The sequence below is a fragment of the Aureibaculum marinum genome (assembly GCF_003813905.1).
Lineage (GTDB): Bacteria > Bacteroidota > Bacteroidia > Flavobacteriales > Flavobacteriaceae > Aureibaculum > Aureibaculum marinum.
In genome coordinates this window covers 1-54,353 of the sequence record NZ_RPFJ01000016.1, presented here as the reverse complement: position 1 = coordinate 54,353, position 54,353 = coordinate 1, and the positions used below count along the sequence as shown (strand labels likewise).

The 54,353-nt window shown below is 30.4% G+C and carries 47 protein-coding genes; 26 read left to right on the top strand and 21 right to left on the bottom strand.

Annotated elements, in window-relative coordinates:
• Window positions 1-247 precede the first annotated feature (247 nt).
• From EGM88_RS11925 to asnB, 4 genes are all read right to left on the bottom strand, one after another.
• A complete protein-coding gene (locus tag EGM88_RS11925; protein WP_123898523.1) occupies window positions 248-1,537 on the bottom strand; it encodes a sensor histidine kinase in 1,290 nt (429 codons plus the stop codon).
• Window positions 1,538-1,577: 40 nt separating this feature from the next.
• Complete coding sequence (locus EGM88_RS11920) at window positions 1,578-2,261, bottom strand: response regulator transcription factor (RefSeq protein WP_123898521.1); 684 nt, start codon at window positions 2,259-2,261, stop codon at window positions 1,578-1,580.
• 76 nt (window positions 2,262-2,337) lie between these two features.
• Complete coding sequence (locus tag EGM88_RS11915) at window positions 2,338-3,168, bottom strand: GIN domain-containing protein (RefSeq protein WP_162497576.1); 831 nt, start codon at window positions 3,166-3,168, stop codon at window positions 2,338-2,340.
• Between the two features lie 86 nt (window positions 3,169-3,254).
• Entirely contained in the window at window positions 3,255-4,925 is a 1,671-nt protein-coding gene (gene asnB, locus EGM88_RS11910; protein WP_123898518.1) for an asparagine synthase B, read from the bottom strand.
• A gap of 215 nt (window positions 4,926-5,140) precedes the next feature.
• On the opposite strand from asnB, the gene EGM88_RS11905 reads away from it, so the two are divergent.
• On the top strand, window positions 5,141-5,710 hold the full coding sequence (locus EGM88_RS11905; protein WP_123898516.1) for a DUF2911 domain-containing protein: 570 nt from the start codon (window positions 5,141-5,143) through the stop codon (window positions 5,708-5,710).
• A gap of 10 nt (window positions 5,711-5,720) precedes the next feature.
• Here EGM88_RS11905 and EGM88_RS11900 read toward each other — a convergent pair whose 3' ends face one another.
• Window positions 5,721-7,340: an amidohydrolase gene (locus tag EGM88_RS11900; RefSeq protein ID WP_123898514.1), complete on the bottom strand. Its 1,620-nt coding sequence runs from the start codon at window positions 7,338-7,340 to the stop codon at window positions 5,721-5,723.
• A 107-nt stretch (window positions 7,341-7,447) separates the two neighbouring features.
• Between EGM88_RS11900 and EGM88_RS11895 the strand changes: the two genes are divergently transcribed.
• From EGM88_RS11895 to EGM88_RS11885, 3 genes are all read left to right on the top strand, one after another.
• Window positions 7,448-10,495 (top strand): leucine--tRNA ligase, encoded by a 3,048-nt coding sequence (locus EGM88_RS11895; RefSeq protein WP_123898513.1) that lies wholly within the window; start codon window positions 7,448-7,450, stop codon window positions 10,493-10,495.
• A 144-nt stretch (window positions 10,496-10,639) separates the two neighbouring features.
• On the top strand, window positions 10,640-11,722 hold the full coding sequence (gene ald, locus EGM88_RS11890) for an alanine dehydrogenase (protein WP_123898512.1): 1,083 nt from the start codon (window positions 10,640-10,642) through the stop codon (window positions 11,720-11,722).
• An 8-nt stretch (window positions 11,723-11,730) separates the two neighbouring features.
• The gene (locus EGM88_RS11885; protein WP_203229461.1) at window positions 11,731-11,988 is read left to right on the top strand and encodes a SemiSWEET family sugar transporter; all 258 of its coding nucleotides are present in this window, start codon (window positions 11,731-11,733) and stop codon (window positions 11,986-11,988) included.
• Window positions 11,989-11,997: 9 nt separating this feature from the next.
• Here EGM88_RS11885 and EGM88_RS11880 read toward each other — a convergent pair whose 3' ends face one another.
• Window positions 11,998-13,701 (bottom strand): LIC_10190 family membrane protein, encoded by a 1,704-nt coding sequence (locus EGM88_RS11880; RefSeq protein ID WP_394336878.1) that lies wholly within the window; start codon window positions 13,699-13,701, stop codon window positions 11,998-12,000.
• Window positions 13,702-13,996: 295 nt separating this feature from the next.
• Here EGM88_RS11880 and EGM88_RS11875 point away from each other — a divergent pair, with 295 nt between their 5' ends.
• The 18 genes from EGM88_RS11875 (at window position 13,997) to EGM88_RS11790 (ending at window position 32,773) form a co-directional block, all read left to right on the top strand.
• Window positions 13,997-14,917 carry a T9SS type A sorting domain-containing protein gene (locus EGM88_RS11875; protein ID WP_123898510.1) on the top strand — a complete coding sequence of 307 codons (921 nt, stop codon included), beginning with the start codon at window positions 13,997-13,999 and terminating at the stop codon, window positions 14,915-14,917.
• Between the two features lie 12 nt (window positions 14,918-14,929).
• Window positions 14,930-15,898 carry a hypothetical protein gene (locus EGM88_RS15945; protein ID WP_203229460.1) on the top strand — a complete coding sequence of 323 codons (969 nt, stop codon included), beginning with the start codon at window positions 14,930-14,932 and terminating at the stop codon, window positions 15,896-15,898.
• Between the two features lie 231 nt (window positions 15,899-16,129).
• Entirely contained in the window at window positions 16,130-17,530 is a 1,401-nt protein-coding gene (locus EGM88_RS11865; RefSeq protein WP_123898509.1) for an anthranilate synthase component I family protein, read from the top strand.
• Window positions 17,531-17,561: 31 nt separating this feature from the next.
• Window positions 17,562-18,128 (top strand): anthranilate synthase component II, encoded by a 567-nt coding sequence (locus EGM88_RS11860; protein WP_123898508.1) that lies wholly within the window; start codon window positions 17,562-17,564, stop codon window positions 18,126-18,128.
• A 42-nt stretch (window positions 18,129-18,170) separates the two neighbouring features.
• The gene (gene trpD / locus EGM88_RS11855; RefSeq protein ID WP_123898507.1) at window positions 18,171-19,163 is read left to right on the top strand and encodes an anthranilate phosphoribosyltransferase; all 993 of its coding nucleotides are present in this window, start codon (window positions 18,171-18,173) and stop codon (window positions 19,161-19,163) included.
• 83 nt (window positions 19,164-19,246) lie between these two features.
• Window positions 19,247-20,032, top strand: coding sequence for an indole-3-glycerol phosphate synthase TrpC (gene trpC / locus EGM88_RS11850; RefSeq protein ID WP_123898506.1), 786 nt, complete (start codon window positions 19,247-19,249; stop codon window positions 20,030-20,032).
• Window positions 20,029-20,688 (top strand): phosphoribosylanthranilate isomerase, encoded by a 660-nt coding sequence (locus EGM88_RS11845; protein WP_123898505.1) that lies wholly within the window; start codon window positions 20,029-20,031, stop codon window positions 20,686-20,688. Before trpC ends, EGM88_RS11845 begins: the two co-directional genes overlap by 4 nt.
• Window positions 20,689-20,733: 45 nt before the next feature.
• On the top strand, window positions 20,734-21,915 hold the full coding sequence (trpB, locus tag EGM88_RS11840) for a tryptophan synthase subunit beta (protein WP_123898504.1): 1,182 nt from the start codon (window positions 20,734-20,736) through the stop codon (window positions 21,913-21,915).
• A 58-nt stretch (window positions 21,916-21,973) separates the two neighbouring features.
• Window positions 21,974-22,741 carry a tryptophan synthase subunit alpha gene (gene trpA / locus EGM88_RS11835; protein ID WP_123898503.1) on the top strand — a complete coding sequence of 256 codons (768 nt, stop codon included), beginning with the start codon at window positions 21,974-21,976 and terminating at the stop codon, window positions 22,739-22,741.
• 78 nt (window positions 22,742-22,819) lie between these two features.
• Window positions 22,820-23,221, top strand: a complete 402-nt coding sequence (locus EGM88_RS11830) for a T9SS type A sorting domain-containing protein (RefSeq protein WP_123898502.1) — start codon at window positions 22,820-22,822, stop codon at window positions 23,219-23,221.
• Between the two features lie 72 nt (window positions 23,222-23,293).
• Window positions 23,294-24,763 (top strand): sensor histidine kinase, encoded by a 1,470-nt coding sequence (locus EGM88_RS11825; RefSeq protein ID WP_238988433.1) that lies wholly within the window; start codon window positions 23,294-23,296, stop codon window positions 24,761-24,763.
• Window positions 24,764-24,765: 2 nt separating this feature from the next.
• The gene (locus EGM88_RS11820) at window positions 24,766-25,539 is read left to right on the top strand and encodes an enoyl-CoA hydratase/isomerase family protein (RefSeq protein WP_123898501.1); all 774 of its coding nucleotides are present in this window, start codon (window positions 24,766-24,768) and stop codon (window positions 25,537-25,539) included.
• A gap of 26 nt (window positions 25,540-25,565) precedes the next feature.
• Window positions 25,566-27,299, top strand: a complete 1,734-nt coding sequence (locus EGM88_RS11815; protein ID WP_123898500.1) for a helix-turn-helix domain-containing protein — start codon at window positions 25,566-25,568, stop codon at window positions 27,297-27,299.
• 245 nt (window positions 27,300-27,544) lie between these two features.
• Window positions 27,545-28,366: a carboxypeptidase-like regulatory domain-containing protein gene (locus EGM88_RS11810; RefSeq protein ID WP_162497575.1), complete on the top strand. Its 822-nt coding sequence runs from the start codon at window positions 27,545-27,547 to the stop codon at window positions 28,364-28,366.
• A gap of 43 nt (window positions 28,367-28,409) precedes the next feature.
• Complete coding sequence (locus EGM88_RS11805; RefSeq protein WP_123898498.1) at window positions 28,410-28,799, top strand: hypothetical protein; 390 nt, start codon at window positions 28,410-28,412, stop codon at window positions 28,797-28,799.
• Window positions 28,800-28,887: 88 nt separating this feature from the next.
• Window positions 28,888-29,133: a hypothetical protein gene (locus EGM88_RS11800; protein WP_238988432.1), complete on the top strand. Its 246-nt coding sequence runs from the start codon at window positions 28,888-28,890 to the stop codon at window positions 29,131-29,133.
• 35 nt (window positions 29,134-29,168) lie between these two features.
• Window positions 29,169-31,808, top strand: coding sequence for a S9 family peptidase (locus tag EGM88_RS11795; RefSeq protein ID WP_123898497.1), 2,640 nt, complete (start codon window positions 29,169-29,171; stop codon window positions 31,806-31,808).
• Window positions 31,809-31,912: 104 nt separating this feature from the next.
• Window positions 31,913-32,773 (top strand): TraB/GumN family protein, encoded by an 861-nt coding sequence (locus tag EGM88_RS11790; protein ID WP_162497574.1) that lies wholly within the window; start codon window positions 31,913-31,915, stop codon window positions 32,771-32,773.
• A 92-nt stretch (window positions 32,774-32,865) separates the two neighbouring features.
• Here the strand turns inward: EGM88_RS11790 and EGM88_RS11785 are convergent, their stop codons facing one another.
• The 4 genes from EGM88_RS11785 to EGM88_RS11770 form a co-directional block, all read right to left on the bottom strand.
• The gene (locus EGM88_RS11785) at window positions 32,866-33,525 is read right to left on the bottom strand and encodes an HD domain-containing protein (RefSeq protein ID WP_123898495.1); all 660 of its coding nucleotides are present in this window, start codon (window positions 33,523-33,525) and stop codon (window positions 32,866-32,868) included.
• A gap of 15 nt (window positions 33,526-33,540) precedes the next feature.
• Window positions 33,541-34,527: an acyl-ACP desaturase gene (locus tag EGM88_RS11780; RefSeq protein ID WP_123898494.1), complete on the bottom strand. Its 987-nt coding sequence runs from the start codon at window positions 34,525-34,527 to the stop codon at window positions 33,541-33,543.
• Between the two features lie 9 nt (window positions 34,528-34,536).
• Complete coding sequence (locus EGM88_RS11775; protein ID WP_123898493.1) at window positions 34,537-35,274, bottom strand: lysophospholipid acyltransferase family protein; 738 nt, start codon at window positions 35,272-35,274, stop codon at window positions 34,537-34,539.
• A gap of 141 nt (window positions 35,275-35,415) precedes the next feature.
• The gene (locus EGM88_RS11770) at window positions 35,416-35,826 is read right to left on the bottom strand and encodes a BrxA/BrxB family bacilliredoxin (RefSeq protein ID WP_123898492.1); all 411 of its coding nucleotides are present in this window, start codon (window positions 35,824-35,826) and stop codon (window positions 35,416-35,418) included.
• Between the two features lie 238 nt (window positions 35,827-36,064).
• Here EGM88_RS11770 and EGM88_RS11765 point away from each other — a divergent pair, with 238 nt between their 5' ends.
• The gene (locus EGM88_RS11765) at window positions 36,065-36,817 is read left to right on the top strand and encodes a TerB family tellurite resistance protein (protein WP_123898491.1); all 753 of its coding nucleotides are present in this window, start codon (window positions 36,065-36,067) and stop codon (window positions 36,815-36,817) included.
• A gap of 31 nt (window positions 36,818-36,848) precedes the next feature.
• Here the strand turns inward: EGM88_RS11765 and EGM88_RS11760 are convergent, their stop codons facing one another.
• Both EGM88_RS11760 and EGM88_RS11755 read right to left on the bottom strand, forming a co-directional pair.
• Window positions 36,849-37,745 carry a metallophosphoesterase gene (locus EGM88_RS11760; RefSeq protein WP_123898490.1) on the bottom strand — a complete coding sequence of 299 codons (897 nt, stop codon included), beginning with the start codon at window positions 37,743-37,745 and terminating at the stop codon, window positions 36,849-36,851.
• A 5-nt stretch (window positions 37,746-37,750) separates the two neighbouring features.
• Window positions 37,751-39,670: a M1 family aminopeptidase gene (locus tag EGM88_RS11755; protein ID WP_123898489.1), complete on the bottom strand. Its 1,920-nt coding sequence runs from the start codon at window positions 39,668-39,670 to the stop codon at window positions 37,751-37,753.
• 64 nt (window positions 39,671-39,734) lie between these two features.
• Between EGM88_RS11755 and EGM88_RS11750 the strand changes: the two genes are divergently transcribed.
• Together EGM88_RS11750 and thiL are read left to right on the top strand one after the other, a co-directional pair.
• Window positions 39,735-41,318: a S41 family peptidase gene (locus tag EGM88_RS11750; RefSeq protein WP_123898488.1), complete on the top strand. Its 1,584-nt coding sequence runs from the start codon at window positions 39,735-39,737 to the stop codon at window positions 41,316-41,318.
• Between the two features lie 86 nt (window positions 41,319-41,404).
• Window positions 41,405-42,451 carry a thiamine-phosphate kinase gene (thiL, locus tag EGM88_RS11745; protein ID WP_123898487.1) on the top strand — a complete coding sequence of 349 codons (1,047 nt, stop codon included), beginning with the start codon at window positions 41,405-41,407 and terminating at the stop codon, window positions 42,449-42,451.
• A 95-nt stretch (window positions 42,452-42,546) separates the two neighbouring features.
• Here thiL and EGM88_RS11740 read toward each other — a convergent pair whose 3' ends face one another.
• A complete protein-coding gene (locus EGM88_RS11740) occupies window positions 42,547-43,653 on the bottom strand; it encodes a TlpA disulfide reductase family protein (protein WP_123898486.1) in 1,107 nt (368 codons plus the stop codon).
• 32 nt (window positions 43,654-43,685) lie between these two features.
• Window positions 43,686-44,480 (bottom strand): alpha/beta fold hydrolase, encoded by a 795-nt coding sequence (locus EGM88_RS11735; protein WP_123898485.1) that lies wholly within the window; start codon window positions 44,478-44,480, stop codon window positions 43,686-43,688.
• A gap of 37 nt (window positions 44,481-44,517) precedes the next feature.
• On the opposite strand from EGM88_RS11735, the gene brnQ reads away from it, so the two are divergent.
• Window positions 44,518-45,792 (top strand): branched-chain amino acid transport system II carrier protein, encoded by a 1,275-nt coding sequence (gene brnQ / locus EGM88_RS11730; protein ID WP_123898484.1) that lies wholly within the window; start codon window positions 44,518-44,520, stop codon window positions 45,790-45,792.
• A 2-nt stretch (window positions 45,793-45,794) separates the two neighbouring features.
• Here brnQ and EGM88_RS11725 read toward each other — a convergent pair whose 3' ends face one another.
• The 7 genes from EGM88_RS11725 to EGM88_RS11695 all read right to left on the bottom strand — a co-directional run bounded on the left by EGM88_RS11725 (window position 45,795) and on the right by EGM88_RS11695 (window position 53,973).
• A complete protein-coding gene (locus tag EGM88_RS11725; protein ID WP_123898483.1) occupies window positions 45,795-46,337 on the bottom strand; it encodes a DUF4287 domain-containing protein in 543 nt (180 codons plus the stop codon).
• A gap of 82 nt (window positions 46,338-46,419) precedes the next feature.
• On the bottom strand, window positions 46,420-47,922 hold the full coding sequence (locus tag EGM88_RS11720) for a YfcC family protein (protein WP_123898482.1): 1,503 nt from the start codon (window positions 47,920-47,922) through the stop codon (window positions 46,420-46,422).
• Window positions 47,923-47,995: 73 nt separating this feature from the next.
• Window positions 47,996-48,643, bottom strand: a complete 648-nt coding sequence (locus EGM88_RS11715) for an HAD family hydrolase (protein WP_123898481.1) — start codon at window positions 48,641-48,643, stop codon at window positions 47,996-47,998.
• 344 nt (window positions 48,644-48,987) lie between these two features.
• Window positions 48,988-50,418: a bifunctional metallophosphatase/5'-nucleotidase gene (locus EGM88_RS11710; RefSeq protein ID WP_123898480.1), complete on the bottom strand. Its 1,431-nt coding sequence runs from the start codon at window positions 50,416-50,418 to the stop codon at window positions 48,988-48,990.
• A gap of 293 nt (window positions 50,419-50,711) precedes the next feature.
• Window positions 50,712-52,376, bottom strand: coding sequence for a glycoside hydrolase family 30 protein (locus tag EGM88_RS11705; RefSeq protein WP_123898479.1), 1,665 nt, complete (start codon window positions 52,374-52,376; stop codon window positions 50,712-50,714).
• A 548-nt stretch (window positions 52,377-52,924) separates the two neighbouring features.
• On the bottom strand, window positions 52,925-53,521 hold the full coding sequence (locus EGM88_RS11700) for a mobile mystery protein B (protein ID WP_123898478.1): 597 nt from the start codon (window positions 53,519-53,521) through the stop codon (window positions 52,925-52,927).
• Window positions 53,512-53,973, bottom strand: a complete 462-nt coding sequence (locus EGM88_RS11695; protein ID WP_123898477.1) for a mobile mystery protein A — start codon at window positions 53,971-53,973, stop codon at window positions 53,512-53,514. Before EGM88_RS11695 ends, EGM88_RS11700 begins: the two co-directional genes overlap by 10 nt.
• Window positions 53,974-54,353 lie beyond the last annotated feature (380 nt).

Below are 54,353 nucleotides of genomic sequence, written 5' to 3'. Positions count from 1 at the left end.
TGCATAAGTATTAATACTTACTAAACTCATTGCTGCGAAAGCTACAGCTAAACTTAATTTTTTCATAATAGTGTGTTTTTAAAATTAATTAATATTTAGTTTTATTTGTTTTGTTATGTCAAATGTAGAAGAGAATTCTAAAGATATTCTTAAGAAGAAGTAATATTAATTACTTTAACTTTTTATTATGATTTCGCTGTTTTAAATAATAGAATGTTTTTTTTCTTAATGCCTTTTGCAAAGAAGGTTAATTACTTTTTGAAGTTTGTTTTTTGTTAAAAAGAACACTTAAGGTATGTAGTTTGTCGATACAATGATAATTAAGTTGCCATTGATTTACATCACAAATTTGCTTAATAATTGCTAATCCTAATCCTAATGAGTCTTTTCTTGAGCTTTGCTTTTTAAACCTATTGAAAAGATCTTCTGGGGCTCCTATTAATGGTTCTCCAGTATTTGAAAAAATTAATTCATCCTCTTTGTATATAATTGAAATAGTACCATTTTCAACATTGTGTTTTATGGCATTACTAATTAGGTTCGAAATTAAGGTGTCAGCTAAAATTGCATTGGTTGAAACGATATGTTCTGATAGATTTTTGGTTACCGTAATGTTTTTATTAAGAATAAAATCTTCGTAATTTTCTAATTGTTTTTCAATTAAATTATGAAAAGAAACTTCTTCTTTTGTGCTGTATTGCTGATTTTCAACTTTGGCTAATAGCAATAGCGTTTTATTTAGTTTTGATAAACGTTTTCCGGCTTGATAAATAGATTGTAATTGATGAGATTGTTTTTGATTGATGTTATTAGATTGTAATAACAATTCAATTTTCGATTGCATAATAGCTAAAGGTGTTTGCATTTCGTGTGAAGCATTCTCTGAAAATTCTTTTAAGCTACTAAAGTCTGATTGTAGTTTTTGAGTAAGGTTTCGTATTGATTCATTTAGTTCTTTAAATTCATCAATATTAGAGCTTTCTAACTCGATAGGGTTTTTATCTTGAACAGAAAAATTTTTCAATTTATCTAAATTAGTGTAAAAAGGGTACCATATTTTTTTAGAAATTTTAGTGTTTAAAATCCATAGCCCAATTAACAATAGAATAATTATTATAAATGAAGATAGTACAATTACCCAGATAAAATCTTGGTTTCTTACTAAAGAGTTTCTAACTACGATTTTCCATCTTTTATCATGAAGTGTTTCATATGCAGTTAATTGTCTGTATTTTTCAAACTCATCAACACCTTCGCCTTCAATTGCTCTGAGAATTAGAGTATCCTTAAATATAACGGTATCATTAGGGTATTTTTTTTGTTCTGATTCGTTGAGTTCTGCAGGAGGATCAAATATGGTTAGCGGATAATCGTATTTAATTGTTTTTGCTAAAACTTCTTTATTATAGCGTAATTGTTCGTCTAGCCTATTGTTCATTACAGCTGTTAGAACAAAAATGAGCATACCGGCAGAAATTAGGAATATAACAATAGATAGCCAAAGATAGGTTCTACTCGTTCTTTCTATTAATTTCATCGGTTAATTTTAGTTGTTAAAATAGGAAATTTTGATACGTTTACTTTAGTGTGTCAGTAAATTTATACCCAAGACCATACATGGTTTGTAGGTAATTATTACCTCCTAATTTGTTTATTTTTTTGCGTAAATTACCCATATGCGTATAAATAAAATCATAGCTATCTGCCATTTCAATATCATCTCCCCAAAGGTGTTCTGCTATGGATTCTTTAGTCAGTACTTTGTTTTTATTGGTGATAAAATAGAGAAGTAAGTTGTATTCTTTTTTAGTTAATTCAATGGGTTTTCCGTGAACAGTAACTTCTTTTGAACTAGGATCAACGCGTATTTCGTTAAATACAATAAATTCATCGCCATCAAAGTTTCTACGTCTAATTAGTGAATTAATTCTTGAGTTTAATTCGGCCAAATGAAAAGGTTTGGTAATATAATCATCAGCACCTAAGTCTAATCCTTTTAGTTTGTCATCTAATGAGTTTTTGGCAGAAACAATTAAAACTCCAGTTTTTGCAGATTGTTCTTTAACTAATTTTAGTAAGTCTATACCACTACCATCAGGTAATGTTATGTCTAAAATTATAATGTCATATTTAAAACTTATTATTTTATCTTCAGCATCAAAAAAAGAGGATGCTTTTTCACAAATAAAATCTTCATTTTTAAGATAGCTTGCCATTGAATCTAACAATTCAATTTCATCTTCAACTATTAGTATTTTCATAAGTTTAAATTTAGAGTTATTCAGTATTTTATCTACAAAAATGTAACTATTTAGATAATCAATACAATTTGTTTTCTTATTTTTTTCTTAAAATGGCTTTGTCTGTAAATTTTTCTACAGTAATTGTTGGGTTGTTATAAATTTGAATTTCAGAATTGTCTATTGCTGAAATAATTAATTCTTTTTTTGCGTTTATGGTAACATCTGCATTATCAGCAGCGTCTACAATAGCCTCATTGCTATCTAAGCTAGCCCCTTTAAAATCACTTTTATTTTCGGCGTTTACATATAATTCTGAGCAACTTCCATTAACTTCTGTCGTAGAATTACCTCGAATCATAGCTTCAATATGGTCACAAGAAAGGTCAATTTTTGCTTTACCGGAATTGTCAGCATTTATAAAAATATTATCAGCATTAACTGTTAATTTAATGTTGGCACTTTCATTGTTATTTAGTACAAGTTTAGAGGCTTGAAAATCTAAGGTCATTTTTGAATCATCTTCAGCATTAATTGTTAGATGATCAAACTTTAACGTACCAGAAGAGATAATTTCTGATTTATCTTTAGTAGTTATTTCATTAATAAATTGGTCTATTGTTATTAATACTCTAAGTTCTTTTTTTCTAACTATTCTTTTTGTCAAATCAATAATAAGCGTGCTATCTCTAACTTCTGTAAAAACGGCAATGTGCAAGTTTTCATCGGTTTCTACAGTTACAGATTGTTCCATGCCTTGAGTAATAACAACCTCAATTTTATCATTAGTTTCAATTTTTGAAAATTCATCAACATATCTATTTTCGGTTGTTACTATTTTATTGCCTTTGAGTTTGTCTTGAGCTAATAGATTGATTGGTGATAATACCATAATAACTAAAATGGCAATTAAGGGTAACTTTTTCATTCTTTTCATTTTGTTTGTATCAAAGATATGTAAAAAACAAAAACTCTGCCGAAAGCAGAGTTTTATAATTTAAAAAAAATATTTTTTTATTTTACATAAGCATCAGCGTGTACTTTTGCTACAGCTCTTCCTGAAGGGTCATTCATATTTTTAAAACTAGCATCCCATTCTAAGGCAATTTGAGTGCTACAGGCAACAGAAGCTTCTTGCGGTACACTTAATGCGGCGGCATCACTTGGAAAATGTTCTGCAAAGATAGAACGGTAATAAAATTCTTCTTTACTTGTTGGGGTTTGAATAGGAAATTTATATTTAGCATTGGCAAGCTGTTCGTCAGATACTTTTTCATTTACTATTTCCTTTAGTGTGTCTATCCAGCTGTAACCAACTCCGTCAGAAAATTGTTCTTTCTGACGCCATGCAACGCTTTCTGGCAACATGTCTTCAAATGCTTTTCTTACTACCCATTTTTCCATACGTTCTCCATTTATCATTTTGTCTTTTGGGTTAATACGCATTGCTACATCCATAAATTCTTTATCTAAAAATGGAACTCGTCCTTCAATACCCCACGCGGCTAAACTTTTGTTGGCACGCAAGCAATCGTACATATGTAATTTACTTAATTTACGAACGGTCTCTTCATGGAATTCTTTAGCGTTGGGTGCTTTGTGAAAATATAGATATCCGCCAAAAAGTTCATCGGCACCTTCTCCTGATAATACCATTTTTATACCCATAGATTTAATAACCCTAGCCATTAAATACATTGGCGTAGAAGCTCTAATTGTAGTAATGTCATAAGTTTCTAGTTTATAAATAACATCACGAATAGCATCTAAACCTTCTTGAATTGTAAATTGTATTTCGTGATGAATTGTGCCAATGTGGTCAGCTACGTTTCGTGCAGCGGCTAAATCTGGAGAGCCTTCTAATCCTACAGAGAAAGAGTGCATTTGTGGCCACCATGCTTTTTCAGTATCGCCTGATTCTATTCGTTTTTCGGCATATTTTTGAGCAATAGCAGATGTTACAGAAGAATCTAAGCCTCCAGAAAGTAAAACTCCATAAGGTACATCACTCATTAATTGACGGTGAACAGCGGCTTCTAAAGCCTCTTTTATTTCTTTTATAGAAGTTTCGTTGTCTTTTACAGCTTCATATTCTGTCCAATCTCTTTTATACCATTGTACAAACTCACCGTCTTTACTAGACATGTAGTGTCCAGGAGGAAATAGTTGAATTTTTGTACAAACACCTTCTAATGCTTTTAATTCAGAAGCAACATAAAAAGTACCATTTTCGTCCCAACCTATATATAAAGGAATTATCCCCATGTGATCTCGTGCAATAAAATACTCATCATTTTCTGCGTCATAAATAGCAAAACCAAAAATCCCATTCATTTCGTCTATAAAATCAGCTCCCTTTTTTTGATATAGTGCTAAAATAACTTCACAATCAGATTCTGTTTGAAAATTATAAGTACCTTCAAATTGTTTGCGTAATTTACGATGGTTGTAAATTTCGCCATTTGCAGCTAAAATTAATTTTTTATCCTCACTAAATAAAGGCTGTTTTCCTGAAGCAGGGTCAACAATAGCCAAACGCTCATGAGCTAAAATAGCATTGTCATTGCAATAGATACCACTCCAGTCTGGTCCACGATGACGAACCTTTTGAGACATTTCTAATAATTGAGGTCTTAAATCTTCGGATTTTTGCTTTAAATCAAAAGCACATACAATTCCACACATAATTTTGTTTTTCTAATTTTAACAATGCAAAAGTTTACTTTTTATTTCATTATGTAAATCAATAGTAACAATATGCTTACATATTAGCATTTAAAATATTATATTAAAAACAAATTGTAACTATTCTAAAATAATTATGATAGGCATTATTTCAATTTTAAATAATAAAGGGAAGGTAAATTACGTTAGTTTAAATAACTAAACTTAATATTTATATGCTAAAACATTACATTTCAACTGTAATCTCCCTCTTTTTATTACTTTTTTTTATTTCTGAAACTAAGGCTCAAGGTTTTGTAGCATTAGATGAAGTTCCGCATGATATATCTTATTATAGAGAGAGTAAAGTGATGCCTCCGCTGGTAAAAGTGCTTTATGGTAGACCTCAAAAAAAAGATGTAGAGGTGTTTGGCAATCTTGTGCCTTATAATAAATTGTGGAGAACAGGGGCTAATGAAGCTACTGAAGTGCGGTTTTATAAAAATGTACAGTTTGGTGATACTAAAGTAAAAGCTGGAACATATGTGCTCGTTACAATACCAAATAAAGAGTCTTGGAAGGTTATTTTAAATTCGCAAACAGATGTTTGGGGAGCGTTTCAATATAATGCAATGTTTGATGTTGCAGAAATTACTGTCCCAGTTACAAAAGCAGAGCCTTTAGAGGCTTTTACCATTTCTTTTAAGGAGAAAAATGGTTATGCTAAAATGATATTGGGTTGGGATACTGTTAGGGTAAATATTCCTTTAAAGTTTGAAAAAGAGCCAGCTATTGTTTTAAATTAATTTACTAGTGTTACTTTAAAGGTTCTCCATTTATATAGGTTTCTAATACTTTTGTTTTAGGAACTTTCTCTAAAGGAATTTCCATAATGTTTTGGTCGAGTATTATAAAATCTGCCATTTTACCTTCTTCAATACTGCCTTTTTCATTTTCTTCAAAATTTGAATAGGCAGGCCAGATGGTCATCCCTTTTAAAGTTTCTTCACGTGAAAGAGCATTTTCCATTTGAAATCCATTTTTAGGATAATTATCTAAATCTTTTCTTGCTGTTGATGCATAAAATGTATGCATTGGATTTACTTGTTCAACCGGAAAGTCTGTTCCTAAAGCAATTTTGCCATATTGATTTAGTAACTTTTTATAAGCATAAGCTCCTTTAATACGTTCGTTGCCGATACGATCTTTTGCCCAATACATATCTGAGGTAGCATGAGTGGGTTGTACAGAAGGAAAAATGTTGTTAAACATTTCAAAATCATTTGGTGAAATAATCTGAGCATGTTCAATTTTCCAGCGTCTATCTTTTTTATCTTTTAATACTTCTTTATATGTTTTTAATAGAAAGTGATTTGCTGAATCTCCTATGGCATGAGTATTCATTTGAAAATCAGAATTGGCAATACGTGTTGCTATTTCTTTTAAATTTTCAGGAGTAGTAACTAAAGCACCAAAATGTCCTGGTTGGTCACTATATGGTGCTCTCATGGCTGCTCCTCGAGAGCCTAAAGCACCATCTCCATAAACTTTAAAAGAGCGTACATTTAATCGGTCTGTTTTATAGATTCCCTTAGTTAGGTAATAATCTAAATTTTCAGGATAGGCTGAAGCCATGGCATACACACGAATTTTTAATTCTCCTATTTTTTGTAAACTATCAATGAGTTCAATAGCTTCTCTTGGTAACCCTGCGTCATTTACCGTGGTTAGTCCGTGAGCTAAACAAATTTTTTCTGCATCTTTTAATGCTTGAATAACCTCGTTTAAACTTTTACTTGGAATTTTAGCGTAAATTAAATCCATAGGATTGTCTATAAAAATTCCCGTAAGTTTTCCATTCTTTTTAAGAATATCACCACCAGAAAAAGGCGTTTCTGTAGTAACGCCAGCTAAATCTATTGCGGCTTGATTTGCCAATAATGCATGACCGTCAATTCTAGAAATTACTACGGGTGTATTAGGAAATAATTCGTCCAGTTTTTCTTTTGTCGGAAATTCTTTTACATCCCAATCGTTTTGATCCCAACCGCGACCTACAATATAACTGACATTTTTCTCCTTTTGAAAATCGACAATACGTTGAACTACTTCCTCAAAACTTTTAGTTCCTTCTAACTTTACAGCTTGTTCCGACTGTCCCAACCCAAAAAAATGGCAATGTGCATCAATTAATCCAGGTAAAATTGTTTTGCCTTCTACATCAATATTATTACTGGCTTCATATTTTTTTAAGAGTTCAGTTGTTGTACCTACAGCTATAAATTTACCATCTTTAATAGCAATGGCTTCTGCTTTGGGCAAAGAATCATTTACGGTGTAAATATTAGCATTGAATAAAATGAGGTCTGCTTTTTCTAGTTTTTTACAACTTGAAAGTGCTAAAAATGAACATAATATGATGTAGAAATTTTTCATAATGATAATGTTTTGTGGCTTAAAAGTACGAAAATTAAGTTACCAATCATTTTTTTTTCGCTTTGACACTTTAAATGTAACTTTGCAGCTCGAAAAAATTAACTAGAATGAGTTACCATTTTAATGAAATAGAAGCCAAATGGCAAAAATATTGGGCAGAAAATCAAACGTTTAAAGCTGCTAATCCTGGTGAGGAAGGAGCTGAAAAACCCAAATATTATGTGTTAGATATGTTTCCTTACCCTAGTGGGGCTGGGTTGCATGTTGGGCATCCATTAGGTTATATTGCTTCTGATATTTATGCGAGATATAAAAGGCATAAAGGGTTTAATGTAATGCATCCGCAAGGTTATGATAGTTTTGGGCTACCCGCTGAGCAATATGCGATACAAACTGGTCAGCATCCTGCAGTAACCACAGCAGAAAATATTAAAACATATAGGAGACAGCTAGATAAGATTGGTTTTTCTTTTGATTGGTCTAGAGAAGTGCGTACCTCTGATCCTAGTTATTATAAATGGACACAGTGGATTTTTATTCAATTGTTTAATTCTTGGTATAATAAAGATACTGACAAAGCGGAAGATATTTCTAGTTTAATTGCAATATTTGAAAAAGAAGGAAATATAAATGTAAATGCAGAGGCTGATGACGATGTTGAACAATTTTCTGCTGAACAGTGGAATGCTTTTTCTGATGAAAAACAACAAAAAATACTATTACAATACCGTTTAACATTTTTGTCTGAAACGGAAGTAAATTGGTGTCCTGCATTGGGTACTGTTTTGGCGAATGACGAAATTGTAAATGGTGTTTCAGAACGTGGAGGTCATCCTGTAGAACGTAAAAAAATGAAGCAATGGAGTATGCGAATTTCTGCGTATGCTCAGCGATTGTTGGATGGTTTAGATAAATTAGACTGGCCTCAACCGCTAAAAGATTCGCAAACGAATTGGATAGGTAGGTCAGAAGGAGCAATGGTGTCTTTCGCTGTTATTGATGGAGGAAATCTTCCAAAAATAAATGTGTTTACAACGCGTCCTGATACTATTTTTGGGGTAAGTTTTATGACCTTAGCACCAGAGCATGAATTGGTGTCTAAAATAACAACTGAAGCTCAGAAAGAAGAAGTTGAAGCATATGTAAAAGCTACTGCAAAGCGTAGTGAATTAGATAGAATGGCTGATGTAAAAACCATTTCTGGTGCTTTTACAGGAGCTTATGCAGAACATCCTTTTACCAAAGAGCCTATTCCAATTTGGATTGGAGATTATGTGTTGGCAGGGTATGGTACAGGTGCAGTAATGTCTGTTCCTTGTGGTGACCAACGTGATTATAATTTTGCAAAGCATTTTAATATTCCAATTCCTAATATTTTTGAAGGAGTTGATATATCTAAAGAAGCCTTTACTGATAAGGAAAATACAGTAATTACCAATTCTGATTTTCTTAATGGATTGTCTTATAAAAAAGCAATGAAAACTGTTATTTATGAGATGGAAAAACGTGGTTTCGGATATAAGAAGGTTAACTATAGAATGCGTGATGCTGTTTTTAGTCGTCAACGCTATTGGGGGGAACCTTTTCCAGTCTATTATGTAGATGGTTTGCCGCAAATGATTGACGAAAAGTATTTGCCAATAAAGTTACCAGAAGTGGAGAAATATTTACCAACCGAAGATGGTAAACCACCATTGGGTAATGCAGAAGTTTGGGCTTGGTGTACAGAAACTAACCAAGTTGTTAGTAATGATAAAATAAACAATACAACTGTTTTTCCGCTTGAGTTAAATACCATGCCAGGTTGGGCAGGGAGCTCACAGTATTTTAACCGTTATATGGATCCTAATAATGCGAATGAAATCTTCTCGCAAGAAGCGATTAATTATTGGCAAGATGTCGATTTATATATTGGTGGTAGTGAACATGCAACAGGACATTTATTATACAGTCGTTTTTGGCAAAAATTTATGTTTGATAAAGGGTTGGTGCCTCAAGATGAATTTGCTAAAAAGCTTATTAATCAAGGGATGATTTTGGGAACGAGTGCGTTTGTTTATAGGGTTGAATGGTTTTATACGAGAAGTGTTTGGGGTGAAAACAACCCTGAAAAAGTAAAAAAATTACCTAGAAAATCTGAACTTCCTGACATTTATGTGTCCAAATCAATTTTTGAAAACATAGGGAGATTCTATGCAAACTATCAGAATTCTGATAATTCTTTTTTGAGACAAATAGATAAGAAAATTTCAGAACTTGAAAAAGAATATAAAATTTTCGAGAGTGAAGGTATAGGAACAATTTCACGTTCAAATAATTTAGCAATTAGTCCAATTCATGTTGATGTTTCCCTTGTAAATTCCTCTGACGAATTAGATGTAAAAGCTTTCAAAAAAGCCAGAATTGAATATAAGAATTCTAAATTGCTTTTAGAAGACGGTAAATACATTGTCGGTCGCGAAGTCGAAAAAATGTCTAAGTCCAAATACAATGTGGTAAATCCCGATGCCATTTGTGAGCAATACGGAGCGGACAGTTTACGCCTGTACGAAATGTTTTTAGGTCCATTAGAACAATCTAAACCATGGAATACTGCAGGTATTACTGGTGTACATGGGTTTTTAAAGAAGTTGTGGAAATTGTACCATACCGGTAAAGATGGGGCATTTTTAGTTTCTGAAAATGAACCTGCTGCTGAGTCATTTAAAACTCTACATAAAACTATTAAAAAAGTAGAAGAAGATATTGAGAATTTCTCATTTAATACTTCAGTTTCTACTTTTATGATTGCAGTAAATGAGTTAACCTCGCAAAAATGTACTAGTAGAGCTGTTTTAGAACCTTTAATTATTTTAATTTCTCCATACGCTCCACATATTGCAGAAGAATTGTGGAGTAAATTGGGATATAACGAGTCTATTTCTTCAGCTCCTTTTCCTAAGTTTGAAGAGAAATATTTGGTAGAAAGTACCAAAACGTACCCTATTTCATTTAATGGTAAAATGCGTTTTACTATGGAGTTGTCTTTAGACTTATCTAAAGATGAGATAGAAGCTGCAGTAATGGCTCATGAAAAAACAAAAGCTCAATTAGCTGGAAGAACACCTAAAAAGGTAATTATTGTACCAGGAAAAATTGTAAATATTGTTGGTTAAACAATTTCAAATCTAAATACACCCTATTTTTATAAGGGTATTTTTAGTTTATATGTTTAAATTAAAAAAATAACCCCTAAATTTTTAGGGGTTATTTTTTTATAATATTATTTTTATAACGACTTTTGCAAAAAAAATTAAGTTATGATAATCGGATTACCAAAAGAAATTAAAAATAATGAGAATAGGGTTGCAATTACTCCAGCCGGAGTTTTTGAACTAGTAAAGAATAAACATACGGTTTTTGTTCAAAAAAATGCAGGATTTAATAGTGGTTTTACTGATAATGACTATATAGAAGCAGGGGCTACTATTTTAGATTCTATTGAAGAAGTTTATGACAAAGCGGATATGATTGTTAAGGTGAAAGAACCAATTGAACAAGAGTATGGTTTAATTAAGGAGGGGCAAATTGTGTTTACTTATTTTCATTTTGCTTCTAGTAAACCGCTTACAGATGCAATGATTGATAGTAAAAGTATTTGTATTGCTTATGAAACGGTTGAAGATAAAAACGGAACCCTTCCATTATTAACACCAATGTCTGAAGTTGCAGGAAGAATGGCAGTGCAACAAGGTGCAAAATATTTAGAAAAACCTATTAAAGGAAAAGGAATTCTATTGGGTGGTGTGCCAGGTGTGCAACCTGGAAAAGTATTAATTTTAGGAGCTGGTGTTGTTGGTGTTCAGGCAGCAAAAATGGCTGCTGGATTAGGAGCTCACGTAACCATTATGGATGTAAATATGGATCGTTTAAGATATGTTAACGATGTTATGCCTAGCCATGTAGTAACAGAGTTTTCAAATGAATATAATGTTAGAAAACATATAAAGACACATGATTTAATTATTGGAGGTGTTTTAATAAAAGGAGCTAAAGCTCCCAAATTAATAACCAAAAGCATGTTAAAAGAAATGCATCCTGGTACCGTTTTGGTTGATGTGGCTGTTGATCAAGGTGGTTGTATGGAAACTACAAAACCAACTACTCATGAAAATCCTACTTTTATTATAGATGATATAGTACATTATTGTGTTGCTAATATGCCCGGAGCTGTACCATATACTTCAACTATTGCTCTTACCAATGTTACATTGCCCTATGTAATTAATATAGCTAATAAAGGTTGGGAAAAAGCTTGTGAAGAAAATAAAGGTTTGCAAAAAGGACTTAATATTGCTTATGGAGAAGTTATATATAAAGATATTTTAGAAAGCGTACATTAGCAGACTATATGATAAATTCAATTGAAATTGTAGGCCTTGTAGCTGGTGGTTTAACAACAGCGTCTTTTGTGCCACAAGTCTATAAGACTTATAAAAGTAAATCAACAGATAGTCTTTCATTAACTATGTTAATTGTGTTTTTTATAGGTATTATTTTGTGGCTTATTTATGGTATTTATGTAAATAGTATAGCTATGATGCTCACAAACAGTATTACGGCTGTTCTATCTTTTATTTTAATTTATTTCAAATTGAGATTAAAGTAGTTTTTATAATTAAGGTTTGTGGTTCTTAGGTTTAGAAGATAAAAAACCATCTTTAATGTTTTTGGTTCTCATTTGAGGGATATGATTATAATATGTTGAAAAATATTGAATCATTTTTTTATTTGCACAGGGCAGTGGACCGTCAGATGTTTGCCAAAAGAATACAGAATCTTTTGATGGTGAAAAGTAAGTTAAATTTTGTAACTGGTATTTTGTAAACTCTAAATTTTCAAATTGAGTTATGGCTCTTGGTGAAATTAATTGAGAACTTGTTATTGGGTACTTTTTGCTCATTATGCCATTGTTCATAATACCAATGAAATTCAATCCGAATACGCCTAAGGTTATTAGTATTACTATATTTAATGCAAATAATATTTTTATTGTAAGTAATCTGTGGTGTAGTAAATGTGCTAATATAATTAAGCCTATTGATAATAAAACAGGTAAAAAAAATCTATACTGAGGAGAAGTGATATATAAGGCAATACATTGTATAAGAAAATAAATATAGAGGTATCTCATTTCTTTCTTCTTAAAGTTGAAAAAAGGAAATACAAGCATAAAAACAACAATTATTTTATTTAAAAGTCCGTCAAGTCCAGGTAAATTAAGCCAAATCCAAAACTTATTAAAAGGGTTAAGGCTAAGAAATTCTTTCCAATTAGACATTTGCCAAGCATCCATAGAACCCCATTGATAACTGACTTGTTGTAAATTGAAGTTTAATTTCCAATCTACATTAATTAGTTCATTTCCTATCGCAAGTGGGTACAGTGGATACCCAGTAATAATTATATTTTTAATGTTAAAACTAAATAAAGATATCGCTGATAAAATTATAGCAAATCTCCATTTTTTAAAATCTTTAGTTTTTACAAGTACAAATAAAAGGAGTACCAAAATTGGTGCAACTGTAACTTTAATTAAGATGGCTAACAAAGTTAATACAGTAATTAGGTTTAGGTAATCACTTTTTCTGTTTTGAAAAGACTCAATAAATAAGTGTATAATAATTGGTATAATTATAATAATTGGAAGATCGGGTGAAGGCGAAGCAATAAAAAGAAAAAGAAAAATTAGTGTGCTGGTAATAAGTGCAATAAGTAAATCATTTTTATTTCTTTTTGATTTATAAATTTCCCATTTTTCTAAACAAAAATAAGTTGTAATAATTATGAATAAGCCATTTAAATCATTAAAGTTTGATGCAATAAAACTAAAATTAAAACTACTTTGTAATATATGCCATCCTGAAGTTTGTCCTAAAAACAAATGTAAATTAGCTAGCCCTTTAACTAAACCGTAGTTGTTTAGCCACTTTATTGTCTGTATGTAATAGGTTTCATTATCAACTAGAAAAGGCAATGAAGATGAGTAAAGTAATGAGGTTATTATAATTGATAAAAACAGAATTTTACTACTTTTTGAAAAATTGAAAAATGTATTTGTTGTCTTGTAGATTGTTTTTTTTACTGTAGAAAAATTAAAAGTGATAAATAAAGTTGATAAAATGATATTTATCAAAAAAAAGTATGCATCTAACGGATAAAAAATAGCATAAAAGCTTGCTGTTATTAACTGAAAGAAGAGTCCTGTAATAAAAGTGTATATTAGGTTGTAATTTTCTAATCTTATCCATTTGGAGAAAATTATTCCATTTCCCAACAAGATGTAAAGCGTAAAAACATATGAGAGTAAAATTAGAATCATAAAAGGATAGGAAACTTAAGTAACAATAGTGTAAATATAGACAAAACAATAGAATATAGATTTTATAAAATTTATGTTGGTGTGGAAAATTGAAGTTTAAACTATTTCAAGAGGTATTATTTTTGCATTTCTATTTTACATTTAAGCTTTAGATTTTCAAAGTTTATAATTAGAAAAATGGGAAGTTTTTATTTATAGGTTTTTGACCGGATAACAGAAATGTTAATGATCTGTTTTTTTTTAATTTGAAATTCAATTGGTTATATTTTTATATTTTTGTAAAAAATAATTGTCTATGAAAAAAAATTACATCGTTTTAATTCTTTTTCTTTTAGGTGTTGCTAGTTTTGCTCAAGAACTTTATGTTGGATCTGATGCAGAATTCTACCTTAAAAAAGAAATGGATTTTACCACTTCTAATACTATAGTTACCTTAGGAGCTACTGGTAAATTTTCTGTTGAAGCAGGTTCGCTCTGGGGTAATGCTCAAGAATATGTTAATGGTAAAGTTTATACTTATGGTTCTGGTGAAACCAAACTCCCGGTTGGTAATAATGGTGTGTATGCTCCTGTATTTATTAATCATTCTATAAATTCTGAAGCACAATACTTTAACTCTGTGCCTACGAGTGGAACCTATGGTGCTAACGTAGATGCTGTTTCTGAGGAAGAATATTGGACATTAAATGGGCAAGGTATTGTTACTTTACCATGGATTCCTGCAAGTGATATTACTTCTTTAGTTAATGATAATGGAGGTTCATTAAATTCAGTAGCTGTGGTTGGATTAAATGGAGGTACTTGGAATTTAGTAAGTGCTACACAAACAAATTCAGTTACTGGAGATTTGTCTAATGGAACAGTTACAACAGATAGTTCTAATGAAGTTGTTTTAAGTGGTTTTTCTGAGTATACATTTGGAATTGATCATCAAGTTGTACTTGGTTTAGATGACTTATTTTTAAATAATGAAATTCGTATTATTTCTAATCCAATAGATAGAGATGCTGAAAATATATATTTCGTATCTGAAAATTTAGATAATTTGGAGGTTGCAATTTTTGACTTTTTAGGTAGAAAAATAAGTCATCAAAAAAATATTTCAGTTTCTAATAATCGTGGAGCTATAACTAAACCAAATTTAAACAGTGGACTTTACCTTTTAAAATTTGAACATGAAGGTAAAAAAGGAACTAAAAAAATATTAATCAAATAAAATTATTACGCTATGAATAAAGTATTACTTATCATTTTTACCATGCTATTCTCAATTGCAGGTTTTGCACAAGTTGGCATTGGTACTACAACTCCAGATGCTTCATCGGCATTAGAAGTTCAATCTACAGAAAAAGGACTATTAATTCCAAGAATGACATCAGCACAACGCACAGCAATTGCATCTCCAGCTTTGGGTTTATTGGTTTATGATACAGATACAAAGTCAATCTGGAACTTTGATGGTACGGCTTGGGCTAAAGGTTCTGGTGGTGCAGGTAAGTTTGTAGATGGAGATACACCTGCTATTGCTTATTATGAAGGAACTGTTGGTATAGGAATAGATAATCCTACCGCAAATCATAAATTATCGGTAGTAGGTATAAAATCGACAGATGCGGCTAATAATGTGGTTAATGTACAAGGCATTTATGAAGGAACTGGTACTAGTATTTCTACTTTTGCTTCAATAAATCAAGTAGAAAATAGAGGAACTGGTACAATTTTTTATGGTATGGGTACTAGAAGTTCAATAGTAAATGAAAGTACAGGGAGTATTACTTATGCCGATGCTATTCGACCTGAAATTAGTAATGCATCAGGCGGAAGTATGGTTGCTGCAGTTGGTTCAAATATTAATATTACAAATAATGGAATAATTGATTATGTATATGGTGAATATATAAAATATTCAGGTACTGGAACTGTTAGTAATTCAATTGCTCTTTATATAGATGATGAATTTAATCAAGGTATAGGAGATAATTATTCCATCTATTCACACTCTGATGCAGATTCTTATTTTGAAGGAAATCTTGGAATTGGAATTGATCCACAACAAAAAGTACATATTAATGGTGTTATGCGTTTAGAACCTCAAGCAACAGCTCCGGCTGGAGATCTTGGAGATTTATATGTAAATACAAGTGGAAAATTATTTTTTCATAATGGTACTGTATGGAAAGAAGTATCATTGCTTTAATATTTTTTTGATTTTATAAATATTTTACTACATTTGTCTCAACAAATTAATTATGAACACAATTTTAAATAATACTTGGTGGTGGAATTCTCGAAACTCAAATTCGTGAATTAAACCTATTGTATATTTAAATTAAAAATAACAAGGCTTGTCATTCACGACAAGCTTTTTTTTTATCAAATAAATAAAAAATGAGCATGGAACTGCTAAAGTGCTATTAAAAATGAACACATGAAATTTAAACTAAATACAACTTCAAAAAAAATAATTGCAGACACCATTACGCCTGTAAGTGTATATTTAAAAATTCGAGATCGTTTTCCTAATAGTATATTATTAGAAAGTAGTGACTATCACGGTAATGACAATAGTTTTTCATACATCTGTTTTAATCCTATAGCTACAATAAAAGTTGAAAATGAAAAAATATTTCAAACCTTTCCAGATGGAAGTAGTGAAGAAATAGCTATTACCGATTCTGTAGACGTTCCAGCTGAAATTCATAAATTTTCGCAACGTTTTGATGTGAATAAAGATGAAAATTTAAAATTTATTCATAACGGAATTTTTGGTTATACAGCTTATGATGCAGTACGTTATTTTGAAGATGTTGAAATTTCAAAAAAAGAGAATTCTATAGAAATTCCAGACATTTATTATGCCGTTTATCAAAATATTATAGCTATAAATCATTTTAAAAATCAGGCTTATATCTTCGCTCATGATTATAATACTAAGAGCAATATTGAAGATATACATCAATTGGTAAAAGCTCAAAATTTTACAACATATAAGTTTACTAAAGATGGTGAAATAAGTTCAAATTTAACGGATAATGAATACAAAGAGCATGTAAAAATTGCTAAAAAACATTGTGCTAGAGGAGACGTTTTTCAGTTGGTATTATCCAAAAAATTTAAACAATCTTTTAAAGGAGATGAGTTTAATGTATATAGAACATTGCGAAGTATAAACCCTTCTCCTTATCTTTTCTATTTTGATTATGGTGATTTTAAAATATTTGGAAGTTCGCCAGAAGCACAATTGGTGGTTAAAAGCGGAATTGCAGAAATTCATCCTATAGCAGGTACTTTTAAACGGACTGGTAATGATGAACAAGATGCTATTTTAGCAAAAAAATTATCTCAAGATGAAAAAGAAAATGCAGAGCATGTAATGTTGGTAGATTTGGCAAGAAATGATTTAAGTAGACATGGTAGTCAAGTAAAAGTTGAAACCTATAGAGAGGTTCAGTTTTTCTCACATGTAATACATTTGGTGAGTAAAGTAACTGGAAAAAAACATGAAAACACTTCTACTATGCAAGTTGTGGCTGACACTTTTCCGGCAGGTACACTTAGTGGAGCCCCAAAGCATAGAGCAATGCAGCTAATTGAACAATACGAAAAAACAAGCAGAGCTTTTTACGGAGGTGCAATTGGCTTTATGGACTTTGAAGGTAATTTTAATCATGCTATTATGATTCGCACTTTTTTAAGTAAAAATCATCAATTACACTGGCAAGCAGGAGCAGGATTGGTTTCAAAATCAAACCCTGAAAATGAATTGCAAGAAGTATATAACAAATTAGGTGCATTAACCCGAGCTATTGATTTGGCTGAACGTATATAAAAAAATTCCTTTTAAAAAGGTTAAAACACAAATGAAAAAAATATTAGTCATAGATAATTACGATAGTTTCACTTATAATTTAGTACACTATTTAGAAGATTTAGGTTGTGAAGTTACTGTAAAACGTAATGATCAGTTAAGTTTAGATGAAGTTGAGCCTTATGATAAAATAGTACTTTCACCAGGACCTGGAATTCCAGATGAAGCAGGTTTGTTAAAAGATATTATTAAACAATATGCTTCTACTAAAAGTATTTTAGGTGTTTGTTTAGGGCAACAGGCTATTGGAGAGGTGTTTGGGGGTAAAATTGTAAATTTAGATAAGGTATATCATGGGGTTTCTACTAACATTGAACTTGTTGTTGATGACGAACCGATGTTTAAAGGATTAGAGAAAAACTTTGAGGTAGGTAGATACCATTCTTGGGTGGTTGATATACATTTACCAGATGACTTAGAAGCTACATCTTTTGACGAAAACGGACAAATAATGTCGTTAAGACATAAAAAATATGATGTAAAAGGAGTACAATATCATCCAGAGTCTGTACTTACACCAAATGGTAAACAAATTTTAGAAAACTGGTTAAATAGTTAGAATTGGTTAAAAATCTAACATTTCAAATCTAAAATCCATCAAATGAAAAAAATATTAAATAGACTTATAAATCACGAAACAATCTCAAAAGAAGAAGCCAAAAATGCATTGGTAAACATTTCTAAAGGAATGTATAATCCAAGTCAAATTGCAGCTTTTTTAACTGTATATATGATGCGGAGTATCACTGTTGAAGAACTAGAAGGTTTCCGTGATGCATTGTTAGAATTATGTTTGGCAATAGATTTGTCAGATTACAATACTATCGATTTGTGTGGTACAGGTGGAGATGGTAAAAATACTTTTAATATTTCAACATTATCTTCTTTTGTAGCTGCCGGAGCAGGTATTCATGTTACCAAACATGGTAATTATGGAGTTTCTTCTGTTTCTGGATCTAGTAATGTGATGGAATTTTTAGGAATTAAGTTTAGTAACGATAAAGACTTTCTAAAAAGAAGTATTGAAGAAGCCGGAATTTGTGTATTGCATGCACCTTTATTTCATCCAGCAATGAAAAATGTAGCTCCAATTAGAAAAGCATTAGGAGTGAAAACCTTTTTCAATATGTTAGGTCCTATGGTAAATCCAGCTTTTCCTAAAAATCAACTGGTAGGGGTGTTTAATTTAGAATTGGCTAGAATGTATAGCTATTTATATCAAAATACGGATAAGAATTTTACCATTTTATACGCGTTAGATGGTTATGATGAAATATCGTTAACTGGAGAGACTAAAACAATTACAAATAATTCTGAAATGATGTTAAGCCCAAAAGATTTTGGTGTAAAACAAATAACACAAGAAGAAATATTTGGAGGTAATTCTGTTGAAGATTCAGCTAAAATATTTATGGAAGTTATTAATGGAAATGGTACAGAGGCTCAAAATAATGTAGTTTGTGCAAATGCAGGTATGGCAATTGCTACTGTTAAAAATTTACAACCTATTGAAGGTTTTGAATTAGCTAAGGATTCTTTATTAAGTGGAAAAGGACTTAAGGTGTTGAAAAAGATACAAGAAATAAGTAGTTAACTCTTAAGAATAAATGTAAAGAATTGAAGATAGTTGGTCAATAAGAATTAACTTCGAAACTGCTTACTTCAAATTAAAAAAAGATGACAATACTGGATAAAATTATAGCTGATAAGTATTTAGAGGTTCAATTCCGTAAGAGATTGATTCCTAGTGTGCAATTAGAAAAATCTGTGTTATTTGAGCGAAATACTGTTTCATTAGTAAATTGTTTAAAAAATAGTACATCTGGAATTATAGCTGAACATAAAAGAAGATCACCTTCAAAGTCAATAATTAATACAAGCTTTAATGTTTTTGATGTAGCTAAAGGTTATGAAGAGGCTGGGGTTTGCGGAATGTCGGTTTTAACAGACGGAAAATATTTTGGAGGTTCGCTAGACGATTTATTAGCCGCTAGAAGTAGTTGTAACTTACCATTGTTAAGAAAAGAATTTATTATTGATGATTATCAATTATTAGAGGCAAAATCTTATGGTGCAGATGTTGTGTTATTAATTGCGGCAGTATTGTCACAAAAAGAAATTAAACATTTTTCTGAATTTGCAAAGAACCTTGGGTTAGAAGTTTTATTAGAAGTTCACAACGAGGAAGAATTAGAAAAATCTATTATGCCAAGTATAGATTTACTAGGTGTAAATAATCGAAATTTAAAAACTTTTGAAGTAAGTCTAGATACTAGTAAAAAACTGGCCACTAAAATACCTAATGATTTTGTAAAAGTCTCTGAAAGTGGCATAAGTTCCGTAAGTGCTATTAAAGAATTACGCACTTATGGATTTGAAGGGTTTTTAATAGGAGAAAACTTTATGAAAACAGAAGATGCAGGTAAAAGTGCAAAGGAATTTATACAACAATTGACTTTATGAAACTCAAAGTCTGTGGAATGAAACATAGTGAAAATATAATTGAGGTTTCTAAATTGAAACCTGATTATATGGGATTTATATTTTATGATAAATCACCACGAAATTTTAAAGGTGAAATATCTGAATTGCCTGCAGCTATTAAAAAAGTGGGTGTATTTGTAAATTCCAGTATTGCAAATGTTATAGAAAAAGTAAATGAATATAACCTACAAGCTGTTCAATTGCACGGCGAAGAAACTCCAGAATTTTGTAGGTCTGTTAAATTTCATCCAAGATTGAAGCAGAGAGCTATTTTGGAATCTCAATTAAAAATTATTAAAGTTTTTTCAATAAAAAATAATTTCAATTTTGAGCTCTTAAAACCTTATGAAGAAATTTGTGATTATTTTCTTTTTGATACAAAAGGTAAATACCCTGGTGGTAATGGTTATACTTTTGATTGGAATGTTTTAAAAAATTACCCCTCAACCAAGGCCTATTTTTTAAGTGGAGGTATAGGTTTAGAAGAAATTGAAAAACTAGAATTATTTTTTAAAAGTGATGCTTCAACATTTTGTAAAGCTATTGATGTTAATAGTAAATTTGAAGTAAAAGCAGGATTAAAAGATATTGAAATATTAAAAAAGTTTAAAAAATCTGCTCCTTTTTTCAAGTAAAGTTTCCGTAGAATGGGGTGGTTTTAACTTCTTAAATAAAAAGATATGAAGTACAATATAGACGATAATGGTTATTATGGTGAATTTGGAGGAGCATATATTCCAGAAATGCTTTATCCAAATGTAGAAGAATTACGCCAAAATTATTTAAAAGTAATGGCTGAACCTGAATTTCAGGAAGAATTTAAGCAGTTATTGCAAGATTATGTAGGTAGGCCATCACCATTATATTTTGCCAAACGGTTGTCAGAAAAATACAATACAAAAATTTATCTAAAAAGAGAGGATTTAAACCATACAGGAGCTCATAAAATTAACAATACTATTGGACAGATTTTAATGGCAAAACGACTGGGAAAAAATAGAATTATTGCAGAAACTGGAGCAGGTCAACATGGAGTAGCAACAGCTACAGTTTGTGCATTAATGGGGTTGGAGTGTATTGTTTATATGGGCGAAATTGATATTGCACGACAAGCCCCTAATGTTGCTAGAATGAAAATGCTTGGAGCTACAGTGATTCCAGCTTTATCAGGAAGTAGAACGTTAAAAGATGCAACTAATGAAGCTATTCGCGATTGGATTAATAATCCTGTAGATACTCATTATATTATTGGTTCAGTTGTTGGTCCACATCCTTATCCAGATATGGTAGCTCGTTTTCAGTCTGTGGTTTCTGAAGAAATTCAATGGCAATTAAAAGAAAAAGAAGGAAAAACGAATCCTGATTATGTAATTGCATGTGTTGGAGGTGGAAGTAATGCCGCAGGTGCTTATTATCACTTTTTAGAAGATGAAAATGTAAAATTAATAGCGGTTGAAGCAGCTGGTTTGGGTATAGATACTGGTGAAAGTGCAGCAACTTCTGTATTAGGTAAAGAAGGAATTATCCATGGAAGTAAAACGCTTTTGATGCAAACTCAAGACGGACAAATAACAGAACCTTATTCTATTTCTGCAGGATTAGATTATCCTGGAGTTGGTCCAATGCATGCCCACTTGTACAAATCTGGACGAGCAGAATTTATTTCCATTACTGATGATGAAGCAATGAAAGCAGGATTGGAATTGAGTGAATTAGAAGGTATTATTCCGGCTATTGAAAGTTCACATGCATTGGCTGTTTTTGAAAAGAAAAAGTTTGAAAAAGAGGATATACTAGTACTAAGTTTATCTGGGCGTGGAGATAAAGATTTAGATACGTATATAAAATATTTTGAGTTGTAGAATGTACACTAGAATCTTTCTAGTTTGTAATTTTCTTAATAACTAATACTACTTTAGAATGAACAGAATTAATAAAAAACTCGAAGAAAATAAAAAACTATTTTCAATATACTTTACCGCAGGATATCCTAATTTGGATGATACTGTACCTCTAATTCAAAATTTAGAAAAAGCGGGAGTTGATATGCTAGAAATAGGATTGCCTTTTAGTGATCCTTTAGCTGACGGGCCAACAATACAAGCAAGTTCTACTAAAGCTTTAAAAAATGGAATGACTAGTGAAACTTTATTTGAACAGCTAAAAGATATTAGAAAATCTGTGAGCATTCCATTAATTATTATGGGCTATTTTAATCCAATGTTACAATATGGTGTAGAAAAATTTTGTGCTAAATGTGCAGAAGTAGGAGTTGACGGATTAATAATTCCAGATTTACCTGTTGATGTTTATAATGATAAATACAAGACCATTTTTGAAAAATATGGGTTGATAAATGTATTTTTAATAACGCCTCAAACTAGTGAAAAACGCATTCGTTTTATAGATTCTATTTCAAAAGGCTTCATTTATATGGTCAGTAGCTCTAGTGTGACTGGCAGTCAATCAGGTTTTGGAGAAGAACAGATAGCGTATTTTAATCGTATTAAAGAAATGAACTTGAAAAGTCCTCAAATTATTGGTTTTGGAATTTCTGATAATTTATCATTTACTCAGGCAACAGATCATGCAAAAGGGGCAATAATAGGTTCAGCATTTATAAAGTATATTACAAATTTTGGAGTAAAAAGCGTTGATAAATTTGTTAGTAAAATTTTAAAAGGTTAATGTTTTAAAATTCAATAGGTTAAGGTTTTTTGTAAATTTGCAATTTCCAATTTAATACAATAATCCTAAATATAAAAAATGGGCATACGACAATTAACAGGTTTCTTACTTTTGGTACCTGTAGTTATTTTTGCTGCAAATAATAACAAACATCACAACTTTAAAAAAGCAATGTTCTTTATTAGTAATGATACTGTGCCAGTAAAAAAAACTGACCCAAAATTAACTCACTTAGAAAAAAGAGCATTAAAAATTTTCCCAAATCCTGTTAAAGATATTTTAATTATTGGCACATTAAGTTCTAAATCTAATGCTGTTAATAAGGTACATATTTTTAATAACTTAGGAGAACTTATTTACCAAAATTCATCCATAATTGCTGAACATAATCAGATTAAGATTAATACAGAAAATCTAAAACCAGGAGTGTATTATTTAAAGGTTAATAATGGAAGTATTTCTAAATTTATTAAGGTATAATTTCAAATTTTGTTTTAATTGAGAATTTTGTTGTGTTATTTTAGGTATGATATTTGCTATCTTTACGGCTAAATGAAACTTAAAAAATTCTCTTTACGCACCCGTATTTTTTTCGCTATGATCCTTTTAGTGGTTATAGCGTCTATTTTAATTGCTTTAATGGCTGTTTATCAATACAATGAACAGACCAAAGATTATCATGCTGAACGGTTGGAACGTAAAGAAAATACCATAAAAGCTACTATTGACCTAGAATTAAAAAAGCACACTACTTACCCTGTTACAGAAGAGAATTTATATAAAATCTTTAGCTATAAAGATAAAATTTATGATATTTCAGATATCAATCAATTAGATATTTTAATTTTTAATTTAAAAGGGGAGCTACAAATTACTTCGTCATCAAGTTTTTCTAAAGATGATTCTAGTCATCATATTTCACAACGAATTCTAAATTTACTGGCAGAAAGTCCAGAACATAGGGTTGTTGTTGAAGGTGAAACACCAAGTGGTATTAAATATAAGTCGGCATATACTTATATTAACGATGGTAAATTTAAGCCAATAGGTATTTTACATATCCATTACTTAAAAGATAATAGTTTTCAAGAAGAAGAGCTAAAAGAGTTTTTGTCACGATTGGCTTATGTTTATATATTTATGTTGTTATTTGCTATTGGTATTGCCTATTTTGTATCTAGATATATCTCGCGATCTATTCAAACAGTTAGTGAAAAAATGTCTATGACTGTTTTAGGGAAAAGCAATGAAAAAATTATTTTAGAAGATGCTAGTTTAGAAATTTTTAATTTAGTTACAGCATACAATACAATGGTTGATAAACTAGAAAAAAGTGCATCTAAACTAGCTAAAAGTCAGCGGGAACAGGCTTGGAGAGAAATGGCAAAACAAGTGGCACATGAAATTAAAAACCCATTAACTCCTATGCGACTTACAGTGCAAAGTTTTGAAAGACGTTTTGATGCTAATGACCCTAATATAAAGGCCAAAATCAGTGAGTTTAGTAAATCTTTGATTCAACAAATAGATACAATGAGTTCAATTGCATCGGCATTTTCAAACTTTGCCGAAATGCCAAAGCAAAAGATTGAAAATTTAAATGTTGTTGAAGTTGTAAAATTAGCTTTAGATATCTTTAATAAAAATAATGTTTATTATTTTTATGATGATGAAGAAATTATAGCCAGATTAGATAAAGGACAATTGATTAGAGTTGTAACAAATCTAGTTAAAAACTCAGTTCAATCATCCGATAGTGAAGGTGATGTTAAGGTTGAGGTAAGAGTTTTTCAAGAGAATGAAAAGATAGTAATTACAGTAGCTGATAATGGTAGTGGAATTTCAGAAGAAGATAAAGATAAAATATTTGAACCAAAATTTACTACAAAATCTAGTGGTATGGGATTAGGTTTGGCAATGGTTAAAAATATTGTTGAAGCTTATGGAGGAAACATTACTTTTGTATCTGAGTTAGGTAAAGGTTCAGTTTTTACAGTTACATTTCCTAAAAATAATAAATAGTGATGAGTTATAACAATATCTTAGTCAATCAAGACCAGCAAATTACTACAATTACAATCAACCGTCCAAAGAAGCTAAATGCTTTAAATAAAGAAACATTGATTGAATTGCATAATGCATTTTCAGAAGCTGAAAACGACAAAAATACTCGTGTAATAATTTTAACTGGAAGTGGAGAAAAAGCATTTGTTGCTGGGGCAGATATTTTAGAATTTGCAGATTTTGATGTAAAAGAAGGATCAGAATTGGCAAAACAAGGTCAAGATTTAGTTTTTAATTTTATTGAAAACCTTTCGAAACCAGTAATAGCCGCAATTAATGGTTTTGCATTAGGAGGTGGTTTAGAACTTGCCATGGCTTGTCACTTTAGAATTGCTTCTGATAACGCCAAAATGGGGTTGCCTGAAACTAGTTTGGGAGTTATTCCCGGTTATGGTGGTACACAACGTTTGCCTCAACTAGTAGGTAAAGGAAAAGCTATGGAAATGATTATGACAGCAAGAATGATAAATGCTGAGGAGGCTCTAAAATTAGCATTAGTTAATTATGTTGTAACTCTTGATGAATTATTACCTTTAGCGGGAAAAATTGCTTCTAAAATTATGCAAAACTCCCCTTTGGCTATAGCAGCTGCTATTAAAGCTGTAAATGCAGGATTTAAAGATGGAGTTAATGGGTATAAAAAAGAAATTAAACAATTTGGCAAATGTTTCGGTACCAAAGATTTTACAGAAGGTACAACCGCATTTCTAGAAAAGCGTAAAGCTAATTTTTAATATAAAGCAATTCAACTACAAACCATTTGGCGTCTCAATTAAAAAAAATTATTTATGTAACTCTCTTTTCTTTTTTAAGTTTAGGAAGTAGTTATGCTCAAGATATTGAAGACAATAAGAAAGAATATGTTAAGCTTTCAGATTCAGTTGGAAAGTATTTTAAGATAGATAAGAGGTTGGCAATTGAATATGTAAAGAAAATATATTCACTTGCAACAGTTGATGAAGATACACTAAAAATAATAATGTCTTTGCATTTTATTGGTAGAGAAAGTCAATTTATTAGTGAATATCACCAATCCATTTTGTATTTTGAAAAGGAACTTGAATTACTCAGAAGAATTGATCTTAACAATGAGAAATTTGAAGCACTTCACAACAGCCAATTTGAAGAGATAGAAGTTTTGGCACAATTGGGTCAAAATTATAAAGAACTTGGTCAAATTGAGAAAGCTTTTAAATTATACAATCAATGTGTGGAAATTGCCAATAATGAGAACTTGGAATTTTATAAAGCAGTGATGCCCACAATTATAGGTGAATTGTTTAGTGTTAAAGGCGATTATAAAAAGGCATTGGAAAAACATAAGGAATCCTTTAACCTTCTAAATATCTCACAAAATATTGAGCTACCAACTAAAGTTTTTAATATGGGTTCCGTAACGCTTAAATTAAGTGATACCTATCTAAAATTGAACCAAAAAGATTCGGCCAATTGGATTTTAAAAAAAGGGTTAAGAGAAAAATTAGATACTATCGATGAGACTTTAAAAATTGAATTCATATCTCAACAAGGCAAAGTGTATTTAGTCAAAAAAGAATTTGAGAAGTCACTACATTATTTTGAAAACGCTAATGAATTATCTTATCAGTATGACTCAGTAAGCGGTCCTTCTTATGTAAGTTTAGAGTTAGGCGAATGTTACTTTAACCTAAAAGAATATAACAAAGCTATTGAAATATTAGAAAAGGGAATTGATGTTAAAAAACAAAACACTAAGGAAATTTATTTAACAGACGACTTCAAATTGCTAGCAAAAATATATAAAGCAACTGGCGATTTAGAAAAATCTAATGAATATTACGAAAAATATATATTAAACCAAACTGCACTAGAAAAAAGTAAAGACACAATTACAACATCTTTTCACGCTCAAGAACTATCAAAACTTGTAGATGATAAAGCATCTCAAAAAAATAAGTTCTATTTGTATATGAGTATTGGTTTTGGTTTGTTGATAGTATTAGTTGCTTATATTTTTTATTTAATAAGAGAAAAGAGAAAAAATACAGAAAAATTTAAGGCCTTATTGGCTAAATTCAATCAGGAAGAAAAATCTATTACCGAGATCATAGATACTAAAGATAAAGTACTTGAAGAGAAGGTTACTGCTGATGTTAATGAAGAAACTACAGAACACATACTTACGGGCTTGCAAAGTTTGAAAGAACAAGAATATTTTTTGAGACAAGATTGCAATTCGTATAATGTTGCTAAAAAAATTAAAACAAATACATCCTATCTTTCTAAGGTAATTAATACTCATTTTGAGAAAAATTTTAATACTTATATTAATGATTTAAGAATTAATTATGCCGTATTAAGATTAAAAAATGATAGTCGTTTTCGTTCTTTTTCTGTACAATCAATTGCCGAAGAACTAGGGTACAAAAGTGCAGATTCTTTTTCAAAATACTTTAAATTACGCACAGGTTTAAATCCTTCATTTTACATAAAACAGCTCAATTCCCTTTCTTAAAATTTATTTTTTAAGGCTATTTTACCCTAAATTTATAAATATAGGGTTACTCAATAATACCATCGTTACAAACTTCTTGTACGCTATTAAGTATCTGTTTTATAGTGTTTTAGGTTTTAATTTTTAACCCTATTTTTCTAAAACTGGGGATGCTTTACTTGTTTTACCTTTTTATTAGAAGGTTATTTGCTTCAGAAATCAAACAACAATTAATAACAAGAAAATTTTATAGAATGGTATTTAAAATGAAATTTATAACAAACATAGTTTTATTGATTAGCACAATGTCTCTTTTAGCACAAAACTTTACGCAGGGCGTTATCAGAGATTTTGAAACCAACAAAACTATTCCTTATGTAAATATTGGAATTATCAATAAGAGTATTGGAACGGTAACTAATATGGATGGTAAGTTTGAATTTGAAACTCAATTAAACGTATCTAATGATACTATCAAAATATCTTCAATTGGCTATAAATCTAAATCTATTCTGGTCAGTGATTTTTTTAAGAAGTTAAAGATTAATTCAGAGATATTTCTTTATCCTGATGTTACTACTTTAAATGAAGTAGTAGTAACTTCAAAAAAGTTAAAAGAAAAAGTTATTGGGAATAAATCGAAATCTAAAAGTGTACGAATAGGTTTTACTGATATAACTCTTGGACAAGAAATTGGAACAAAAATTAAAATAAACAATAACCCAACCTATATTAAAAGTTTTCATACCAATATAGCGGCCAACAGTAACGATTCATTAAAATATCGAATTAATTTTTATAGCATTAAAGATGGACTTCCTAATGAGAAAATTATAAATGAGAATATAATTTTTCCAATTAATGTAAAAGAAGGTGAATTTACACTAAACCTCGAAAAGTATAATATTAAAGTGAAAGAGGATATCTATTGTACACTTGAATTGATAGAAAATCCAAAACCTGAAGATGAATTATTTTTTTCAGCAGCATTTTTAGGAAACAAAATGATTATTAGAGATGTTAGTCAAGGTAACTGGGAAAAAGTAGGTGCTGTGGGAGTAGGATTCAATTGTACCGTAAAATATTAAAAACCCGATAGTTAAAAATAGTAATCACTTAAAATAAAATTAAATGAAAAAATTAACAAAAACAGGAATTATTATCATTGTTGCAGTTGCCGTAGTTGTTTCAGTATTAGGGTTTTTAGAGGGTTATAAGGATGCTACAGATAGGTCTGATTTAATTAACGAAGTGTTAGAAGCAAATTGTGATTGTGAAGAGGTAAATCAAATAATTTATGCTAAAGGATTGCAATTTGGTAATGATGGCATGTCTACTGAAAAAGCAGAATATCAATTAGTAAATTGTGATTATGAATCTTTTGTAAGTGAATCTATTCGTATTAATAAAATTTTAAACAAGAAAATAAAGGGGTTTAATGATTTTGACCTTTTAATAATAGAAATGAATAATAAAACAAATAGAGAGATACTAACCATAAAAAATGGTGTAATACAATAACTAACCTAAAACCTTAAAGATGATACTTATAATAGTAAATACAATTATAAAAATAATAGAAACTATAATCTTATAAAAAGAACTTATAATGAAAACACAAAAAACATGCAAATTCTTATGCTCAATATTAATCATATTACTAGCTTCAATTGATGGTTATAGTCAGAACACCGTTAGCCCGGAGGTTCAACAAACTATTATTAGAAATGGTGTAGGATTAGGTGGTGTAATTGCCGTAACGGTATCTTGGGAGCGAAATAAATCTATTCTGTGGGCAATTTTACACGGTATATTTAGCTGGGTTTATGTTATTTACTATACCTTAAGCAGATAATAAATAAAAATATATATTAACTTTAAATTATAAAAATGAAAAAACAACTAGTAGTAATGCTGACATTATTTTCTTTGCTAACAGCAAACATAAACGCACAACAAAATGAGGTGCCAATTATTGATCGTGATGTGTTTTTTGGAAATCCTGAAATATCTGGAGGTCAATTAAGTCCTGACGGACAATGGATTTCGTTTCTAAAAGAATACAACGGAATCATGAATATTTGGGTGAAAAAATTTAATCAACCTTTTGATGAGGCGAAGCCATTAACTAACAATGAAAGGCCTCTTGGTGGTTACTCTTGGACATATGACGGTACTAAAATCTTATTTGTAAAAGACAATAAAGGTGATGAAAACTATAATGTTTATGCTGTTAATCCTAATGATGTGGCTGAAAAAGAAACTGGTGTTCCTCCTTCAAAAAATCTAACGCCAATGAAAGATGTTACAGTACAAATTTATCAGGCAAGCAGAAAAAATCCAAATGAACTTATGGTGGGTATCAATGATAGAGATAAAGCTTGGCATGATTTGTATAAATTAGATATCAGTACCGGTAAATTAGATTTGTTATATGAAAATAACAATAGAATTACAAGTTGGAACTTTGATTGGGAAGAAAATCCACGTTTAGCATATAGAACTAATGAAGCTGGTCATACTGAAATTCATCGTATAGATGGTGATAATAAATTTACAAAAATTTATGAAACAAACCTTCAGGAAAGTGCGTATGTAGCAGGCTGGAACAAAGATAATACCAAAATGTATTTGGTTTCTAACAAAGGAGATGTCAACTTTTCAACCCTTTATACTATGGATCCAAAATCTCAAAAGATTGAGAAAATGGAAAGTGACCCTAAAAATAAAGTTGATTTTGGAGGAATGTTTGTTGATGATAATACACGTGAAATTATATATACATCATATACCTACGATAAAAGAGAACGTCTTTGGAAAAATAAGAAGTGGGAAAAAATGTATAATTATTTAGAAAATAAATTTAAAGGAAAAGAGATCGGTTTTGCAAGTTTTACTAAAGACTATAAGCAAATGTTGATTTCTATAAGTAGTGATAATTCAGCTTCTGACACATATTATTTTAATTGGGACACTAAAGAATTAATACATCAATACACACCAAGACCTCGTTTAAAAGAAGTAGAAAAGCATTTGGCTAAAATGGAACCTGTTTCTTATAAAAGTAGTGACGGCTTAGAAATACCAGGTTATTTAACGGTACCTGTTGGAGTAGAAAAAAAGAATTTGCCCCTTGTTGTTTTAGTGCATGGAGGTCCAAAAGGACCAAGAGATTATTGGGGGTATAATCCCTATGCTCAAATATTAGCAAATAGAGGATATGCTGTATTACAACCTAATTTTAGAGCTAGTGGAGGTTATGGAAAAGCGTTCTTAAACGCAGGAGATAAAGAATGGGGTAAAAAAATGCAGGACGATATAACTTGGGGTGTAAAACATTTTATTAGTAATGGTGTTGCAGATAAAAATAGAGTAGCTATTATGGGTGGTAGTTATGGTGGTTACGCAACATTGGCTGGGTTAGCTTTTACACCTGATGTTTACGCCTGCGGGGTCGATATTGTAGGCCCAAGCAATCTGTTTACATTACTAGAATCCATCCCTGCATATTGGGAATCTTTTAGAAAAAGTTTGTATGAAATGACCGGTGATCCTGAAACGGAAGAAGGTAAAAAGCTAATCAGAGAGGCTAGTCCATTATTTAGTGCCGATAAAATTACCAAACCATTATTAATTATTCAAGGAGCTAATGACCCTAGAGTAAAACAAGCAGAGAGTGATCAAATTGTGGTTTCTATGAGAGATTCTGGTAAAGATGTAGAATATATTTTAGCAGATGATGAAGGTCATGGGTTTAGAAAACCGAACAACAATATGGCAATGTGGATGTCTATAGAAAAATTTCTAGCAAAGCATTTAGGTGGTCGTTATCAAAAAGATGGGTCAGAAGATGTTGTAAAAAGATTGGGAGAAATTACTCAAGATGTTTCTAAGGTTGTTTATACTAAAGCTGAAAAAGTAGAGGTACCATTAGCTTTACCAAATTTAAGTGATGATTTAAAAGCAGCAACTACTCAATATGAAGTGACTATTGAAGTTCAAGGACAAAATATACCTATGCAATCTACCAGAGAAGTAAAAAAGGAAGGAACTCAATGGATTGTAAAAGATGCATCTACATCTGCCATGGGTAATAGTGAAGATGTAGTTTATTTTGAAAATATGAAGCCTGTTAAAAGGATGATTACTCAAGGTGGTCAAACCGTTGAGGTAACCTATACTAAAGATAAAATTTCTTTAACAATGATGGGTAAAACCAAAGAGTATACTTTGGATGGTGCATTTTTAACTAATGGTGCTGGTTATGATTATTTAGTAGCTCGTTTGCCATTAGTTGAAGGGTATAGTACTTATTTTTATAGCCTTGATGTGATGTCACAAAAATTAAACACCATGAAGTTAACTGTGAAAGGAAAGGAAAGTAATCAGTGGGAAGTTGCTATTTTTAATGTAGAAAATGAAAAAGAATTAACTACTATGCTAATTGATACTGATAAAAAGGCCGCTAGTAAAATTGAGCAAGTAGTACCTGCTATGGGTAATGCAAAAATTACTACTACTTTAAAGTAACCATTATTATAAAAGAGGAATTTTCATATAGATTTTTCCTCTTTTTAGTTTTGTAGTAGAGAAGAAAAAGTTATGTACTTTTATAAAACCAAATTATGTCAAAAATGAAAAAACATACATTAGCAGTATTTATATTACTGTGCTTTTTAACCTCAATAATGCAAGGTCAACAAAAAAGTAGTCTGTTGTGGAAAATAGAAGGTAAGGGTATTAAAACCTCTTATATTTTTGGAACAATACACATGATGCCGCAAAAAGATTTTGTTTTACCTCAGAAAGTTAAAGAAGCTTTTGAAAACTCAGAAGAAATATATTTGGAGTTGGATATGGATAGCCCAGAAGTGATGCAGAAAATGATGAAAGAAATGATGATGGGAGAAGAAGATTTATTGTCTAATCATGTCGATTCTACTGAGTATAAATTGTTAGACAGTTATTTAAGAGAAAATGTGGGGCTAGGTTTTGCTCAGTTTAATAGATTTAAACCGTTATACATGTCTTCAACTATTATGAGTTCAATGGTTGGAAAAAATATTGCTAGTTTTGAAATTACATTTGTAGGCATGGCTAAAGAGGCTAATAAAGAATTAAAAGGGATAGAAACGGTAAGTGACCAAATGTCTGTTTTTGATAGCATTTCTTACGAAAAACAATTAGATGATTTAGTTGAAATGTTAGAAGATCTTGATGAAACTAAAGAACTTTATGGAAAGATGGTAGAAAAATATAAATCTGAAAATATTGATTCTTTATATAATTTTACATTAAAATCTTTTGACAATGATAAAAAAATGATTGATGCCTTATTACATGATAGAAATAAAAATTGGGTAACTAAAATACCTAAAATTTCTAAAGAGAAAACAATACTTTATGCTGTAGGAGCAGGTCATTTAGGTGGTGAAAAAGGCATAATTCAATTGTTAAAAGAAAAAGGATTTACCGTAACTCCCATAATAGAGTAACTTTTGTTTAAATAAATAAAAAAGACCAATATTCGTACTGGTCTTTTTTTTATAATATATTTAAATTTAGGTTTAATAAGTAGAATTTATATTTATAATTTCCCTTCCCATTCTGCATAAAATTGATTTAGATAATTCTCCATAAAAACATGTCTTTTTTCAGCAAGTTTACGCCCCGTTTTGGTATTCATTTTATCTTTTAGTAATAGTAATTTTTCATAAAAATGATTAATGGTTGGTGAAGTAGATTTTTTATATTCTTCTTTGGTCATGTTTAAGTTTGGAGGAATATCAGGATTGTAGATTTCCCGGTTTTTAAACCCTCCATAATTAAAACAACGAGCAATTCCTATCGCACCAATAGCATCTAAACGATCTGCATCTTGTATAATATCTAATTCTATTGAACTAAATTTTGCTGAGGTATTGGCTAGTGATGATTTGTAAGAAATGTTTTCAATAATTTTTATTACATGTTCAATAATAACATTATCAACATTTTGTTTAAATAAAAATTCACGTGCTACTTTTGGCCCAATAGTTTCATCACCAGCATGAAATTTAGCATCAGCAATGTCGTGCAACAAAGCACCTAAAGCCACAACAAATTTATCTGCTTTTTCTGTCTTTGAAATTAATTTAGCATTGTTGTAAACACGCTCAATATGAAACCAATCATGACCACCTTCAGCACCTTTTAAGGTTTTTTTTACAAAAGTAATCGTATTAGAAATGATTAGATTTTTATCCATAAAACAATCTAATACTTATCGTGTTGCCGGCTCTACCCATTTAAATTGGTAAGAGTTTTCTGGAATTTTTATACGCTCAGCCAAACGATACATTCTTGCAGGTAATTTCATTAAATAATCTCTAGCTTTTTCAGCCTCATCAGTAAGTTTAGTTATTTTATCAATTTCCCAACGTTTAATTAATTTCTCTAAAATTTCTATATAATCTAAAGAAGTATATACGCCAATACGTTGAGCGGTATTTGAAAACTCTTCAAAAGCGGTACCTATTTTTTCACCTGATTCTCTTAAAAATTGAGCAGGCATTACAATTTTTCTCTTCATCATATATTCAAAGGCCATCATCATCTGACTTGGGTCAACTTTAAAAATACGCTCTACAAAATCTGCATACGCGTTATGGTGACGCATTTCGTCTCCAGAAATAATTCGGCACATTTTTGCCAATTGTTTATTGCCTTTAGACTTTGCTATTTTTGCTACTCTGTTATGAGAAACATAAGTTGCTAATTCTTGAAAACTAGTGTAAATAAAGTTTTTATAAGGATCTCGGTCTGTACCAATATCAAAACCATCAGTAATTAAATGTTGGGTAGTTTTTTCAATTTCTTTCATATTTACCCTTCCTGAAAGGTATAAATACTTATTTAATACATCGCCATGGCGGTTTTCTTCACCAGTCCATTGACGCACCCATTTTCCCCAAGAATTTCGTCCTACTTGATCTACACCTTCAACATCCATTAACCACGATTCATACGTCGGTAAAGCTTCTTCTGTAATCATATCTCCAACTAAAACAACCCAAAAATCGTAAGGTAATTCTTTAGATAATTCGCGTATTTCAGTTATCTCATCAAAGAAATTATCACTTTCAGAATTAGGTAAAAAATCAGTAGGTTGCCAAATTTTATCTATTGGTATTAGGTATTTTTGGATAAGATCATCAACATCTTTTTCCAAAAATTTCATAACTTCTAATCTTTTATTTTTTAATGACATAAATATTTTTTAAGGATGTATATTATTTTTAATTACAGCTTCAATTTCGTTAATTAAAAACTCTTTATCTGTAAAGGTAGCAATTTTTACTGGTTTGTGTACTGTAAAGGTCATATGTGTGCCTATGCCCATTGGGAATTTACCATAACGTAAAGTTTTCCATGAATTGTTTATAGATATGGGTACAACAGTTGCAGAAGGTATCTCTTTAAATAAAGTTAATAAACCTCGTTTTTGAAACTTTTTAGGAACTCCATTTTTACTTCTTGTACCTTCAGGAAAAATTACAGCAGCCCAATTGTTTTCATTTACTCTTTCTGAAAATTCTTTTATTGCTGTAATTGATTGTCTTGGGTTTTTTCGATCAATTAATACAGATCCACCATGGCGTAAATTATAAGAGACACTCGGTATTCCTTTACCTAATTCAACTTTACTAATAAATTTAGGATGATGTTTACGCATATACCATAAAATAGGCGAAATATCATACATGCTCTGGTGGTTAGAAACAATAATTAATGGTTGGTTTGTATCTATCTGATAAGGATTTGTAAACGTAAATCTGGTACCTAAAATATTTAAACATCTCAGTAAAAAAAACTGAAGTATATCAACACTTTTTTTTAAAGCTTTGTAGCCAAACAAATTTTTACTAATCCATAAAATAGGATGAAATATTACCAATGTTAGTCCAAAACACAAGTAATATATAACAGTCAATGGGTATGCTAGTAGTTTTTGCATTTAATTAATGTATAAAAAGAGATTGTCTAAAAAATAAGTCAACCTCTTTTTATTCTAAAATTTTTGATAATATAACTAAATAGAAAAAGAACCTTGTGCAAATATGCTACACAAATTTATTCTTTTTTTTAATAAGTATTTTTAACAATATTCTTGATAAGCATCAGCTAAATTTTCGGCAATCATTTCTGCTGATCTACCTTCAATATGATGACGCTCTAACATGTGTACCAAATCACCATCTTTAAATAAAGCAATTGCAGGTGAAGAAGGTGGAAACGGAATCATATGTTCTCTCGCTTTATTAACTGCCTCAACATCATTACCTGCAAAAACAGTAGTTAAATAATCAGGTTTTTTATCTCCTTGAATAGATAATATTGCTCCTGGTCTAGCAGTTCCGGCTGCACAACCACAAACAGAATTTACCATTATTAAGGTGGTTCCTTTTTCTTCTAATATAGCGTCAACTTGGTCTGCAGTTTTTAATTCTTGAAAACCTGCATCTACTAATTCTTGACGCATTGGTTTTACTATTTCTTCTGGATACATAATCTTTCTTTTTAAATTTGAAAGACAAAGATAATGATTTATAATATGGTTTAGATCCTGGAAGTCATTTTGAAAGTTAAAATTTAATTAAAATACCACAAAATCTATTCTTTGTTTTACATTATTACCACTAAAAAGAATAGGTTAAATTAAATTTATATACGCTTATATTTTTATACAACTTAGAGAATTTAGCTAATAAATGTATCTTTGAGGTCTTATTTTAGAATAAATAATTATGGCGAGTTTCTCAAAATGGATTGGTGCTACTTTAGGCTGGTCTCTAGGTGGTCCAATTGGTGGAATTTTAGGTTTTATTGTTGGTAGTTTTGTTGATGGTTTTACAGAAGAAATTGATATAAATACTTCTGGGCAAAGATCTAGAACAGCTACAAAAACCGCTGCAGGTGATTTTGAAATTAGTTTATTGGTACTGGCCGCCGTAGTTATTAAGGCTGATGGAAAGTCTAGTAAAAAAGAAATGGATTATGTCCGTGATAATTTTATTAGAATGTATGGTAAAGAACGTGCTAATAATGCTTTTAAATTATTTAATGAAATAAGAAAAAAAGGGACCATCCCTACACGACAAGTATGTGTTCAAATTAGACAGCACATGACACATGCTTCACGATTGCAATTGTTACACTTTTTATTTGGTATTGCCAAAGCAGATGGTATAGTAAGTCAGTCAGAAATTGATACTATAAGACGTATTTCAACTTATTTGTATATTAGTAATCGTGATTTTGAGTCGATAAAAGCGATGTTTTATAGCTCGGCGGATTCTGTTGAAAGTTCATATAAAATTTTAGAAATTACCAAATCTGCTACTAACGATGAAGTTAAAAAAGCCTATCGTAGAATGGCAAAAAAACACCATCCAGATAAATTAAGGCATTTGGGTGAAGAGCACTTAAAAGGAGCCGAAGAAAAATTTAGGCAAATACAACAAGCCTATGAGCAAATTCAAGCTGAGAGAGGAATGTGATTTCAATGTTTATTGAATTTTAAGAATAATATTAAAGATATAATTCTAGCGGTTGAGGTCCTGCCAAAATTGTTTTTACAATACTGTTTTCTCCATTATTGTTTTGTTTAAAATGCCATTTTACCATTGCAATTTCTAAATTTTCAATTTCCAACCCAATAATAGAGTTTGGGTGTACACAACTACCATCATTAAAATAAGGTAGTAACCCAGGGTCTGGAAAACGCGGCCTGTGTGTATGGCCTGCAATTACCATTTGATTGTTGTTTTGTATCATCCAATCTTTTAGTTTTAGCTCTATTCTATTTAGTGTAGTGTTGTTTTTTGCAGGGCTTGTAGGATCCTTAAAATTAAACCAATTTTGTAAAGGTTTCCATAAATAACGAACAAAAAAGCGACTTACTTTCCAGAAACGGTAATTGAACCAATCCGCTTGATGACCATGAATTAAAAATATTTTTTTATCAGTATTTTCAATTTTTAAGAGCATACTTTCATGGTATTCTAAATTAAAAAGGCGTTCTTTTTGTTTGATATTTTTTGGCGGAAAAACTTTGTACAACATTTTTTCAACAGCCAATGGGTCACCAAAAATCATGTCGTGGTTGCCCCAAAGTAAATACAATCGGTTGTCATCATAAAATAATTTTAGTAATTCAAATGTACTTTTATGAGCTTTATAAATAGGTTCAAAAGAATAGTTTTCCCAAAGTTCAATACCATCACCTAATTCAATGTAAGTATAATCTTTTTCAAAATAGTCTCTAATGGCATGTTGATAGATAGTTGTGTTGTGTAAAAAGTCATCAGCATAACTATTATCACCTTTATGCAAATCGCTAAAAAAAATAATTTTAGAGTCTTTATTTATTGTTAAAGATTTGGCCTTGTTAAAGGCATTGTCTAAAATGGAGTGTGTCAAACCCATTGTAATTACTGTTTTAAAAACGATTTATAAATACTAGTTGTTGCCGTTTTTATATGCATAAAGTATATGCCGTTGGTTAAGGTGGAAACATCTATTGATTGCTTTGCTGAAAATTGATTTTCAAGTTGGCCTAATGCATTATAAATTGTAATTTTTTCAATTGGTATTTGACTTGAGTTTTTAATTGTTAATTCTTTTGAGACAGGATTGGGATAAACTATAAAATGAGAAGCTTCATATTCATTTACACCTAACACTACAGCATTATTATTTGAAATCAAATTATTGTCAGGGTCAATTAATACTTGAGCCACTTGAAAATTGACGGTTTCTGTAAATTCTTGTCCGTTGGAAGTATTGTTTAGTACAATATCTAAAATTTCGTTATTAGTTCCTATAATTCGAATGGGTACTGGTGCTTCAAAAAAGTTAACTGAAGTATGACTCTGTGTTTGATTTAGAGTAATTGTTATTTGGTTATTTTCTGGTTGATACCAGGTTACAGAATAACTTGGATGACCTTCGCCATAAATCCAATCATTAAAAAAATCAGACAAATCTATACCGCTTGCATTTTCTAAATGAGCAATTAAATTGGGCGTTTTTGCATACTTATAAGCTAATTCTGGGTCTGATAAATAATTTTTTATTCCTTGAAAAAAAGTGGCATCTCCTAGTTTTTTACGTAGCATATGCAATACCATGGCTCCTTTTGTATATGAAAGTCGTCCATTAAAAATTCTGTTTACACTTGTAGTATCAGTATCAGACAAATATACTGAGCCATTAGTCTGTGAAGTAATTTGACTTACTGCGTTTGTTCTCCAGTTTTTAAAAGCATTTTCACCGTCTAAATTTTCAATTGTTATAGCTGTTAAATAAGTTGCAAAGCCTTCATTAAGCCAAATGTCTTTCCAACTGCCACAAGTTATTTTATTACCAAACCATTGATGGGCAAGTTCATGTGCGATTAAATCTCTATTAAAACTTCCCATAAAAGATACTGTGGTGTGCTCCATCCCTCCACTAAAGCCACATTGTGCATGTCCATATTTTTCATCAGCAAACGGATATTCTTCAAATAAATTTGTAAATAGATTCATTATATCAACGGTTACTGGGGTTTGATTTTGAGCTGAAACTAAATTTTCTGGATATACATAATTAATAATCTCAAAAGGATTTCCATTGTTTGAAACAGTATGTGAGTAAGTTTCGTAATTGGTTACCGCAACGGCTATTAAGTAAGCGGGAATAGGATATTTGTGTTTAAAATGTGTTATTTTTTGTCCATCTTCTATGTTTTGGCTTTGTTCTAAGCCATTAGAAACGGCAGTATATTGTTGTGGTGTTTTAATATAAACGTCTATACTGTCTATTTTATCATTTAAATCTTGTTTGCAAGGCCACCACCCTTTAGCTCCATAGGGTTCAGAAAGCGTCCAAATAACAGGAATATTGTTATGAAAACGTTGTTCAAAAAAACCAAAACCAGAACTTTGAGGTTCACCACTATACGTTATTTTAACTGATGTAGATTGCCCTTGTAATAATGTTTCTGCCAACGTAATAACGAGTTCGTCATTTGTGTTTTGAATAAATTTTACAGGAGTTCTCCCTTGAAATACTGAAGAAACAATCAAGTCCTCGTCCAAATCAAAAGTTACAGTGTTTAAATCTTCTTTTGCTTTAAACGTGGTGGTTACATCACCTTCAATAAATACTACTTCTGGGTTAATTGTCCAATCCATACGATGATAAGTAATGTCGTAATTAGCAGTATTAACATTGGTCTTATAATTAATAATTTTACGGGCTGCTTTTGATTCAGATTCAACAATAGATAATAGGTCTAATTGTTGAGCATATACAAAACAGTATGCAACAAAGAAAAGAAACGTTAATATGTTTTGCTTTAGCGGCATAAATAGTATTTTTGGAGTTTAAAAGTACCAATATTAATTGAACTGATTTGAACTTTTTGTATTTATGCAAAAATCATTGTTATTTTTTTGTATTTTACTTGTATTGTTTTCATGTAAAAGTGTTAAAACATATAATGAACAAATTTCTGCAAACCATTCTGTACGGGGATTGAAAAAAGATGTTGATATTGCTTATGGTAAACTTCAAAAATTACATCCAAGATTGTATCAATACATTTCTAAGGATAAATTAGATTTTAAGTTTGATAGTCTTAAAAAAACGATAACACAACCATTGTCTAGTAAACAATTTTATGAAAAAATTGCTCCTGTAATTGCTGAGGTTAAACAAGGGCATATAACAGTAAGTCCACCTCATAATCAATTTAATAATAAAGAAAAAAAAGAACTACTAAAAAAGAAATTTGAATTTTATCAACTTGATTTTGAGTTTTTAGAAGACGATTTGTGGATTGTAAATACAAATGGTATTGACTCAACACTTGTTGGTAGTAAAGTGATAAAAATAGAAAATGATTCGGTAGTTAAACTTATTAATAACTATAAAAAGTTATTTTCTTCAGATGGATATAATACTACTTTTAAAAATAGATTTATAGGATTAAGATTTTCTGGTTTTTATTACAAAGACAAAGGTTTTAAAGATAGTATTACATTAACATTAAGTAAATCAGATTCCATTTTTAGTAGAGTTTTTAGAAGAATACCTAAAGATTCGACTTTGGCGAGTACAACTGTTGATTCACTTAAAAAAGTAAAATTGAGTAATGACCAAAAAAGAGTATTAAAAATAAAAGAAAAGCAAAAAAGAAAGGATAATTATAAATATGGTTATGAAAAATCTAGAGATAGATATACCCGTAATTTAAATTTTTTAGGTAAAGATAGTACTATTGCTTTTATAAAAATTAGGAGCTTTGGTAATGGAAATTACAAAGTTTTTTATGATGAAAGTTTTGCAAAAATAGATTCAGCTAAATCAAAGTATTTAATATTAGATCTTAGAGATAATAGTGGAGGTAGGTTAGCGGAGGTTGATAAATTATATTCTTATTTAATTGATGAGAAGTATCAGTTTATTAATAAAGGAGAGACTAAAACAAGACAACCTTTTTTAAAATCAATGCTTTCAAAAGGTAGTCCAACGGGTTTAAAAGTTGCTGCAGTGGTAATGTCACCTTTTATAGGTGTTTATAACTTATTTAAATCAGAAAAAAAAGAAGGGAAACATTATTATTCTTTTCCAAGTGTAAAAGTTAAAAAGCCTAGTCTAAATAACTTTAAAGGAGATATTTATGTGTTAATAAATGGTAATTCTTATTCGGCTTCTTCTATTTTATCTACCAATTTACATGCTACAAAAAGAGCAGTTTTTGTTGGAGAAGAAACAGGAGGAGCTTATAACGGAACGGTAGCAGGTCTTTTTAAAAATGTTGAATTGCCAACTTCTAAAGTTGATATGGTATTTGGTTTGGTACAAATTGAAGCTCCTTATAAAACAGAGCCAGATGGTTATGGTATAAAGCCTGATGTAGAAATTATACCTACCATTGAAGATAGATTAAATAATAGAGACCCTGAATTAGAGTGGGTATTAGAGGATATAAAAAGTAAAGAAAATAATTAACGAATAGATTTTAATAATCTAGTAAAAGTAAGTTAACGTAGAGTAAAAAATCTCCAAAAGTATTGGAGCTAAAACGATAAAAAAATATGCTAGAAGATAAAAACGAAAAAAGAACATCATTGGCAGAGTTAGGTGAATTTGGTTTGATAAATTATTTGACAGATGCTATAAAATTAAAGCATAAATCGTCAATAAAAGGTGTTGGTGATGATGCTGCGGTATTAGATTTTAAAGGCAAACAAGTTTTGTTAACGACAGATTTATTAATTGAGGGTATTCATTTTGACCTTTCTTATATGCCTTTAAAACATTTAGGATACAAAGCTGTAATGGTTAATTTATCTGATGTGTATGCTATGAACGGAACTCCTACTCAAATTACGGTTTCTTTAGCGGTATCTAATCGTTTTCCATTAGAGGCTATTGAAGAATTGTATTCTGGAATTCATTTAGCTTGTAAACTTTATAACATCGATTTAGTTGGAGGAGATACGAGCTCTTCAACCAAAGGATTATTAATTAATATAACTGCGTTGGGTGAGGCCAAAAAAGATGAAATAGTGTACAGAAATGGTGCTAAGGTTAACGATTTATTGGTTGTTACTGGAGATTTAGGAGCAGCATATTTAGGATTACAGGTTTTGGAACGTGAAAAACAAGTTTTTCAAGCAAACCCTAATGCTCAACCCGAATTAGATAATTATACCTATTTGGTAGAGCGGCAATTAAAACCGGAAGCAAGAAAAGATATTCCTGTTTTATTAAAGGAATTAGGTGTAAAACCAACCTCTATGATTGATATTAGTGATGGTTTGTCTTCAGAAATTATACATATATGCAAGCAAAGTGAAGTAGGTTGTAATTTGTATGAAAATAAAATTCCACTTGATCCGCAGGTAATATCTACTTGTGAAGAATTTAATATGGATAGTACAACTATTGCTTTAAGTGGAGGAGAAGATTATGAACTGTTGTTTACTATTGATACTGAAGACTATCCAAAAATAAAGGGTAATCCTAATTTAACGGTAATAGGACATATTACTGAAAAAAATGAAGGAATGCACTTAATAACTAGAGCTAATCAAAAAGTGGAGTTAACTGCTCAGGGTTGGAATGCGATGGCTAAGTAACGTTCTGAATTTTTCTAGAACCTTTTAACTTTATTACTTGAATTTTACCTAAAGGCTTAATTTTAGTTTTTAGGTAAAATTTTGGTAACAGTTACTTATTTAAATAACTTATCTATTAATTTTTTTAGTTCTTCGCCGTGTAAATCTTTGGCAATAATTTTCCCTTTGCTATCAATTAAATAATTCATAGGTAAGGCGGTTACGGCATAGTTGTAAGCTGCATCGGTTTTAAATCCTTCTAAAGACGAAACATTAGTCCAACTTCGTTGGTCTGTTTCTATGGCTTTAATCCATTGTTCTCTATTGGTATCTAACGACACTCCGTAAATTTCAAAACCGTTATTCTTATAGTTTTTATACAATTGATTTAAAACTTCACTTTCTCTACGACAAGGGCCACACCAACTTGCCCAAAAGTCAATTAACGTGTATTTTTTGTTTAAAGAATAAAGACTAACCGTAGTTTTATCAGCAGTTTCCATTACAATACCCGATGCTTTTCCACCAACTGTAGTTTGTTGTAAACGACTAACTTTTTCTCTTAATTTTTTTGAAATAGATAAATTTGGATGAGCCATTTCAAAATTGGAAACCAAACTATCAAATAAATTTATATTTTCTTGACCTTTCCATCGTAATGAAGTGGGATACAATGCAATGCTAGTACCCATTTTTTCTTTTATAAAAGTATTTAACTCTTCCAAATGTAAAGTGTAATTCTTTATTTCTAACTTTCCTAAAGAATCAATCTTTTGGGGATTAGGATTTTCAGATTCATTTTCAGCTACAATTTGTTTTCGTATTGATTGTACTAATTGTTCTAAAGAATTAGCTCTTAAATTTTCATATTCCATCAATAATTCGGTGTCTTTAGAACCTGTTATTTTTGTATTAGAATTATCAATTTCAATAGAAATAATTTGCCCTTTGTCAATGGCTAAGGGTATTTTTTTGTTCGCATTAATCTGTAATGAATAATAATGAGGCTGAACCTTAAAGCTTGCTTTAAATTCTCCGTTTTCAGTTAATGTAATGGTATCTATTAACGTAGTTGTTTTTCTTTCAATATCACTTTCTTGAAATAAAACAATATAATTGGTTTCAGGATTTTTAATACTTCCTTGAATTGTAAAAGTTGATTTTTCATCTTTTTTACAAGATGTAAAAAAGATGATGGTTAATAAAAATAATATTTTATTCATCTGTATGTGTTATCAGAGTTTAGTCGATAAAATTATCGGTTATTACAAGACTTTATAAATTGTTTTAATGTTTCTATAGTTTCTGTTGTATTTTCAATATAACTCATGTGACCGTCAGGTAATTCAACAACATTCACATCAGAATTTTTTAACTGACTTTTTAAAGATTCCGCATCTAACACAGGGTCTTTTTTTCCAACAATCATTAATTTTTTAAACGTACTTGATTTAAATAAAGGTAAACGATTTTTACGAATTTTCATACCTTCTAAAGAAGCAACAATTCCTTGAACAGAACATGACAATGCTTCGTTTATTACAGCATCAATTTCTTTTTTATATGCCGCTCTATTATTTTCAGAAAAAAGATTAGGGATAGACATTCTTATAAACATCTTATGATTTTTTTTTACAGCTTCTATTGCTCTATCTCTATTTGTTTTTTTCTCTTTGCTATCAGGTTTGGCTGTTGAATTCATTAAACACAACCCTTTTACAGTTGTTGGAAATAATTCAGCAAAAGCAAGGCAAATGTATCCTCCCATACTATGACCAACCAAAATGTATTTCCGTAACCTTAAATGATTTAAAACTGCTTTTACCATTTCAGCTTGTGTTTCCATAGTATGTATATATCCAAGATTCTCAGATTTTCCATGACCTAATAAGTCAATTGCTATTACCTTATTTTGTTTAGATAATGTATCTGAAACAGCATTCCACATGGTTAAATTTTCTAAAAATCCATGAAGTAAAACCACAGCAGGTCCTTTACCAGAAACGCTGTAATTTATTGTAGTATTTTTATAGTTTAATTCAAAATTCATACTACAAAAATAGATATATTTGCTTCAAATTTACGAAGTGAATAAAACAAAAGAAGTTTTAATTACGGGGTTTGCTTTGTTTTCGATGTTTTTTGGAGCAGGCAATCTTATTTTACCTCCTTTTTTAGGACTAAAATCAGGTAATGATTGGTTTTGGGTAACTATAGGTTTTGCAATTACAGGTGTTGTAATTCCTATTCTTGCAATTTTTGCTCATGCTCGTTTGCAAGGGACTATGTTTGATTTTGGTAAAAAAGTATCACCACTATTTAGTTCAATTTATTGTTTTATAGTGTACATAATAGTAATTGCACTACCAGCTCCAAGAACAGCAGCAGTTACACATGAAATGTCTATTGCACCCTTTTTTGACGTCAGTTCTATTTTTACAAGTACCATCTACTTTATATTGGTTTTTATTTTTGCAATTAATAGAGCAAAAGTATTAGACCTATTGGGGCAGTTTTTAACCCCAATGATTATTGCCATATTATTGGTAGTAATAGGTGTTTCCATATTTACAGAACCTACTTCTATATTAGAACCTACATTTAAAGCACCTGTTATTTCTGGAATGCTAGAAGGATATCAAACTTTTGATGCCATTGCTGGACTTGTAGTAGGTGGAGTTTTAATTGTATCATTAAATATAACAGGACATCATAGTTTCGAAAAAAATAAAAAATTAGTTTTAAAAGCTGGAATTGTTGCGGGTTTAGGACTTCTACTTATCTATAGCGGATTAATTTACAGCGGTACAATTTTTAGTGCATCTTTTGTTGAAAATGCTAGTAGAACTGAGATATTATCTGGATTAAGCACTTTTACATTAGGTAAAATAGGAACTGTATTTTTAAGTGTTTTGGTAGCTTTGGCATGTTTTACTACGGCGGTTGGTATTATTACTGGTACAGCAGATTATGTAAAAGGAATTACAAACAATTCGCAACCTGCTTATGTGTTAACTGTTTTTATTGGTTGTGTTTTAGGTATTGTTATGGGGCAATTTAATGTCCAGTACATTATTGATGTAGCCATACCAACGTTAATGTTTATCTATCCAATAACTATTGTATTAATTTTGTTAAATACAGTGTCAGAACAGTATGCTTCAAAGCTTGTTTTTCAAGCTGTGGTTTTGGTTACTTTATTATTTAGTATTCCTGATTTTTTACAGTTTTTTATGCCTAATAGTTTACAAGGAATTCAGAAATTTATACCGTTTTCTCAATATAGTTTTGGTTGGGTTTTACCCGCTTTTATAGCTTTTTTGGTGGCAAACTTTTATTTCCACAAAAAACAAAAAGTATAGTATCATACCGATTTTTCATAAGCTTCTTTTAACCAATTTATTAATTGATTATCAACATCTGCTATGCTATTTAGTTGAACTCTATGTGTACACATTGTGCCAAAAGGTCCAGAATTTCCAAGCCGTTCAGTAGTTGGTTTGTCTTTTAGTTTTAAACCTAAATCAATTCGAGTTTTAGTAGCTGGTTTTATTAGAGCAAATTGTCTTTTTCTTATAATACTTACGCTCGTTTTTTTAGGAGTTATAGTAACATCATTACCAAAATCATTTACAATAGAAATTAGCTTTTTATATATAGGAATTAAGTTTTCTTTGCCTTTGTATTGATTTTCTATCAAATCTTCTGGAGCTTTAGTATCTTTTTTTGATAATGTTACAATAGTATTGGCAAACCCATGAGTAACCTGATGTTCTTTCTTTAAATAATTAACAGCTTGTCCGTGTTTTTCAAAATTTTTAGATTGTAATATCTTTTTCCATTCCTCTAAAGATTTGCCTGTTTTTTCAGGCATATTGGCAATCATTGTTTGAAGTGATTTTTCCATAGTTTTAAATTTTATAACATTCTAATTTACACTTTTTTGTGGTAAAAAATAGGTTTGTATAAAAAGTTAAAGTGTTAGAATTTTATAAATACACAGAAATGGTGAGTACTAACATGGTTACTAAAACTAATATAATAAATAATGGTGTTATAAATTTTAGCCATTTATTAAAGCCTATTTTTACAATGGCAAGAGATGCTAAAATAAGGCCTGTAGGATTGATAAAATAAAATAACCCTAAACCATATTGATAGGTGTTTACAATAATTTCTCTACCTACACCAACAGTATCAGCCAAGGGAGACATTACAGGCATTGTTAAAACTGCCATACCTGAAGAAGAAGGAATAAAAAAGGATAATCCTCCATAAATATAAAGCATTACATTAACAAAAACGCCCTTGTTCATACCTTCAGTTACTGTACTAGCATGGTATAACATGGTGTCACTAATTAATCCATCATCCATAAGTACAGAAACGCCTCTAGCTATACCAATTATAAAGGCTACTCCTAATAATTCTCCTGCACCTTTAGAAAATGCTTCTACAAAGTTGACTTCTTTTATTTTTGCTATAAAACCAATAATTATTGCAGCTACTAAAAAAGTGGACGTCATTTCTACAAACCACCAATCTAATTTAGAAACTCCAACAATCATTATTACAAAGCTTAAGGTAAATACTAATAAAATTAAACGTAATCTGTTTGTTAATTTTAGGTTAGATGTTGATTTTTTAAGGTGAAATAAAGCTTCAATTTCTTCCTTTTGGTCGTAAATAATAGATTTGGTAGGATCGTTTTTTACACGTTTGGCATATCTTAGTATGTATAAAAGACTAATACTTAGTATAATAATTAACATTAAAAATCGTCCGGTAAGTCCTGTAGTCCAATTGATACCTGCGGCATCAGATGCAATAATGGTAGAAAATGGATTAACGGTTGAACACATCGTGCCAATAGAAGACCCTAAAAAGATACATGCTAAACCAACCATAGCATCATATTTTGCGGCAATAAAAACAGGAATTAGTATTGGAAAAAAGGCTATGGTTTCTTCTGCCAATCCAAAAGTAGTTCCGCCTAATGCAACTAAACAAGTAACCAGTATAATTAAAATAAACTCTCTTCCTTCTAAGGCTTTGGCTAGCCAAGCAATACCAGCATCAAAAGCTCCTGTAAGATTCATAATACCAATAAGACCACCAATAATTAAAACAAGAAAAATGATATCAGCTGCGGCAATAATACCTTTTATGGGCGATTGTACAAAAGCTACAAATCCTTGTGGTTGAGCATCTAATTGTTGATAGGTTTTAGGAATGCCAATAGGTTTATAAATAGCACCACTTGTAAATTTTTCTATTGGAATTTTAATCTGTAAGCTGTCTAACGTTTGTTGGGTTGCTGGTAAGGTTGTGGTGGTTTTCAAACTTGTTTTTATAAAGGTTTTGGCCTCAGTATCATAGGATAAACTATCGTATTTACCCGCAGGGATTATCCAAGTTAGTAAAGCAACAATACCGGAAATAATAATTAAAATAGTTTGTGCTGAAGGGAATTTTAATTTTTTGAAATGCATCTGACAAGGGTTGGTAGGTTATACGAACAAGTTAAGAATTATTTTAAAGGCTATTATTTTTGCGTTATCAATTTTACAACGATTTTATTAAATCTATGGGATGCTCTAGTGTTTGTTTTGCTCCGCTAGTTATCAGTTCTTTTTTTGTTCTAAAGCCCCAAAGTACACCAACTCCATGCATATTTGCATTAGTAGCTGTTTGCATATCTATATTAGTATCACCAACATAAATTGCTTCTTGAGGTTTTATATTTAATTGCTCACAAATTTGTAATGCTACTAACGGATTTGGTTTTTTATGTGCTTCAATTTTTAACCCTTTTACAATACTAAAATAATTGGGCAATAAGGCTTCTACAATTTTTTTAGTGAAATGGTCTGCTTTATTAGAAAAAACCGCAAGTTTTAATTGGCGAGCTTTTAATTCGTCAAGCAATTCAATAATACCATTATAAGGTTTTGTTTTAATTGTACAATTGTCACTATAAATGTCTAGAAATTGATGGCGACATAAAGTCACCGTTTTTTCATCTCTGGCTATTTTAGGTAAGGCTACTTGTACCAAGTTTAAAATTCCTTTTCCGGTAAATGACTTATAGTCTGCTAAGGTATGAGTAGGAAAATTATAATGAGACAATACACTATTCATTGCATTTGCAATATCTTCAAGTGAGTTCACTAATGTGCCATCTAAATCAAAAATTACGCCTTTAAAATTCATGTTATTGTAATGTGTTGAAATTCAAAATTACATTAACTTTCTTAAAAATGTTATGGCTTTAGTAGTTATTTTGTTCCTTTTCTATCTGTATATTTCTACAATAATAGTATGTAAGTGGTTTCAAGAGACACAAAAATAATAGAAAATGGATGGATTATAATTTTAGACGCTTGTGCAATGCTTCTTGTTATTATTATCAAATCTTTCGGTCTGATTTGCCAATTACTTTTGCGTATATATCTTCAATCAAATTTTATAGGTTTGTCTTTTGACAAAAAAAGAGGATAGAGTTTAATTAGTATTTTAAGTTTATAAAACATTTTACTTAAAACCCTATTTTCAAATTATTGGAACCTAAAATAATTATTACAATCAGGATAGTTTACTTGGCTATTGTAATTTTTTAGGTAAGATATAATTGTTTCGGCAGCAGTTAACGTCTGAATATTTCCATTTGAAGGAAAGTAATTTTCGTAAACAGCAGGAATGTAATCAATCGTTCCAACAGACAGTATAGAAGTATTAGGAATTATGTTGTTATTTAAGTCTTTAATTACAATAGTATTTCCACTTTGTTCAATTTGAATACCTGAATAATAAAAGCCAGATTTTGAACCTATTAAAAAGTTTTTAATTTCAGCAACACTCATTTCGTAGATAACAGTACCGTTATTAAATGGAGATATTTCAAAAATTTCTCTATTTGTTATTTCTCCTTTATTTAAAGTTGAACGTACCCCTCCAGTATTTTGAAATGTAACATCTACATTCATTGTGTTTTTTAAGGCATCTGTATAAAAACAACCTACTTGAGACTTGTTATGATATGAATGAGCATATCCAATAACTTCATTTAAATAGGGTAAATCATTATAATCATCTATAATGGTTTTTAAGTCAGCGTCATATTCAGAATAGGTATTTAAATCTATTAATTCGTAATCTATGGTTTGTACAGTTTTGTCTTTAATAGTCAATTCAATTTTACCAAGACCATTTAAATTAGCTCCAGACTGAAATATTGGAATAGTGTTAATAGTAGTGTTTATTTTCTGATGAGAATGACCTCCAATAATAAGATCAAAATAAGGATATTGTTCAGCAATTTGAGTATCACCTAAAGAATTACGCCCAGCATCAAAACCCAAATGCGTTAATGCAATGTATAAATCAGCATTTTCTTGCGACTTAATATTAGCATATTTGGTTATTACATTTTCTGGTCTTTCAAAAGTTATATTTTTAACTCTCCAGGGATGCGTAGAAGGAATTGTTTTGGTATCACTTCCATTGGTTTCTACTAAACCTAAAAAGGTAACTTTTACATCTTCAACACTTATGGTTTGATACTCAAAAGGATCAGGCACGCTAGAATTTTCCATATCAACATTTGCACAAACCCAATCAAAATTAGCTTGATTCATTCGGTCGGTTAATATAGATTCTCCATAGTCAAATTCGTGATTTCCAATTACCGAAATATCAAATCCAACACGATTCATTACATCAATCATTGGATAGCCTTTTTGTGGATGATTGTCTACCACAGGATTTCCTGAAAATATATCGCCACTGCAAACTGTAATAACATTTGTTTCTTGCTTTTCTAAATCTATTATATGCTTAATTTTAGAAAAATTATTCAATTGCCCATGCTGATCATTTATAAAGAATATTGTTAAATTCTTTACTTTAGATTGTATGACTTCATTTTCTTCTGAACATCCTGTAATTATAATGAAAACAGCTACTAGAAAAATGGATATTTTTTTCATGTATTTATTTTAGTAAAGCCTATGGTGTTGGCTAATGTATAGTTGTTTATTTAAGCACCGAATTTAGCAAATAATAATTAAATAGAAAGTTATGGAAACACAATTAGAGTATACAGTGTAAGCATTTTTAAAACTAGAAAAAGTTGTTTAATATATTTATATTATTTAAAACGGTTTTATAATTTTGTTGAGCTAATGTTTTGATAATTTACAAACACACCTAATCTTGGTAACTGTTTATACATTTATAGCTTTTACTATTTTATTAAGGATAGATTTACCAAGAAGCTTTTTTAATTAGTTAAATTCGTTTTGGTTCGTAAAAGAATAGTTTGCATAGCTTTTGGTGCAATTTGCGTAGTATAACTGTCCGCTTCTATTGCTATTGCTAAACGGTATGGTTCTTCGTTATTGTTATAGACAACAATGGCAATTGAGCCATCGGTATTTTTAGCGGCTGTGTAAATGAGACCTTCTACATCTTCACCGTTTAAACCAATTCTATGGGCGTCTGGCCGTATGAATTTACTAAAATGACTTAATAAATAATAAAGTGGAGTATAAATAACATCATCAGTAGTTGGATTGATAAGTACTGGAGCACTATTAAAATTATCGTAAGGATTTGGTTGTCCTTGGTTACTCAATATGATGCACCATTCAACATATCCTTGAGTTCCATGATTTAAATCTGTAATTATATCGTATGCATAAGTTTCAAAAGGTATAAAAGTACCTGCATAGTCAGTACTTTCTCTCCAATATTGTCCAATAGGATCGTCAGCATCAATATCTATACTTGATTCTGAATGAATCATGCCTTTATCTGGCCAAGTTTCTCTTAACTTAGTCAGTTCTTCGGCATAATAGTTATTTGCTTTTAATTCAGAGTTTGCATACCAATGAAAAGCAGTTCCCCAGGCATATTTAGAAGCTTCTGGGTCTTGGTATGTAGGTGTTACATAATCGTTTAAGGTCGATTTATTGTGATCGTATATGAGAACATGTAATCCAGAATCCAAATCATCAAGATTAAGATGGCCATCTTTAACAAGTTGTGGGCCAAGATAATCTCTTAAAAAGTCTCGACCTTGTTCTGGAGTAAATCCATTACTATCCCAACGGGCATCATGATAATGAAGAGGTTCGTTTTGAGGTGTTATTGCCCAAATGTCAATTCCTTTTTCAGCATAGGCACTTACATATTTTGATAAGTATTTTGCCCATAAATCGTAATATTTTGGAAGTAAGGTTCCGTTAGTCATTTTAGAAGTTTCTCCTGTTTTCATCCAAGACGGAGGGCTCCAAGGCGAAGCAATTATTTTAAAGTTTGCATCAGGTATATTGGATGCTTCTAAAATCATAGGGATTAGATCGTAATTAGGGTCTATCAATTCTATACCACGTACTTGATCATTTTCATCACCAGTAAATCCTTTTAAATCTTCATGTATGCTAAACGTTGAAAGATCTTCATCACCTTCTTCAACATAGGTATAGTGGTTGTTTGAGTAATCACTACTGTTAATATGGGTTCGTGTGAGTGAGAATCCGGCACCTTCTGTTGGACTAAAAAGTTTAGTTAAAACCTCTTTACGTGCTTCTAAAGGAATAGTTGCCAAGTTCCATGCAGAAGATTCTGTAAATGAAGCTCCGAAACCATAATATTTTTGAAATTGTTCATTCGGAAGAAGCTCTAAAGTTACTTGCTTAATTTCTTTAGACGTTGTTTTTGCTTCAGTATTGGTAATTAATTTGAGGTTGTCACCAGCCTGAGAGGTTTGATAAACATCTATACTATAATTTTGATTTTCTTTTTTAGACGTACAACTTAAAATCAGAGAGGACATAACCATAAGAGATAACCAACTAATTTTGGTTACAATAGAGTTTTTTAAATAAGATTGAAAGTTAAATGTTTTTTTTTGACGTTTTTTTTCGACAGTTAATATTCTCATTTTTTGTTCAGGTCTAAGGATAAGGTTATCGGTTAATTTTATAATACCATTGAATTTACGCTGATAATTCAAATTAAAAAAAAATCAGTTTTAGAGTATAAAGATAAGTGTAATCTTATTTATTTGTATAAATTAATTTCATTTTTTGCAGCTCTTTTAGTGTGAATTACGTTATAAAAGGTTCGTTTTCTATAAAACCTAAACGAAAACCAAGTTTGGCTAAATTAAGAGAATCTATAAATTGATTTATTTACCTAACGCTGTTTTTAGATTCAATAGCACCTTCAAGCGAAAAGTGGGAAAAAGACAGGTCTGTTTTCGGTCTTTTCCAATAATAAATTTTATGGTTAGAAGATACGGTAAAACTGAAAAATAATGAAGAATTTACTCCATTACAAGCATTTAATTATTAGATAGTCTGACGGTCTAGTATAAGAATAGTAGCGGATTTATAACCATGAACTTTTCGGTTAAATACAGACTATTTTTATATTTATTTACTTTTGTTTAAGCACCAAAACCGCTATTATTTTTATAAAATGTTGGCTTTAGTTTTTTGCAAATTCAATTAGTGGTTTAACATTTCCATTGTCTGCTTCTTTTAATGCATTAATGTACTCTTTTCTAATTTTGTTAGCTTTTATCATATTAGACTGATACCACGAAAATATTTCATTTCCAAATATTGATTCCATAATAATGTCAGCCATCATTCTCGAGTGTCTTCCATTTCCATTTGGAAAGCAATGGATGGATACTATACGATGTTTAAATCTTATAGCTATTTCTTCAGGTGGAAAAGTTTTGTTTTCTACCCAATACTTAGTGTCGTCTAATAAATTTTTTAATTCAATTCCAATTTGCGTCCAAGGAATTCCAATGTTCTTTTCAGTCTTTCTAAAATCGCCTGCCCATTTCCATACATCACCATACATTTTTTTGTGCAAGTCTCTTACAAACTTCTCAGTTAAAATTTTTTCAAGTTTGAATTTTGTATGAATAGTCCATTCGACTGCTTTTTCAATATTCAATTGCTCAAATTCATCTAGTTCTTCTTGAGTAGTAATAGACTTTATTTTAAGACCTTCCTTTTCTTCTTCGTCTAAAGGTGTTTGTCCTTCTTTATAATCGAATTCTAATCCCATAATGATTTTTTCATCTCTCGTTTTATTTCACCAGCAAGTTCTTTTATGGTTTTATTTATTTTTTCATCTCCAATTCCTTGGTCCTCTAATTTCATATTTTGATTAGTCCTTAAAACTATTTTTCGTGCTAACTTTTCAGCTTTTATTTGAATTAAATCGTTTATGGTACCATTTAGTGGGACCAGTGCATATACTAATTTCAAGTCAATTGCATTGGCTACATCTTTTAAAGAATTAAGCGTTATCGTACCATTAGCTTCACTTTCCTCTATTCTTTTTACTCCTTGTCTTGTTATATTTAATTTGGCACCAAGTTGTGCCATTGTCATATTAAGTGATGTCCGAATTGTATTTATCCATCCACGTTCTGGGACCAGGACCTTTCTGGTTTCAGAGAATGGTTGAAGTTTTTGGTCCAATTGCTCAATTAAAAGTTTTTGCTTATTTCTCATTTTTGTAACTCTTTAAGTTTACAAAATAATATAATTGTAAACATATGAATTTACAAATATATAAAAAAGTAATCTTATATGTTTACAAGGAACAAAAAAAGTAAACAATTAAGTTTACTTTTTGTTTTTCTTTTAAATTAATGCCAACGGTTAGTATATGAAAAGTAGGCGATTTCGAAGCACTAAATTTTCGGTTAATCACAAGGTTTGATACGAGTCAAAAGCCTTGATTTCATTACTGTTACGCCTATTTTTTATATACATCTTAAGTTTGTCTTTTAATAAATTTGTTACTTAATCAGAAAGAATAAAAGAGAGAATTAAGGTTAATATATACGGTGAAGCTAAGACTTCGACAACATTGGTAATCCTCTCTCTTT

Bases quoted from the DNA above. Each gene is read 5' to 3' on its own strand.
- EGM88_RS11925 (WP_123898523.1), bottom strand. From the start codon at position 1,537: ATGAAATTAATAGAAAGAACGAGTAGAACCTATCTTTGGCTATCTATT.
- EGM88_RS11920 (WP_123898521.1), bottom strand. From the start codon at position 2,261: ATGAAAATACTAATAGTTGAAGATGAAATTGAATTGTTAGATTCAATG.
- EGM88_RS11915 (WP_162497576.1), bottom strand. From the start codon at position 3,168: ATGAAAAAGTTACCCTTAATTGCCATTTTAGTTATTATGGTATTATCA.
- asnB (WP_123898518.1), bottom strand. From the start codon at position 4,925: ATGTGTGGAATTGTATGTGCTTTTGATTTAAAGCAAAAATCCGAAGAT.
- EGM88_RS11905 (WP_123898516.1), top strand. From the start codon at position 5,141: ATGCTAAAACATTACATTTCAACTGTAATCTCCCTCTTTTTATTACTT.
- EGM88_RS11900 (WP_123898514.1), bottom strand. From the start codon at position 7,340: ATGAAAAATTTCTACATCATATTATGTTCATTTTTAGCACTTTCAAGT.
- EGM88_RS11895 (WP_123898513.1), top strand. From the start codon at position 7,448: ATGAGTTACCATTTTAATGAAATAGAAGCCAAATGGCAAAAATATTGG.
- ald (WP_123898512.1), top strand. From the start codon at position 10,640: ATGATAATCGGATTACCAAAAGAAATTAAAAATAATGAGAATAGGGTT.
- EGM88_RS11885 (WP_203229461.1), top strand. From the start codon at position 11,731: ATGATAAATTCAATTGAAATTGTAGGCCTTGTAGCTGGTGGTTTAACA.
- EGM88_RS11880 (WP_394336878.1), bottom strand. From the start codon at position 13,701: ATGATTCTAATTTTACTCTCATATGTTTTTACGCTTTACATCTTGTTG.
- EGM88_RS11875 (WP_123898510.1), top strand. From the start codon at position 13,997: ATGAAAAAAAATTACATCGTTTTAATTCTTTTTCTTTTAGGTGTTGCT.
- EGM88_RS15945 (WP_203229460.1), top strand. From the start codon at position 14,930: ATGAATAAAGTATTACTTATCATTTTTACCATGCTATTCTCAATTGCA.
- EGM88_RS11865 (WP_123898509.1), top strand. From the start codon at position 16,130: ATGAAATTTAAACTAAATACAACTTCAAAAAAAATAATTGCAGACACC.
- EGM88_RS11860 (WP_123898508.1), top strand. From the start codon at position 17,562: ATGAAAAAAATATTAGTCATAGATAATTACGATAGTTTCACTTATAAT.
- trpD (WP_123898507.1), top strand. From the start codon at position 18,171: ATGAAAAAAATATTAAATAGACTTATAAATCACGAAACAATCTCAAAA.
- trpC (WP_123898506.1), top strand. From the start codon at position 19,247: ATGACAATACTGGATAAAATTATAGCTGATAAGTATTTAGAGGTTCAA.
- EGM88_RS11845 (WP_123898505.1), top strand. From the start codon at position 20,029: ATGAAACTCAAAGTCTGTGGAATGAAACATAGTGAAAATATAATTGAG.
- trpB (WP_123898504.1), top strand. From the start codon at position 20,734: ATGAAGTACAATATAGACGATAATGGTTATTATGGTGAATTTGGAGGA.
- trpA (WP_123898503.1), top strand. From the start codon at position 21,974: ATGAACAGAATTAATAAAAAACTCGAAGAAAATAAAAAACTATTTTCA.
- EGM88_RS11830 (WP_123898502.1), top strand. From the start codon at position 22,820: ATGGGCATACGACAATTAACAGGTTTCTTACTTTTGGTACCTGTAGTT.
- EGM88_RS11825 (WP_238988433.1), top strand. From the start codon at position 23,294: ATGAAACTTAAAAAATTCTCTTTACGCACCCGTATTTTTTTCGCTATG.
- EGM88_RS11820 (WP_123898501.1), top strand. From the start codon at position 24,766: ATGAGTTATAACAATATCTTAGTCAATCAAGACCAGCAAATTACTACA.
- EGM88_RS11810 (WP_162497575.1), top strand. From the start codon at position 27,545: ATGAAATTTATAACAAACATAGTTTTATTGATTAGCACAATGTCTCTT.
- EGM88_RS11805 (WP_123898498.1), top strand. From the start codon at position 28,410: ATGAAAAAATTAACAAAAACAGGAATTATTATCATTGTTGCAGTTGCC.
- EGM88_RS11800 (WP_238988432.1), top strand. From the start codon at position 28,888: ATGAAAACACAAAAAACATGCAAATTCTTATGCTCAATATTAATCATA.
- EGM88_RS11795 (WP_123898497.1), top strand. From the start codon at position 29,169: ATGAAAAAACAACTAGTAGTAATGCTGACATTATTTTCTTTGCTAACA.
- EGM88_RS11790 (WP_162497574.1), top strand. From the start codon at position 31,913: ATGAAAAAACATACATTAGCAGTATTTATATTACTGTGCTTTTTAACC.
- EGM88_RS11785 (WP_123898495.1), bottom strand. From the start codon at position 33,525: ATGGATAAAAATCTAATCATTTCTAATACGATTACTTTTGTAAAAAAA.
- EGM88_RS11780 (WP_123898494.1), bottom strand. From the start codon at position 34,527: ATGTCATTAAAAAATAAAAGATTAGAAGTTATGAAATTTTTGGAAAAA.
- EGM88_RS11775 (WP_123898493.1), bottom strand. From the start codon at position 35,274: ATGCAAAAACTACTAGCATACCCATTGACTGTTATATATTACTTGTGT.
- EGM88_RS11770 (WP_123898492.1), bottom strand. From the start codon at position 35,826: ATGTATCCAGAAGAAATAGTAAAACCAATGCGTCAAGAATTAGTAGAT.
- EGM88_RS11765 (WP_123898491.1), top strand. From the start codon at position 36,065: ATGGCGAGTTTCTCAAAATGGATTGGTGCTACTTTAGGCTGGTCTCTA.
- EGM88_RS11760 (WP_123898490.1), bottom strand. From the start codon at position 37,745: ATGGGTTTGACACACTCCATTTTAGACAATGCCTTTAACAAGGCCAAA.
- EGM88_RS11755 (WP_123898489.1), bottom strand. From the start codon at position 39,670: ATGCCGCTAAAGCAAAACATATTAACGTTTCTTTTCTTTGTTGCATAC.
- EGM88_RS11750 (WP_123898488.1), top strand. From the start codon at position 39,735: ATGCAAAAATCATTGTTATTTTTTTGTATTTTACTTGTATTGTTTTCA.
- thiL (WP_123898487.1), top strand. From the start codon at position 41,405: ATGCTAGAAGATAAAAACGAAAAAAGAACATCATTGGCAGAGTTAGGT.
- EGM88_RS11740 (WP_123898486.1), bottom strand. From the start codon at position 43,653: ATGAATAAAATATTATTTTTATTAACCATCATCTTTTTTACATCTTGT.
- EGM88_RS11735 (WP_123898485.1), bottom strand. From the start codon at position 44,480: ATGAATTTTGAATTAAACTATAAAAATACTACAATAAATTACAGCGTT.
- EGM88_RS11725 (WP_123898483.1), bottom strand. From the start codon at position 46,337: ATGGAAAAATCACTTCAAACAATGATTGCCAATATGCCTGAAAAAACA.
- EGM88_RS11720 (WP_123898482.1), bottom strand. From the start codon at position 47,922: ATGCATTTCAAAAAATTAAAATTCCCTTCAGCACAAACTATTTTAATT.
- EGM88_RS11715 (WP_123898481.1), bottom strand. From the start codon at position 48,643: ATGAATTTTAAAGGCGTAATTTTTGATTTAGATGGCACATTAGTGAAC.
- EGM88_RS11710 (WP_123898480.1), bottom strand. From the start codon at position 50,418: ATGAAAAAAATATCCATTTTTCTAGTAGCTGTTTTCATTATAATTACA.
- EGM88_RS11705 (WP_123898479.1), bottom strand. From the start codon at position 52,376: ATGAGAATATTAACTGTCGAAAAAAAACGTCAAAAAAAAACATTTAAC.
- EGM88_RS11700 (WP_123898478.1), bottom strand. From the start codon at position 53,521: ATGGGATTAGAATTCGATTATAAAGAAGGACAAACACCTTTAGACGAA.
- EGM88_RS11695 (WP_123898477.1), bottom strand. From the start codon at position 53,973: ATGAGAAATAAGCAAAAACTTTTAATTGAGCAATTGGACCAAAAACTT.